General features: G+C 73.5%; 51 protein-coding genes and 1 pseudogene (1 of these 52 cut by a window edge). 31 read left to right on the forward strand and 21 right to left on the reverse strand.

The window, feature by feature from the left end; all coding sequences use genetic code 11:
• Both ABWI04_RS15195 and ABWI04_RS15200 read right to left on the reverse strand, forming a co-directional pair.
• Positions 1 to 201: glycerate kinase (locus ABWI04_RS15195; RefSeq protein ID WP_353832794.1), on the reverse strand; the 201-nt coding region annotated here is incomplete at its 3' end.
• Between the two features lie 177 nt (positions 202 to 378).
• Positions 379 to 1,824 (reverse strand): NCS2 family permease, encoded by a 1,446-nt coding sequence (locus ABWI04_RS15200; RefSeq protein WP_353832795.1) that lies wholly within the window; start codon positions 1,822 to 1,824, stop codon positions 379 to 381.
• Between the two features lie 169 nt (positions 1,825 to 1,993).
• Here ABWI04_RS15200 and ABWI04_RS15205 point away from each other — a divergent pair.
• The 8 genes and pseudogenes from ABWI04_RS15205 to ABWI04_RS15240 all read left to right on the forward strand — a co-directional run.
• Positions 1,994 to 2,326: pseudogene (locus ABWI04_RS15205) on the forward strand (PucR family transcriptional regulator); the annotation flags it as partial.
• 14 nt (positions 2,327 to 2,340) lie between these two features.
• Entirely contained in the window at positions 2,341 to 3,639 is a 1,299-nt protein-coding gene (locus tag ABWI04_RS15210) for a helix-turn-helix domain-containing protein (protein ID WP_353832796.1), read from the forward strand.
• Positions 3,640 to 3,707: 68 nt separating this feature from the next.
• Entirely contained in the window at positions 3,708 to 4,841 is a 1,134-nt protein-coding gene (locus tag ABWI04_RS15215) for a DUF5685 family protein (RefSeq protein WP_353832797.1), read from the forward strand.
• 110 nt (positions 4,842 to 4,951) lie between these two features.
• Positions 4,952 to 5,599 (forward strand): copper resistance CopC family protein, encoded by a 648-nt coding sequence (locus tag ABWI04_RS15220; RefSeq protein ID WP_353832798.1) that lies wholly within the window; start codon positions 4,952 to 4,954, stop codon positions 5,597 to 5,599.
• Positions 5,592 to 7,652, forward strand: coding sequence for a bifunctional copper resistance protein CopD/cytochrome c oxidase assembly protein (locus ABWI04_RS15225; RefSeq protein WP_353832799.1), 2,061 nt, complete (start codon positions 5,592 to 5,594; stop codon positions 7,650 to 7,652). Before ABWI04_RS15220 ends, ABWI04_RS15225 begins: the two co-directional genes overlap by 8 nt.
• Positions 7,653 to 7,710: 58 nt before the next feature.
• Entirely contained in the window at positions 7,711 to 8,943 is a 1,233-nt protein-coding gene (locus tag ABWI04_RS15230; protein WP_353832800.1) for a sensor histidine kinase, read from the forward strand.
• Positions 8,940 to 9,590: a response regulator gene (locus ABWI04_RS15235; RefSeq protein ID WP_345174633.1), complete on the forward strand. Its 651-nt coding sequence runs from the start codon at positions 8,940 to 8,942 to the stop codon at positions 9,588 to 9,590. The genes ABWI04_RS15230 and ABWI04_RS15235 overlap by 4 nt, the downstream gene beginning before the upstream one ends.
• Positions 9,591 to 9,686: 96 nt before the next feature.
• Complete coding sequence (locus ABWI04_RS15240; RefSeq protein WP_353832801.1) at positions 9,687 to 10,784, forward strand: baeRF3 domain-containing protein; 1,098 nt, start codon at positions 9,687 to 9,689, stop codon at positions 10,782 to 10,784.
• On the opposite strand, the gene ABWI04_RS15245 is transcribed toward ABWI04_RS15240, so the two are convergent.
• Complete coding sequence (locus ABWI04_RS15245; RefSeq protein ID WP_353832802.1) at positions 10,778 to 12,505, reverse strand: hypothetical protein; 1,728 nt, start codon at positions 12,503 to 12,505, stop codon at positions 10,778 to 10,780. The genes ABWI04_RS15240 and ABWI04_RS15245 overlap by 7 nt on opposite strands.
• 101 nt (positions 12,506 to 12,606) lie before the next feature.
• Here ABWI04_RS15245 and ABWI04_RS15250 point away from each other — a divergent pair, with 101 nt between their 5' ends.
• Genes ABWI04_RS15250 through ABWI04_RS15260 form a run of 3 tightly spaced genes read left to right on the forward strand, consistent with a single transcriptional unit; the run spans position 12,607 to position 15,283 of the window.
• Complete coding sequence (locus tag ABWI04_RS15250) at positions 12,607 to 13,281, forward strand: response regulator (RefSeq protein ID WP_353832803.1); 675 nt, start codon at positions 12,607 to 12,609, stop codon at positions 13,279 to 13,281.
• The gene (locus ABWI04_RS15255) at positions 13,278 to 14,762 is read left to right on the forward strand and encodes an ATP-binding protein (protein ID WP_345174643.1); all 1,485 of its coding nucleotides are present in this window, start codon (positions 13,278 to 13,280) and stop codon (positions 14,760 to 14,762) included. Before ABWI04_RS15250 ends, ABWI04_RS15255 begins: the two co-directional genes overlap by 4 nt.
• The gene (locus ABWI04_RS15260; protein WP_353832804.1) at positions 14,759 to 15,283 is read left to right on the forward strand and encodes a hypothetical protein; all 525 of its coding nucleotides are present in this window, start codon (positions 14,759 to 14,761) and stop codon (positions 15,281 to 15,283) included. Before ABWI04_RS15255 ends, ABWI04_RS15260 begins: the two co-directional genes overlap by 4 nt.
• Here the strand turns inward: ABWI04_RS15260 and ABWI04_RS15265 are convergent, their stop codons facing one another.
• The 4 genes from ABWI04_RS15265 to map form a co-directional block, all read right to left on the reverse strand.
• Positions 15,284 to 16,000, reverse strand: coding sequence for a metal-dependent hydrolase (locus ABWI04_RS15265; protein WP_345174646.1), 717 nt, complete (start codon positions 15,998 to 16,000; stop codon positions 15,284 to 15,286).
• Positions 16,001 to 16,197: 197 nt separating this feature from the next.
• Complete coding sequence (locus ABWI04_RS15270; RefSeq protein ID WP_345174648.1) at positions 16,198 to 17,250, reverse strand: DNA polymerase ligase N-terminal domain-containing protein; 1,053 nt, start codon at positions 17,248 to 17,250, stop codon at positions 16,198 to 16,200.
• A 19-nt stretch (positions 17,251 to 17,269) separates the two neighbouring features.
• Positions 17,270 to 17,959: a ComEA family DNA-binding protein gene (locus ABWI04_RS15275; RefSeq protein WP_345174651.1), complete on the reverse strand. Its 690-nt coding sequence runs from the start codon at positions 17,957 to 17,959 to the stop codon at positions 17,270 to 17,272.
• 58 nt (positions 17,960 to 18,017) lie between these two features.
• A complete protein-coding gene (map, locus tag ABWI04_RS15280; protein WP_353832805.1) occupies positions 18,018 to 18,869 on the reverse strand; it encodes a type I methionyl aminopeptidase in 852 nt (283 codons plus the stop codon).
• A 68-nt stretch (positions 18,870 to 18,937) separates the two neighbouring features.
• On the opposite strand from map, the gene ABWI04_RS15285 reads away from it, so the two are divergent.
• The gene (locus ABWI04_RS15285) at positions 18,938 to 19,114 is read left to right on the forward strand and encodes a hypothetical protein (RefSeq protein WP_345174656.1); all 177 of its coding nucleotides are present in this window, start codon (positions 18,938 to 18,940) and stop codon (positions 19,112 to 19,114) included.
• On the opposite strand, the gene ABWI04_RS15290 is transcribed toward ABWI04_RS15285, so the two are convergent.
• Positions 19,111 to 19,707, reverse strand: a complete 597-nt coding sequence (locus ABWI04_RS15290) for a hypothetical protein (RefSeq protein WP_345174657.1) — start codon at positions 19,705 to 19,707, stop codon at positions 19,111 to 19,113. The genes ABWI04_RS15285 and ABWI04_RS15290 overlap by 4 nt on opposite strands.
• A 91-nt stretch (positions 19,708 to 19,798) precedes the next feature.
• Between ABWI04_RS15290 and npdG the strand changes: the two genes are divergently transcribed.
• The 4 genes from npdG to ABWI04_RS15310 all read left to right on the forward strand — a co-directional run bounded on the left by npdG (position 19,799) and on the right by ABWI04_RS15310 (position 22,814).
• Positions 19,799 to 20,494, forward strand: coding sequence for an NADPH-dependent F420 reductase (gene npdG, locus ABWI04_RS15295; protein WP_353832806.1), 696 nt, complete (start codon positions 19,799 to 19,801; stop codon positions 20,492 to 20,494).
• 55 nt (positions 20,495 to 20,549) lie between these two features.
• Positions 20,550 to 21,653, forward strand: a complete 1,104-nt coding sequence (locus tag ABWI04_RS15300; RefSeq protein WP_353832807.1) for a potassium channel family protein — start codon at positions 20,550 to 20,552, stop codon at positions 21,651 to 21,653.
• Positions 21,654 to 21,730: 77 nt separating this feature from the next.
• Positions 21,731 to 22,054 carry a hypothetical protein gene (locus tag ABWI04_RS15305; protein ID WP_353832808.1) on the forward strand — a complete coding sequence of 108 codons (324 nt, stop codon included), beginning with the start codon at positions 21,731 to 21,733 and terminating at the stop codon, positions 22,052 to 22,054.
• Positions 22,055 to 22,064: 10 nt separating this feature from the next.
• A complete protein-coding gene (locus ABWI04_RS15310) occupies positions 22,065 to 22,814 on the forward strand; it encodes a hypothetical protein (protein ID WP_353832809.1) in 750 nt (249 codons plus the stop codon).
• An 80-nt stretch (positions 22,815 to 22,894) separates the two neighbouring features.
• Here the strand turns inward: ABWI04_RS15310 and panB are convergent, their stop codons facing one another.
• A complete protein-coding gene (panB, locus tag ABWI04_RS15315; protein WP_353832810.1) occupies positions 22,895 to 23,746 on the reverse strand; it encodes a 3-methyl-2-oxobutanoate hydroxymethyltransferase in 852 nt (283 codons plus the stop codon).
• A gap of 153 nt (positions 23,747 to 23,899) precedes the next feature.
• Between panB and ABWI04_RS15320 the strand changes: the two genes are divergently transcribed.
• The 3 genes from ABWI04_RS15320 to ABWI04_RS15330 all read left to right on the forward strand — a co-directional run bounded on the left by ABWI04_RS15320 (position 23,900) and on the right by ABWI04_RS15330 (position 28,338).
• On the forward strand, positions 23,900 to 25,462 hold the full coding sequence (locus ABWI04_RS15320; RefSeq protein ID WP_353832811.1) for an MFS transporter: 1,563 nt from the start codon (positions 23,900 to 23,902) through the stop codon (positions 25,460 to 25,462).
• 27 nt (positions 25,463 to 25,489) lie between these two features.
• Positions 25,490 to 26,077 (forward strand): TetR/AcrR family transcriptional regulator, encoded by a 588-nt coding sequence (locus ABWI04_RS15325; protein ID WP_345174672.1) that lies wholly within the window; start codon positions 25,490 to 25,492, stop codon positions 26,075 to 26,077.
• A 140-nt stretch (positions 26,078 to 26,217) separates the two neighbouring features.
• Positions 26,218 to 28,338 (forward strand): SpoIIE family protein phosphatase, encoded by a 2,121-nt coding sequence (locus ABWI04_RS15330; RefSeq protein ID WP_353832812.1) that lies wholly within the window; start codon positions 26,218 to 26,220, stop codon positions 28,336 to 28,338.
• Positions 28,339 to 28,515: 177 nt separating this feature from the next.
• Here the strand turns inward: ABWI04_RS15330 and ABWI04_RS15335 are convergent, their stop codons facing one another.
• The gene (locus ABWI04_RS15335; RefSeq protein ID WP_353832813.1) at positions 28,516 to 30,306 is read right to left on the reverse strand and encodes an NAD+ synthase; all 1,791 of its coding nucleotides are present in this window, start codon (positions 30,304 to 30,306) and stop codon (positions 28,516 to 28,518) included.
• Between the two features lie 32 nt (positions 30,307 to 30,338).
• A complete protein-coding gene (locus tag ABWI04_RS15340) occupies positions 30,339 to 31,598 on the reverse strand; it encodes an MDR family MFS transporter (RefSeq protein ID WP_353832814.1) in 1,260 nt (419 codons plus the stop codon).
• A gap of 54 nt (positions 31,599 to 31,652) precedes the next feature.
• Here ABWI04_RS15340 and ABWI04_RS15345 point away from each other — a divergent pair, with 54 nt between their 5' ends.
• Entirely contained in the window at positions 31,653 to 32,678 is a 1,026-nt protein-coding gene (locus ABWI04_RS15345) for an ArsR/SmtB family transcription factor (protein WP_345174678.1), read from the forward strand.
• Here the strand turns inward: ABWI04_RS15345 and ABWI04_RS15350 are convergent.
• The gene (locus ABWI04_RS15350) at positions 32,618 to 33,649 is read right to left on the reverse strand and encodes a terpene synthase family protein (protein ID WP_345174680.1); all 1,032 of its coding nucleotides are present in this window, start codon (positions 33,647 to 33,649) and stop codon (positions 32,618 to 32,620) included. The genes ABWI04_RS15345 and ABWI04_RS15350 overlap by 61 nt on opposite strands.
• 161 nt (positions 33,650 to 33,810) lie before the next feature.
• Between ABWI04_RS15350 and ABWI04_RS15355 the strand changes: the two genes are divergently transcribed.
• From ABWI04_RS15355 to ABWI04_RS15375, 5 genes are all read left to right on the forward strand, one after another.
• Complete coding sequence (locus ABWI04_RS15355) at positions 33,811 to 34,635, forward strand: substrate-binding periplasmic protein (RefSeq protein WP_345174683.1); 825 nt, start codon at positions 33,811 to 33,813, stop codon at positions 34,633 to 34,635.
• Positions 34,593 to 35,462 carry an amino acid ABC transporter permease gene (locus tag ABWI04_RS15360; RefSeq protein ID WP_353832815.1) on the forward strand — a complete coding sequence of 290 codons (870 nt, stop codon included), beginning with the start codon at positions 34,593 to 34,595 and terminating at the stop codon, positions 35,460 to 35,462. Before ABWI04_RS15355 ends, ABWI04_RS15360 begins: the two co-directional genes overlap by 43 nt.
• On the forward strand, positions 35,459 to 36,286 hold the full coding sequence (locus ABWI04_RS15365; protein ID WP_353832816.1) for an amino acid ABC transporter ATP-binding protein: 828 nt from the start codon (positions 35,459 to 35,461) through the stop codon (positions 36,284 to 36,286). Before ABWI04_RS15360 ends, ABWI04_RS15365 begins: the two co-directional genes overlap by 4 nt.
• A 126-nt stretch (positions 36,287 to 36,412) precedes the next feature.
• Complete coding sequence (gene glnA2 / locus ABWI04_RS15370) at positions 36,413 to 37,774, forward strand: gamma-glutamylpolyamine synthetase GlnA2 (protein WP_345174689.1); 1,362 nt, start codon at positions 36,413 to 36,415, stop codon at positions 37,772 to 37,774.
• 27 nt (positions 37,775 to 37,801) lie between these two features.
• A complete protein-coding gene (locus ABWI04_RS15375; protein WP_353832817.1) occupies positions 37,802 to 40,810 on the forward strand; it encodes a bifunctional [glutamine synthetase] adenylyltransferase/[glutamine synthetase]-adenylyl-L-tyrosine phosphorylase in 3,009 nt (1,002 codons plus the stop codon).
• Here ABWI04_RS15375 and ABWI04_RS15380 read toward each other — a convergent pair.
• Positions 40,795 to 41,652, reverse strand: a complete 858-nt coding sequence (locus ABWI04_RS15380; RefSeq protein WP_345174693.1) for a phosphatase PAP2 family protein — start codon at positions 41,650 to 41,652, stop codon at positions 40,795 to 40,797. The genes ABWI04_RS15375 and ABWI04_RS15380 overlap by 16 nt on opposite strands.
• Before the next feature lie 240 nt (positions 41,653 to 41,892).
• On the opposite strand from ABWI04_RS15380, the gene ABWI04_RS15385 reads away from it, so the two are divergent.
• On the forward strand, positions 41,893 to 43,509 hold the full coding sequence (locus ABWI04_RS15385; RefSeq protein WP_353832818.1) for an alpha/beta hydrolase: 1,617 nt from the start codon (positions 41,893 to 41,895) through the stop codon (positions 43,507 to 43,509).
• 106 nt (positions 43,510 to 43,615) lie between these two features.
• Positions 43,616 to 45,352 carry a glycoside hydrolase family 3 protein gene (locus ABWI04_RS15390; RefSeq protein WP_353832819.1) on the forward strand — a complete coding sequence of 579 codons (1,737 nt, stop codon included), beginning with the start codon at positions 43,616 to 43,618 and terminating at the stop codon, positions 45,350 to 45,352.
• A 12-nt stretch (positions 45,353 to 45,364) separates the two neighbouring features.
• Here the strand turns inward: ABWI04_RS15390 and ABWI04_RS15395 are convergent, their stop codons facing one another.
• Together ABWI04_RS15395 and ABWI04_RS15400 are read right to left on the reverse strand one after the other, a co-directional pair.
• Entirely contained in the window at positions 45,365 to 45,757 is a 393-nt protein-coding gene (locus ABWI04_RS15395) for an OsmC family protein (RefSeq protein ID WP_353832820.1), read from the reverse strand.
• A 61-nt stretch (positions 45,758 to 45,818) separates the two neighbouring features.
• On the reverse strand, positions 45,819 to 47,954 hold the full coding sequence (locus tag ABWI04_RS15400; RefSeq protein ID WP_353832821.1) for a DEAD/DEAH box helicase: 2,136 nt from the start codon (positions 47,952 to 47,954) through the stop codon (positions 45,819 to 45,821).
• Positions 47,955 to 48,195: 241 nt separating this feature from the next.
• Between ABWI04_RS15400 and ABWI04_RS15405 the strand changes: the two genes are divergently transcribed.
• The 3 genes from ABWI04_RS15405 (at position 48,196) to ABWI04_RS15415 (ending at position 50,523) form a co-directional block, all read left to right on the forward strand.
• Positions 48,196 to 48,384 (forward strand): hypothetical protein, encoded by a 189-nt coding sequence (locus ABWI04_RS15405; RefSeq protein WP_353832822.1) that lies wholly within the window; start codon positions 48,196 to 48,198, stop codon positions 48,382 to 48,384.
• A 180-nt stretch (positions 48,385 to 48,564) separates the two neighbouring features.
• Positions 48,565 to 49,758 carry a helix-turn-helix domain-containing protein gene (locus ABWI04_RS15410; RefSeq protein ID WP_345174704.1) on the forward strand — a complete coding sequence of 398 codons (1,194 nt, stop codon included), beginning with the start codon at positions 48,565 to 48,567 and terminating at the stop codon, positions 49,756 to 49,758.
• Positions 49,759 to 49,839: 81 nt separating this feature from the next.
• Positions 49,840 to 50,523, forward strand: coding sequence for a hypothetical protein (locus ABWI04_RS15415; protein ID WP_353832823.1), 684 nt, complete (start codon positions 49,840 to 49,842; stop codon positions 50,521 to 50,523).
• A gap of 50 nt (positions 50,524 to 50,573) precedes the next feature.
• Here the strand turns inward: ABWI04_RS15415 and ABWI04_RS15420 are convergent, their stop codons facing one another.
• The 5 genes from ABWI04_RS15420 to ABWI04_RS15440 all read right to left on the reverse strand — a co-directional run bounded on the left by ABWI04_RS15420 (position 50,574) and on the right by ABWI04_RS15440 (position 53,049).
• Positions 50,574 to 51,455, reverse strand: a complete 882-nt coding sequence (locus ABWI04_RS15420) for a hypothetical protein (RefSeq protein ID WP_353832824.1) — start codon at positions 51,453 to 51,455, stop codon at positions 50,574 to 50,576.
• Entirely contained in the window at positions 51,452 to 51,793 is a 342-nt protein-coding gene (locus ABWI04_RS15425) for a PadR family transcriptional regulator (protein ID WP_353832825.1), read from the reverse strand. Before ABWI04_RS15425 ends, ABWI04_RS15420 begins: the two co-directional genes overlap by 4 nt.
• Before the next feature lie 104 nt (positions 51,794 to 51,897).
• Positions 51,898 to 52,278, reverse strand: coding sequence for a VOC family protein (locus ABWI04_RS15430; RefSeq protein ID WP_353832826.1), 381 nt, complete (start codon positions 52,276 to 52,278; stop codon positions 51,898 to 51,900).
• Positions 52,275 to 52,628: an ArsR/SmtB family transcription factor gene (locus tag ABWI04_RS15435; RefSeq protein WP_353832827.1), complete on the reverse strand. Its 354-nt coding sequence runs from the start codon at positions 52,626 to 52,628 to the stop codon at positions 52,275 to 52,277. The genes ABWI04_RS15430 and ABWI04_RS15435 overlap by 4 nt, the downstream gene beginning before the upstream one ends.
• Positions 52,615 to 53,049 carry an SRPBCC domain-containing protein gene (locus ABWI04_RS15440; protein WP_345174717.1) on the reverse strand — a complete coding sequence of 145 codons (435 nt, stop codon included), beginning with the start codon at positions 53,047 to 53,049 and terminating at the stop codon, positions 52,615 to 52,617. Before ABWI04_RS15440 ends, ABWI04_RS15435 begins: the two co-directional genes overlap by 14 nt.
• 196 nt (positions 53,050 to 53,245) lie before the next feature.
• Here ABWI04_RS15440 and ABWI04_RS15445 point away from each other — a divergent pair, with 196 nt between their 5' ends.
• On the forward strand, positions 53,246 to 54,415 hold the full coding sequence (locus tag ABWI04_RS15445) for a hypothetical protein (RefSeq protein WP_353832828.1): 1,170 nt from the start codon (positions 53,246 to 53,248) through the stop codon (positions 54,413 to 54,415).
• Positions 54,416 to 54,604: 189 nt separating this feature from the next.
• On the opposite strand, the gene glnA is transcribed toward ABWI04_RS15445, so the two are convergent.
• Positions 54,605 to 55,786: the 3' portion of a type I glutamate--ammonia ligase gene (gene glnA / locus ABWI04_RS15450; RefSeq protein WP_345174721.1), read on the reverse strand. 243 nt of this gene lie beyond the right edge of the window; the window shows 1,182 of its 1,425 coding nt (coding positions 244-1,425); its start codon lies off the right edge, out of view; the stop codon is at positions 54,605 to 54,607.

The following is a 55,786-nucleotide window of genomic DNA, read 5'->3' on the forward strand; positions in this document are numbered from 1 at the left end:
GGCCGCCACCGCGGCCTCGACGGTGCCGTCGCCGCCGTCGGCCACGGGCAGCTCCACCAGCGCGACGCCGGGACGCGCGCGGCGGAGCCCGGCGGCGAGATGCCGCGCCGCCCGCGCCGCGGTCAGCGCTCCCGGGAACCTGTCAGGCGCCAGCAGGACGTGACCTGGCGGGGACGGGTGGGAGGGAGAGTCCGCGGACACCACAGCCACGCCTTTCACGCCGGGGGGTAAGGCCCTACCTTCTGCTTACGCCATGCCGGCACTATTTGACACCTGCAACCGCCTCCGAGACCTACAAACGGGCGAGTTCCGTCGCGGAGTGGTCACCCTGCGTCCGTGTTTCCCCGGAGTCCCCGGCGCGCGGGCGGTCGCGCGGGATCAGCCGACGCCGAGCCACTCCTCGATGGGATGGATGGCGAAGAAGATCACGAACAGGGCGGCGACGATCCAGAGGGCGGGGGAGATCTCGCGCAGCTTCCCGCGCGTGGCCTTGATGACCACGTAGGCGACGATGCCCATCCCGAGGCCGGTGGTGATCGAGAAGGTGAAGGGCATCAGCACGATGGTGAGGAACGCCGGGATCGTGATCTCCAGGTCGTTCCAGTCGACCTTGGCGACCTGCGTCATCATCAGCGCGCCGACCACGACCAGGGCGGGCGCCGCGGCCTGCGCGGGGACGGTCGCCGCCAGCGGGGTGAGGAACAGCGTCACCGCGAACAGCGCGCCCGTGGCGATGTTGGCCAGGCCGGTCCGGGCGCCTTCGCCGACGCCCGCCGCCGACTCGACGAACACCGTGTTCGCCGACGAGCTGGTGAGCCCGCCGAACGCGGCGGACAGCCCGTCCACCGACAGGATCCGGCCGAGCCGCGGCACCTCGCCCTTCTCGCTCACCAGGCCCGCCTCGTCGCTGATGCCGAGGATCGTCCCCATCGCGTCGAAGAACCCCGACAGCACCAGCGTGAACAGCACGACCAGCGCGGTGATCACTCCCGCCCGGGCGAACCCGCCGAACAGGGAGATCTGCCCGAACAGACCGAAGTCGGGGGCGGCGAACAGCTTCTCGGGCATGTTCGGGGTGACCACGCCCCAGCCGCCCTTCCTGACGGAGGCGTTCTCCTGGATGACCACGGCCCCGACCGTCCCGGCGACGATGCTGATCAGGATCGCGCCCGGCACCCGCCGCACGTACAGGATGATCATCAGCACCAGGGTCCCCGCGAAGACCAGCGCCGGCCACGTCTCCAGCCGGCCGCCGGTGCCGAGGGACAGCGGCGGGCTCGTGGCGCTGGAGGTGACGAACCCGGCGTCGTAGAGGCCGACCAGCGCGATGAACGCGCCGATCCCGACCGCGATCGCGTGCTTGAGCGCCAGCGGGATCGAGTTCATGATCCGCTCGCGCACCCCGGTGAGCGCCAGCAGCACGATGACCACGCCCTCGATCACCACGAGGCCCATCGCCTGCGGCCAGGTCATCACCGGCGCCGCCTGGAAGGCCACGACCGCGTTGATGCCGAGGCCCGCGGCGAGCGCCAGCGGCGCGTTCCCGACCAGGCCCATGATCACGGTGGTGACGGCGGCGGACAGCGCCGTCATCGTGGTCAGCTGCGGGATCGACAGGGTCGCGTCGTTGACGTCCTTCGCCCCGCCGAGGATGAGCGGGTTCAGCAGGATGATGTAGGCCATCGCGAAGAACGTGGTCACGCCGCCGCGCAGCTCGCGCGGGACGGTGGTGCCGCGCGCGGTGAGTTCGAACAGCCGCTCCAGCGGCCCGCGCCCGCTCGCCGGTGGTGAATCGTCGGCCGCTTCGGCCTGGGTCTTGGACATGACGGGCGCTCCGCTTTCAGCAGCATGGTGTTCGGAAACGGCGTGCACAGGGTAGCCGTCCGAGGCCCGGGTGAGGCCAGGGGGCCGCGTGAAGAGAGGGCGGCGGGACGTGATTCGCGGCCTTCGCAGCGTGACGGGGGTGATGTGCCGCCTATAGCCTGCCCTGGTGCGAATGCGAGACTCCGCCGGGGCGACCGCCCTGGACTCCTACGCGTGGCTGCTGGCGTCCGTCCCGGAGCGGACGCGCTCGTCCTTCCGCGCGCGGATGCTCGGCCCCCTGGAGGAGTACGACAGCACCAGGCAGGCCGATCTCGTGCACACGCTGGAGGTCTTCCTGTCCTGCTCGGGCTCCTGGAGCCGCACCGCGACGCGGCTGCACGTCCATGTGAACACGCTTCGGTACCGAATCCGGCGAATCGAGGACCTCACCGGCCGGGACCTCGGCAGACTTGAAGACCGAGTCGACTTCTTCCTCGCCCTGCGCGCGGCGAGCACCTTGTAGGCGGTGGTCAAACGATGGATCGGGAGACACTGGGGCAGCGCATTCGCGCCCTGCGGATCCGGCAGGGCGTGAGCCAGGCGCAGCTCGCCTTCCCCGAGCTGTCCGACAGTTACATCTCGCTGATCGAGAGCGACAAGCGGGTCCCGGCGCCGAGCGTCGTCGACCTGCTGGCGGCGAAGCTGAACTGCTCGGCGACCTATCTCGTCAGCGGCGTCAGCGAAGACGTCGTGGACGAGCTGCGCGTCACCCTCGACTACGCCGAGATCGCGCTCAGCAACGGCGCGGCGGCCGAGGCGCGGACCCGGTTCGCCGAGGTGCTCGCGAGCGCCGACGCGGTCGCCCTCCCCGAGATGCTGCACCAGGCCCGCTGGGGCCACGCGCTCGCGCTGGAGGCCGCGGGCGAGCTGGAGGAGGCGATCGCCGAGCTGACGGCGCTGACCGGGCAGGCGTCCGCCGAGGCCGACCTCGACCACTGGGCCAAGGTGCACGTCGCGCTGAGCCGCTGCCTGCGCGAGCGCGGCGACATCAGCGCGGGCGTGGAGGCCGCCGAGACCGCGCTGCGGCACCTCGTCGCCACCGGCGCCGACTCCACCGACGCCGCCGTGGACCTCGGCGCGGCGCTGCTGTCGGCGTTCATCGAGCGCGGCGACCTCGTCCGGGCCCGCCAGCTCGCCGCCCAGCTCGTCGAGCGCGCCGAGCGGATCGGCAGCCCCCGCGCCCGCATGGTCGCCTACTGGGAGGCCGCCTACGTCGCGGAGATCCGCGGCGAGTACGACGAGGGCGTCGCGCTCGCCGAGCGGGCCCTGATGCTGGCCGGCGACGGCGAGGACCCCCGCAACCTCAACCGGCTCCGCGTCATCTACGCGGGGCTGCTGCTGCGGGCCAAGCCCGACCAGGCCGACCGCGCGCGCGAGCTGCTCGCCCGGGTGCGCGGCGAGATCAGCGCCAGCTCCTCCGGCGAGATCGACGTGGCCTGGTGCCTGACCGAGCTTGCCCGCGCGGAGACCGCGCTCGGCCGTCCCGCCGAGGCGGTGGCGCTTGCCGAGGAGGCCCTGGACCTGCTCGGGGACGCCCCGCGCCGCGCCACCGCCGGGGCGCTGACCGTGCTCGGCGAGGCCTCGGTGCGGCTCGGCCGGCACGACCGCGCGGTCGAGGTGCTGACCCGGGCCGCGACCTGCCTGGAGGAGATGGAGTCCTCCCGGGAGGCCGCGCAGGCGTGGTTCGACCTCGCCGAGGTGCTGGCCGGGACGGGGACCTCCGACGGGCCCCGGATGGCCGCCTACCGCCGCGCCCTGACCTGCGTGGGGGTCTGATCGGACCGATCCGGCCGAACCGTTTCGCGTGCCGCCGCGTCCATGAATAATGCTGCGGTCGGCGTGAGATGGGGGAGTTAGTCGTGTTCGGTGTTGTCAGACCTTGCCGTCATGTTCTGTGCGGGTCGCTGTTCAAGGACTGGATGGCCCACCTTTGCGGGCTGTGCCTGACGCTGCGGGCCGAGCACGGCCAGGCCTCCCGGCTCGTCACCAACTACGACGGGCTGCTCGTGTCGGTGCTGGTGGAGGCGCAGGCTCCGGAGCTGTCGCCGCGCCGTAAGGCCGGACCGTGCGCCCTGCGCGGGATGAAGACGGCCGAGGTCGTCACGGCGCGGGCGCAGGGCGCGCAGCTCGCCGCGGCCGCGTCCCTGCTGCTCGCCGCCGGCAAGACGCGCGACCACGTGGCCGACGGCGACGGGCCCTACGCGCGCCGGCTCGTCGCGGCCGCGGCCGGGCGGATGGCCGACCGGTGGGACGCCGCGGGCGGCCGCACGGGCGCCGCCGTCGGGTTCGACCCCGCGGTGCTGCGCGACGCCGTCGCCCGGCAGCCGCTCCTGGAGGCGGCCCCCGGCCTCGGGCTGCTGGACCTGACCGAGCCGACCGAGACGGCCGTCGCCGCGGTGTTCGCGCACACGGCCGTCCTCGCGGGCCGGGAGGGCAACGCCGAGACGCTCGCCGAGGCGGGCCGCTTCTTCGGGCGCCTCGCCCACCTCATCGACGCCGTCGAGGACCTCGCCGAGGACGAGGAGGCCGGCGCGTACAACCCGCTCCTGGCGACCGGCACCACCCTCGACGAGGCCCGCCGGCACGCCGACGGCGCGCTGCACGGGCTGCGGCTCGCGCTCGCCGAGCTGGAGCTGGAGAGGCCGCGCCTCGTCCGGGCCCTGCTGGACCGCGAGGCGGGCCGCTCGGTCGAGCGCGCCTTCGCTCCGGCGGAGCTGTCCAGGCGGGGGCCGCGGCCGCCGCGCCCCGGCTGGCCGGTCCCGTGCTTCACCGGAACGCTGGTCTGCGCCACCTGCGGGATCTTCCAGCCCGAGTGGAGCGACCACCACGGCGACTCGTGCGACGACCGCTGCTGGTGCACCCGGCACCTCGACGGCTGCGACGGCGGCGGCTGCGACGGGAGCTGCTGCGACTGCTGCAACTGCTGTGACTGCTGCGACTCGTGCGACTGCTGCGACTGCGACTGCGGGTGCAACTGACCGGCGCCGTTCCTCCCGGGCCGCGCCGTCGCGCGACCCGGGACGTGCCATGGCGGAGGGCTCAGTAGGGTAGACGGAGCCCTTCGACTCACTAGAGAACCCGGCCCTCCATGAACATGCTCAAGTCCCGCCGGCCCCTGCGCCGCCTCGGCCTGATCGCCGCCGCCGCGCTCGCCTTCGGCGCCTTCACCGCGCCCCCCGCGATGGCGCACACGAAGCTGGTCGGCAGCACGCCCGAGAAGGGCAGGTCCGCGGACGCGGTCACCGAGGTCACGCTGGTCTTCAGTGACGAGATCAGCCTGGCGAAGGTCGTCGTCAGCGACGGGAACAAGAAGGAGTTCCAGGCGGGCGCCGCCGAGCGCGCCGGGACCAAGGTCACGCAGAAGCTGTCCGGTCCGCTGCCCGCCGGCTCCTACACGGTCGCCTACCGGGTCGTCGGCGAGGACGGGCACCCGATCGAGGGGAACGACCTGACGTTCAGCGTGACCGGGGACGGCGCCGCGGGCGCCCCGCCGGCCGCCTCGTCCGCGCCCACCGCGGGCGGGGTCGGCGCCGAGGAGCAGACGGGCCCGGCCGCCAACTCCGACGAGCGGCCGCTCAAGGCCGACCAGGAGAACGAGGCGGCCGAGGAGGACTCCGGCTCGGGGATGCTCCTGTGGGTGCTGATCATCGGAGGCCTGCTCGTCGGCGTCGGCATCGGCGTGGGCATCGTGTTCCGCGCCAAGCGCAAGCACCAGGCGGCCACCGGCGGTGAGTAAGGGGAGCCTGGCCGTCTGGCGGGCGGGGGCGGCCGCCCTGGCCGCGTGCGCCGTCCTGCTGGTGGCCGGGCTCGTCCTCGGCGGCTCGGTCACCGAGAAGGTCATCCCCGGCCTCGGCGACGCGGGCGCCCTCACCCGGTGGGGGCTTCCGGTCTCCCGGGCGGCGATGGACCTGCTGTCCGCGCTGACCGTCGGCGCGCTGCTGGCCGCGGCCGCGTTCCTGCCCGTCGAGGGCGGGCGGGCCGCGCCCCGGCTGTCGGGGGACGCCCTCGGCTACCTCAACGCCGCCTCCTGGATCGCCGCCGCCTGGGCCGCCGCCGCCGCGGCCACGCTGGTGTTCACCGTCGCGGACGTGCTCGGCCAGCCGGTCGGCGACGTCCTCACCGGCAGCGAGCTGAGCAGTTACGTCGGCTCGCTGCCGCAGGGCACCGCCCTCATGGTCGTGGTGCTGCTGGCCGTCGTGGTGGCGCTTCTGGCCCGCACCACCACCACGCCCGCCGCCGCGTTCGGGCTGCTCGCCCTGGCCGGGATCGCCCTGCTGCCCGCGCCGCTCACCGGGCACTCGGCCTCGGCCGCCAACCACTCCACCGCGACGACCGGCGTCGCCCTGCACGTCGCCGCCGTCGCCCCGTGGGTCGGCGGGCTCGCCGTCGTCGCCGCCCACGCGCTGCTGCGCCGCGACCGGCTCCCGCTCGTCGCGGAGCGGTTCAGCCGCATGGCCCTGTGGTGCTACGTCGTCGTCGGAGCCAGCGGCCTGGTGAACGTGATCGCCCGGCTGCCGGATCCGCGGGAGATGGTCGAGACCGACTACGGACGGCTCGCGCTCGGCAAGATCATCGCGTTCTGCGTGCTCGGCTGGTTCGGCTGGTGGCACCGGACGCGGACGCTGCCCGCGGTGGCGGACGGCAGGCCGGGGGCGTTCGCCCGGTTCGCGTCCGTCGAGGCCGCGGTGATGGGCGCCACCATGGGGCTGGCCGTCGCGCTGGCCCGGACCGCGCCGCCCGCCCCGGCCGAGCCGGAGTCCGCGGTCAAGTCGCTGCTCGGCTACGACATGCCCCCGCACGTGACCCCCGTCCGGCTGCTGACGCTGGGGCAGTTCGACCTGTTCTTCGCCGCCCTCGTCGTCGTCCTCGGCGGCCTCTACCTCGCCGCGGTCGTCCGGCTGCGGCGGCGCGGCGACTCCTGGCCCTGGGGGCGCACCGCGTCCTGGCTGATCGGGCTCCTGACGATCGCGGCCGTCACCCAGACCGGCGTCGCCAGGTACGCGCCGATCCTGTTCAGCGTGCACATGGCGCAGCACATGGTGCTGAACATGCTGACGCCGATCTTCCTGGTCGTCGGCGCGCCGGTGACGCTGGCGCTGCGGGCGCTCAGGCCCGCCCGCGTGCGCGGCGACCGCGGCCCGCGCGAGTGGCTCACCGCCGTGCTGCACAGCCGGTACCTCGCGGTGATCGCCCATCCCGCGGTCGCGACGCTCGTCTTCGTGGTGAGCACGTTCGTCCTGTACTTCACGCCGCTGTTCGAGGCCGCGATGCGCAACCATCTCGGCCACATCGCGATGACGGTCCACTTCCTGGCCAGCGGCTCCCTGTTCTTCTGGGTGCTGCTCGGCGTCGACCCGGCGCCGCGGAAGCTGCCGTATCCGGCCCGCCTGCTGCTGCTGTTCGTCACGATGCCGTTCCACGCGTTCTTCGGCATCGCCCTGATGAACATGAGCCAGGCGCTCGCCCGCGGCTGGTACACCTCCGTCGACCCGCCGTGGGGCACCACGATCCTGCACGACCAGCACACCGGCGGCGCCATCGCGTGGGGCTTCGGCGAGGTGCCGACGTTCATCGTCCTGATCGTGCTGGCCTTCCAGTGGTACGTCCACGACCAGCGGCAGGCGCGGCGCATGGACCGCAAGGCCGACCGGGCCGCGAAGGCCGGGGGGCGCCCCGAGGACGACGAGCTCGCCGCCTACAACGCGCGCCTGGCCAAGCTCGCCGAGCGCGACCGCGCCTCCGGCGGGACCGCCGGGGAGGGCGCCGCCGGAGAGAAGGACAACGCGTGAGCGCGGCCTCCCCCGCGCGGGGGAGTGGCCGGGCCGCCGGTTCTGTCAGGATCAGGGCGTGCTCCGTGTGCTCCGCCCGCTGATCGAGCGGACGACCTGGCGGCGCTGGTCCCACCTCGTCGTGGGCGGCGCGCTGCTGATGCCGTACTGGTTCCTGGCGATCAGCATGACCCCGCTGGTGCCGATGGGCAACAGCCTGGTCAAGGGCGTGCTGATGCTGGTCGTCATGCCGGCGGCCGCGACGTTCGTCACCGGGCTCGTGCCGACGGTGCGGCTGCTGGAGAGCTCCCTGGCCAAGGAGCTGCTCGGGGGGCCCGCCGCCGGGCTCGTGCCCGGTTCCGCGGGCTCCTGGGAGAGCCGCGGCCGCACCGCCGCGTGGTTCACGCTGCACCTCGGCACGGGCGTCGTGGTCAGCGGGCTGAGCCTGGTCCTCCCCCCGGCCGCCGTCGTGATGCTCATCGCGCCGGCGGTGAGCTGGGACACCCGGTTCCTGCAGTCCTGGGGCTGGCAGGACGCCTGGCACCAGTGGCCCGCGCCGCTGATCGGGCTGGGGTCGCTGGTCCTGCTGCTCGCGCTGATCGTGGGGGCGGGCGCGCTGCTGGCCCGGCTGGCGCCGGTGTTCCTCGGGCCGTCCGCCGCCGAGCGGATGGAGGGGATGCGGGCCGAGGCCGTCAGGCTCGCCGAGCGCAACCGGCTGGCGAGGGAGCTGCACGACTCGGTGGGGCACGCGCTCAGCGTGGTGACCCTGCAGGCGGGGGCGGCCGGGCGGGTGCTGGACAGCGACCCGGAGTTCGCCCGCGAGGCGCTCGCCGCGATCGAGGACTCGGCCCGTGCCGCGCTGGAGGACCTCGACCACGTGCTCGGGCTGCTGCGCGACGACCGGTCCCGTCCCGCCCCGCAGGCCACGCTGAAGGACCTCGGACGGCTGCTGGAGCAGACGCGGATCGCCGGGGTGGCGCTGGACGCCGAGGTGGACCCGGAGGTGGAGCACGTCCCGGCGGCGGTGTCGCGGGAGGCGTACCGGATCGTCCAGGAGGGCCTGACGAACGCCCTGCGGCACGCGGGGAAGGTGCCCGTGCGGCTGCGGCTCGGCACCGACGGGGAACGGCTGGAGGTCGAGATGACCAATCCGCTCGGCGCGACCCGCGGCGAGGGCGCGGGGCACGGCGGCGGCCGCGGCCTCGGCGGGGTCCGCGAGCGCGTCACCGTGCTGCGCGGCGACATGAGCGCCGGGGCCGACGGCGATCGGTGGCGGTTCCGCGTCTCGCTGCCGCTAAGGTCCGGATCATGACGATCAAGGTGCTGCTGGTCGACGACGAGCGGCTGATCCGGGCCGGGCTCGCCGCCATCATCGACGCGGAGGACGATCTGGCCGTCGTCGGCGAGGCGTCGGACGGGACCGAGGTGCCGGGCGAGGTGCGGCGGCTGCGCCCCGACGTCGTGCTGATGGACGTGCGGATGCCGCGGCTCGACGGCATCCAGGCGACCCGCCACATCCTCGCCACCGTGCCGGAGCCGCCGCGGATCATCGTCGTCACCACGTTCGAGAACGACGAGTACGTCTACGACGCGCTGAAGGCGGGCGCCAACGGCTTCCTGCTCAAGCGGACGCGGCCGGAGGAGATCCTGCAGGCGATCCGGATGGTCGCGCACGGCGAGAGCCTGCTGTTCCCGGCGGCGATCCGGGAGCTGGCCGGGCGGCACGGGCCGTCCGGCGGCGGGGGCGCGGCCTGGCACGGCCGGCTCACCGAGCGGGAGGGGGACGTGCTGCGGCTGATGGCCAAGGGCCACTCGAACGCGGAGATCGCCGGTGAGCTCTTCGTGAGCCCGCAGACGGTGAAGACGCACGTCGGGAACATCCTCGCCAAGATGCAGGCCCGCGACCGGACCCAGGCAGTGATCTTCGCCTACGAGACGGCCTTCATCACGCCGGGCTGACGTCCCGGCCCGCAAATCGGACAGGCCTTACACCTCATTTACTGACAGGTCGCTACAAAAGAGACAGAAAGGATGAAGAGCGACGATCGGGGGATCATGGACGCTGTCACCCTGTCCGGGCTGCGCAAGCCGAGGCCGTATCCCGCGGTGTCGGTGCTGATGCCGACGCACCGCTCCGCCCGGGACGGCCGGCAGGACCGCATCCGCCTGCGGAACCTGCTGGGCGAGGTGCGCCGCCGCCTCCACGACGACCCCAGGGTGGAGTCCGACGCCGCCGACGACGTCGTCCGGGGCCTGGAGCGCGCCGCGGGCGAGGTCGACCCGCGGCACGGCTCCGACGCGCTGGTCCTGTTCGCCGCCCCGCACGGCGAGCACCACGCGTTCGCCATCGGCCAGCCCGTGGACGAGCGGGTGGTCGTCGACACCGGGTTCGCCACCCGCGACCTCGTGGCCGACTTCACCCGCACGCCGCGCTACTGGCTGCTGTCGCTGTCGGACCACCGGACGCGGCTGTGGAGCGGACTCGGCGCGGAGCTGACCGAGTACGCCCGCGGCGGCTTCCCCGTGGAGCCCGAGCCGATCGACGAGGCGAGCGCCGGACGGCAGGCGCGGCGGGCCGCGCAGGGCGGCGAGGGCGAGCGCCGCCGCCAGACCATGCGGGACGTGGCGGCCGACCTCGAACGCGTCCTCGCGCGGGACCGGCGCCCGCTGATCGTCGCCGGCGTCACCCGGCACCAGGCGGTCTTCGACGAGGTGGCGGGGCCGCACGTCACCGTGGCGGGACGCGTCGACGGCAGCTTCGAGGGCGCCTCGCCGAGCGCGCTCGCCGAGGCCGCCCGGCCCGCGCTCGCCGCCTACGAGGACCTCCGCGAGGTCGGCGTGCTGTCGGAGCTGGAGGCGGCGCGCAGCATCCAGCGGTACGCGGGCGGGCTGTGCGAGGTGACGGAGCTGGTGGAGGAGGGCCGCGGCGAGCACCTGGTCGTCGAGCGCGGCTACTACGCGCCCGCGGTGCGGACCAAGGGCGAGCTGATCCCGGTGGAGGGCATGCCCGGCGTGCTCAAGGGCGCGGACGTGGTCGACGACGTCGTCGACCACGTCATCGAGACGGTGCTGGAGTACGGCGGCGAGGTGACCTTCGTCTCGGACGGCTTCCTCATCGACCACGACCGGATCGCGCTGGTGACGCGTTACTGACCCGGGCCCGCGCAGGACGGGTCGTGCCAGGCCGCCCACGACACCGACCAGAACCGTCCCGCGTGCGGCCGCCAGCCCGCCGGATGGGCGGGCCAGGACGCCTCGGGCGGCGTCCCGTCCGGGAGGGGCACCACGACCGTGCACACGCCCGGCGCGGGCGGCCGTCCGGCGCGGGTGTCGAACGTGCCGATGCGCGTCCACCACACGGGGTACATCAGCGCGGTCCTGACCGCCCAGTGGAGCGACGCGTCCGTGACGACCCCGCCTGAGGCCGGGCCGGGGAGCGGGGACTCGGCGGGGACGCGCCGGGTGTGCGGCCCCATCGCGAACGTCAGCGCCGCGAGGTTCACCCCGGCGATCGCGACGGCCGCCACGGCCGCCGTCTTCGGCCTGGTCAGCACGAGCAGGCCGCCGAGCAGGGCGAGGGCGGCGAAGGTCGCCTCGTGCAGGTGCAGCGCGCCACGGTCGGCGGTCAGGAACGTGACCTCGGGGAAGTCGAAGCCGATGAAGACGTGGGTGCGGAGCCGCTCGCCCGCGTAGGCGGTGACCCACAGCGCGGCTCCCTCCAGCAGGAGGGCGCTCGCCGCCGCCACCCGGATCGCCGGGCCCGCGCTGAGGCGCCCGAGCGCCGCGGCCCCGGCGAGGGCGTAGACCAGCGCCACGCACGCCAGGTAGCGGCCGTAGGCGAAGTTGCCCACGCGGTGCTCGTCCGGCAGCGCGGCCGAGGACGCGTAGGCGATGCCGCAGGTGGCGGCGAGCAGCACGCCCGCCATGATCCTGTCCGCGGCTGGAGTCCGCCGCCGGGCGAGGACCGCGGCGACGGCCACCAGCCCGGCCCCCGCCAGGCCCCAGGTGGAGACGATCAGGTACCAGAGCTGCCCCGCCGCGCCCGACAGCGCCCACTCCTGCCCCGGCACCGTGGTCAGCCGGGACGTCAGGATCCCGGCGAGGTCCCGCGTGCCGCGCGGATACAACTCGGCGCGGACGTGCGCGTTCAGCGCCGCGCCCGCCGCGTACCCGGCGAGCGCGGCCGCGCCCCCGGCCAGCGCGGCGCGGGCCTTCCGGCGCCCGGGCAGAGCCATGACCACCAGGGCGGCGGCGTGGACGGCGAGCAGGATCGTTCCCCGGGTGTGCACGGCCGCCGTGAAGGACGCGACCAGGCTCGCGAGGACGGCGTCCCCGGCCCGGCCGTTCCGGACGAACCGGTCCAGCGCCAGCAGCCAGGCCAGGACGAGCGCCGGCAGGACGGCGTCCGCGAGCGCGAAGGCGCCGAAGAACGTCGTCGCGGGCAGCAGCGCCGCCGCGAACGCCAGCGGCAGGGCGGACCGGCGGGCCAGCCCGAGGCGGCGGGCCGCCGCGTACCCGAGGGGGAACAGGGCCGCTCCCAGCACCGCGTTGATCGCGATCACGATCGTGTAGACCGTGGCGGGGGAGTGGGAGAACCAGAAGGCCGGGGTGAGCAGGAGCGGGTATCCGCCCTGGTAGAAGGTGTTCCCGGACAGGTCCCCGCCCGGCCCGCCGGCCAGCAGGCGGGCGGCGAGCAGGTAGCCGGTCTCGTCCGGGTTCGCGGCCGGGCCCGTCCGCGACCAGGCGAACCACAGCCGGACCGCCGCCTGCGCGAGCACGCCCGCCGCGAGCAGCCAGGGCAGGGCGCGCGGCCGGCGGGGGCCCGGCGGGGCGGGCGGCGCTTGACGGCGGGGCGGGAGCAGCACGAGCGACATGCGCTCCACGGTTCCGCCGGACCGTCATGGTCTCGTGCCGAAGATGTCCGGATCTTGTGACACATCCCGTTCGGTGATCGCGCACGGCCGATAATGACCGGGTGGCGAGCATTCTGTTCATCGAGGATGATCCGTCCGCCCGGACGGCGCTGGAGCTGGCGCTGACCCGCCAGGGGCACGGGGTGACGTCCCGGGCCACCGGCGAGGACGGCCTGGAGGCGCTGCGGGCGCGCCGTCCCGAGATCGCGATCCTGGACGTGATGCTGCCCGGCATCGACGGCATCGAGGTGTGCCGCCGGATCCGCCGGGACGACCCGCTGCCGGTGATCCTGCTGACCGCGCGGGGCGACGACCTCGACGTCGTCCTCGGACTGGAGGCGGGCGCCGACGACTACGTGGTGAAACCCGTCGAGCCGCGGGTCCTGGACGCCCGGATCCGCGCGGTCCTGCGCCGCGCCGACCAGACCCGCCTGGACCGGTCCGTCTACGGCGACCTCGTCGTCGACCGGTCCTCCCTGAAGGTCACCAAGGCCGGCGCCGACCTGCGCCTCACCCCGACCGAGCTGCGGCTCCTGCTGGAGCTGACGCGCCGCCCGGGTCAGGCCCTCACCCGCCAGCACCTGCTGGCCGAGGTGTGGGAGCACACCTACCCCGGCGACTCGCGGCTCGTGGACGCCTGCGTCCAGCGGGTCCGCGCCAAGATCGAGGACGAGCCGGCCGAGCCGCGGCTGATCGAGACGGTCCGGGGCTTCGGCTACCGGTTCACCGCGCCGTGAGGAGCCTCCTCCGGTTCGTCGCGCCCGGGATGCGGCGCCTGCGGTTCACCGGGCTGCGGGTGCGGCTCGCGGCCGCGTTCACCGCGGTCGCGCTGCTGGCGTCCGTGCTCGCCTCCGGCATCTCCTACGTGCTGCTGCGGCGGGTGATGCTGCAGCGCGCCCAGGACGCGGTGATCAACGACGTCCGCACCACCCTCGCCCAGCACGTCCCGCCCGACCTGCCGCCCGACACCGAACCGCTGGTGTCCGCGGCGTTGGTGGACGCGCTGGGCTCGGCGCGGGGGCGCCGGGCGGTCGCGGTGCCGGTGCGGCCCGACAGGGCCGGGCTCCCGGCGCCGGACGCCCTGGACGTCCCGGTGACCGCCGAGTTCGCCCGGCGCGCGGCGCGGGGCGTCGTCTTCCAGCGCGTCGAGTGGCACGGCACGCCCTACCTGCTCGTGGGCGCCCGCGTCGCCGGAGTCCGGACGTCGCCGGAGGAGCCGTGGCGCACGACGCCGCCGATGGTGTTCGTCTCCGCGAGCCTGCGCCGGGAGGCCGCCGACCTGTGGCTGTTCACCCGCACCCTGCTGATCGCGGACGCCGCGGCCCTGGCGGCCGCGCTCGTCCTCGCGCTGCTGGCCACCGGGGGCGTGCTGCGTCCCGTGCGCCGCCTCGGCGCCGCCGCCCGCGCGCTCGGCGAGGGAAGGCTGGACACCCGCGTCCGGGTGCAGGGCCGCGACGAGCTGGCCGACCTCGCCTCCACCTTCAACCGCACCGCGGAGGCGCTGGAGCGGACGGTGACGGAGCTGCGCGCGATGGAGGCCGCGTCCCGCCGGTTCGTCGCCGACGTCTCCCACGAGCTGCGCACCCCGCTCACCTCGATGATCGCCATGACGGACGTGCTGGCCGAGGAGGCCGCCGAGGGCGGCGGGGGCGACGCGGCCACCCGGCTCGTCGCGGACGAGACCCGGCGGCTCGGCGCGCTCGTGGAGCACCTGATCGAGATCAGCCGGTTCGACGCGGGCGCCGCCGCCCTCGTCCTGGACGACGTGAACGTGGCCGACGCGGTCGGCGCGACCCTGAAGGCGCGCGGCTGGCAGGAGGAGGTGGCCGTGGAGGGCCCCGCCGACCTGTTCGTCCGGCTGGACCCGCGCCGGTTCGACGTCATCGTCGCCAACCTCGCCGGGAACGCCCTCAAGCACGGGCGCCCGCCCGTCTCGCTGCGCTTCGGCCGTCCGGAGCGGGAGGACGCGGGCGGAGTGCGGGTCGTGGTCGCCGACCGCGGACCCGGCCTTCCGCCCGACGTGGCCGCGGTGGTCTTCGACCGGTTCGTCAAGGCGGAGGCGGCCCGCTCGCGCAGCGAGGGCAGCGGCCTCGGCCTGTCGATCGCCAGGGAGAACGCCCTGCTCCACGGCGGCACGCTGGAGGCCGCCAACGGGCCGGAGGGCGGCGCGGTGTTCACCCTGTGGCTGCCCGACGCGGAAGGGGACGAGCGCCCATGAGGCGGGCGGACCGGACGCGTGCGCTCCTGGCGGCGGCGGCCTGCGCCGCCCTGACCGGCTGCGGGATCCAGCCGACCGGGATCATCAGCGCGGGGGACCAGCCGCTCGCTCAGGCGTACGCCGCCACGATCACCCTCTACCTCGTGCGGGACGGCAGGCTGGTGCAGGTGACGAGGCCCGGCCTGCCCGGCGAGCCGCACCTGGGCATCCAGCAGCTGAGCGTGCCGCCGACCGGGAACGAGCGGGCCATGGGGCTGCGCACCGACGTCCGCGAGGAACTCGAGGCGTACTCGGTCGAGGACGTCTCCAAGCCGGTGAGCCGTCCCACCCAGCTGGTCGTGCGGCCGGTCCGCCAGGCGGTCGCGGCGAAGACATGGTCGCGGACGGCCAAGGCCCAGATCGCGTGCACCGCGCAGGCCGTCCAGGGCATCCGGCGCGTCAGCCTGTGGAGCACGCTGAACCTGACCAAGAACCGATGGGAGGTCCTGACCTGCGACCAGTTCGCCGACATGATCGAATGATCAGCCGCGCGTCAGCCACTGGGCGGTGATGTCGCCGAGCACGGACCGGACGGTCAGGATGGCGATCCCGAGGATCAGGACCGGCATCACCACCCACCGCTCGACCTTGCCGTCCGTCCGGGGGATGACGGGGACGTCGATACGCCACGGCAGCGGCCAGAACACCGGGCAGCCCCGCGGTGTCAGGCAGTCGCCGGCGACGTGGGCCAGGCAGCCGAGCGTCACCGCGAACCCGACGAAGCTCATGTCGATGTTGTGCATGAGCCAGACCGCGATCAGGGCCAGCGCGCAGTCCGCCAGCGCCGACTGCGGCTCGGCGCCCTCGAAGTCCAGGCCGACGCCGCGCAGCCCGAGCCCCACGATCATGAACAGGCAGGCCCACCAGGCCCAGATGAAGTGGGTGGCGAGGGTGTCCATCGCCCAGCCGATGCCGACCGCGAACAGGATCGAGTGGGTCGCCTGCCGGTGCCCGCCCGACAGCTTCCCGATCCACTTGCACATGTGGTTCGTGATCGGCCCGAAGGTGTTGGCGATCCGGCCGTTGTGGTGGTCGATGTCGGGCAGGATCGCGGCGCCGGCGCACACCACGGCGCCCGCCATGATCTGCTCCGGCGACAGCGTCACCGCGTGCTCGCCGAGCAGCCGCTCCTGCCCGAGGATCGGGACGGCGCCCAGCCACGCCAGCGCGCCGCTCAGGGCATGCGTCTTGCCCATCATGTGCCGTTCCCCCGCCTTCCAGCGCGTATCGCCGCCCGTCTCAGGGCGGGACTCTAAACCGCTCCTGATCGTTTTCAGCGAAGACGCGCCGAACGGGGCGTCACGTCCTTTTGATGCCCGGAGGCGCCCGCCGGTTCCGCCCGGGGCGCGGGCTCTCTCCGCGCTTCCCGAAGCGGATCAGCGAGCCCGCGGGCGGGTCAGCGCCGCTTCCTCGGACGGGACGGGACGAGACGCCACGCGCCGGACTCCTCGCCCGGCTCGTAGGGGGAGTCCAGGCGCTTGGCGACGACGCCGGGCAGCCCCTGGTCGCGCGCCGCCTGCAGGACGGCGCCGCCGTCGCCGGGGAACCAGGGGGCCGTCTGCCACCGTGGGCCCGCCAGGCCGAGGTCGTCGAGCCGCTCCCGCCGCTCCCGGTAGGGGACGTCCAGCAGCGGGTGCCCGTCCAGATGCGGGACGTCGTAGATCATGTAGGTCTCGCGGCCGTCCAGGACGGCCAGTTCCCCGTCCAGGAGCGCGGGCCGGACGCCGAGCTGCGCCCCGAGCCGGGAGCCGAGCCCGCCGGGGCCGTCCACGGGGCGGCCGCGCCCGTCGGTGAACCGGGTCCGGCCGCCCTCGACGTAGGCGGCCAGCCGCTCGCCGCCCCACGCGAACTCGAACCCCCAGGCGTCCGCGTCGCGGGGCAGGCGGGCCCGCTCCTGCGGCCGCATCGGGCGCAGCGACTCCGGCAGGGGCTCGGCGTCCGGGTCCGCGGGCGGGTCCATCCGGTGGATCATCCAGTTCCTGCCGCGCGTCCTGAACAGCACGTAGCGGCCGGACACGCGCGAGCCGTGGATGACGACCTTCACCTCGCGCTCGGACCACTTCTCCGTCTCGTAGGTCCCGCGGTCCCAGATCGTCATCTTCCCCGCGCCGTACTCGCCGGGCGGGATCTCCCCCTCGAAGGCGGCGTACTCCAGCGGATGGTCCTCGGTGTGGACCGCCAGGTGGTTGGTCTCCGGGCTCCACGGCAGGCCCTTGGGCACCGCCCATGACACGAGCACGCCGTCGCGTTCGAGCCGCAGGTCCCAGTGCAGGCTGGTCGCGTGGTGCTCCTGGACGACGAACGTGTCGTCGTTCCCGCGCGGGAGCGCCTCGTCGCCGGGCACGGGCTCCGGCGTCCGTCCGGCATCGCGCCTGCCCCGGTACTCGGCGAGCCGGTCGCCCTCGCGGGCGGGGGGAGCGGCGTCCTTCTCGGGCTTCTTCGGCGTCACGCCCGCTGCATACCCGCGCTCAGCGGATGAAGACGGCGTACTCGGCCAGATCGCCGGTGAGGGAGGGCGGGAGCCCCGCCACCGCGGACAGCTCCTCGGCCGACACGAACCCGCCCGTCTCGGCCCGGACCCGCTCGATCGTCGCCGCCAGCTCCGGAGTGACGCCGGGCAGCAGCGTCAGCGTCTGCGCGGGCGCGTGGTTGACGTCGACGAGCCCGCCGTCGTTGTACTGGTGCGGCAGGTCGGGCCGCCCGATGCGCAGCTCCTTGGCGAGCCCCGGGTCGGACGCGGCCAGCTCCCGCGCCTTCTGCCGCAGCAGCCGCTGCCGCTTGACCCGCTCCACCACGGCCTCGTTGTCGACGCCCGAGAGCCCGTGCGGGTCGAACACCTTCCGCCGGATCAGGAAGGCGTGCCCGCAGCCCACCACCGCCAGGACGGACATCAGCATGCCGGCCGCCCGCACGGTGCCCTCGTCCTCGCCGGTGCCGGACAGCAGGGACAGCATCAACGCGAACACCCCGGCGTACACGACCGTCGACACCAGCAGGTGCACGCTCCGCCGCCACAGCAGCGCGGCGGCGAACGTGAACGGCGTCGCGAAGCCGAGGGTCAGGAACGGCAGCGCCGCCCACGTCACGCTCAGCGCGGCCTGCCCCGGCGGCATGCTGTCGGAGGGAACCCTCGGCTCGTACGGCGCTGGGGCGTTCATCTCTCGAGGGTCTCCCGGGCCGGATGCGGGCGAATCGGACTCTAGATCGAGGGAAGGGTCACGGCAGGGTGAGGATTTCGTGGCCGTCCTCGGTGACCAGCAGCGTGTGCTCGAACTGCGCGGTGCGCCTGCGGTCCCTGGTGACGACCGTCCAGCCGTCGTCCCACATGTCGTACTCGTGCGTGCCGAGGGTCAGCATCGGCTCGACGGTGAACGTCATGCCCGGCTCGATGATCGTCGTGGCGGCCGGGTCGTCGTAGTGCGGGACGACGAGGCCGGAGTGGAACGTCGTGCCGATCCCGTGCCCGGTGAAGTCGCGCACGACCCCGTACCCGAACCGCTTGGCGTAGGACTCGATGACCCGCCCGATCACGTTCAGCGCCCGGCCGGGCTTGACCGCGCGGATGCCGCGCATCGCCGCCTCGCGGGTGCGCTCCACCAGCAGGCGCGACTCCTCGTCCACGTCGCCGCACAGGAACGTCGCGTCGGTGTCTCCGTGCACGCCGCCGACGAAGGCGGTGATGTCGACGTTGATGATGTCGCCGTCGCGCAGGACCGTGTCGTCGGGGATGCCGTGGCAGATCACCTCGTTGATCGAGGTGCACAGCGACTTGGGGAACCCGCGGTAGCCGAGCGTGGAGGGGTAGGCGCCGTGGTCGAGCAGGAACTCGTGCCCGACGGCGTCCAGCTCGTCGGTGGTGATCCCGGGCCGGACGTGCCTGCCGACCTCCTCCAGCGCCTGCGCGGCGATCCTCCCGGCGACCCGCATCCGCTCGATGGTCTCGGGCGACTTGACGTCCGGCTCGCCCGTCCGCGGCCGCTTCTTCCCCACGTACTCAGGGCGCGGAATGTTCGAGGGAACCTTGCGCATGGGGGAGACGCGTCCGGGTCGGAGCAACTGGGTCGTCATAGTGATGGAGTGTAGTCAGCGCGATCCGGGCACACTCTCGTGCCAGCGCATGATCGAAAGGAGCGCCGATGGCCGGTGACGACGGTGACTGGTGGTTCTGCCTGAAGCACATGAAGCCCGAGCACGGGGCCGGCTGCCCCGGCAAGGACCGCATGGGCCCCTACAGGACCGAGGGCGAGGCCGCGGACGCCATGGCCATCGCCCGCGAGCGCAACGAGGCGTGGCGCAGGCAGGACGAGGACTAGTCCGGGACCGGGCCGGAGACGGCGTCGAGGAGCCGGGCGAGGCGGCGCCTGAGCCCGCGCGGGCTCCGCTCCGGCTCCCGGCCCGCGGCCGCGCTGACGAGGTGCTGCGCCCCGTCGAACGACATGAGGGCCTCGCCCGGCGGGACGGTCAGCGCCTCGTGGGCGAGGCCGCGCAGCTCGCGGTCGCCGCCCTCCAGCGCGAGGACGGTCGCCCCGGTGCGGCGCGCGTCGTCCACCCGCTCCAGCAGCGGGACGGGCGCCCCCTCCTCGGCGACGACGAACAGCGTCTCGCCGCGCCGGGCCTCCTCCAGCCGATCCAGGCCGACCCGCAGGTGCGCGGGCGCGTCGGCCGGCGGCTCCCAGCGCACCAGCGTGGGCGCGAGGCCGGGGGCGCCGCCGAGCCGGCTCTCGTCGTCGAGGTGCGCCGCCAGATGCCACGGGTCGCCCGCCGGCGTGCCGACCAGCAGGAGCCCGCCCGGGGTGCGGGACGTGACGCGCAGCGCCCGGCCGAACTCCTCGGTCCGCTCCAGCCAGCCCGTCGCCGACAGGACCTCGCGCAACATCGATATCTGCTCGGCGTCCACGGGCACCATGGTGCCTCACCCCGCGCCCCCGGCAGGCCCTTTCGGCGATGCGGGAGCCCGGCGCCGGGCCGCCGGTGAGCGGCCTGGCAGACTCGGCCGCATGACTGAGCAGCAGCAGAAGACGCCCTACGACCTTCCCGACGCGAGCGGCCTGACCATCGGCATCCTCGGCGGGACGGGAGACCAGGGCAAGGGCCTCGCGCGCCGTTTCGCGCTGGCCGGGCACCGCGTGACGATCGGGTCGCGCAAGGCCGAGCGCGCCCAGGCCGCCGCGGACGAGCTCGGCGCGGACCTGCCCGTCTCCGGTGCGGAGAACCCGGTCGCGGCCGGGGAGTCCGACGTGGTGATCGTGGCGGTGCCGTGGGACGGGCACAGGGCCACGCTGGAGTCGCTGCGCGCCGAGCTGGCCGGCAAGATCGTCGTGGACTGCGTGAACCCGCTCGGCTTCGAGAAGGGCAAGGGCGCCTTCGCGCTGCCGGTCGAGGAGGGCAGCGCCGCCGAGCAGGCCGCGGCCGTCCTGCCCGACAGCCGGGTCGTGGCCGCCTTCCACCACGTGTCGGCCAGGCTGCTGCTCGACCCCGAGGTGGACCAGATGGAGCTGGACGTGCTGGTGCTCGGCAACGACCGGGAGGCCACCGACCTCGTCCAGGCCCTCGCCGGGCGGATCCCCGGCATGCGCGGCGTCTACGGCGGGCGGCTGCACAACGCCCACCAGATCGAGGCGTTCACCGCCAACCTCATCTCCATGAACCGCCGCTACAAGGCCCACGCCGGACTGCGCATCACGGACGTCTGACCGCGCATCGGGCGGGCCGTCCCCGGTACGGTGCCAGCATGAACGGTCGGCCGGCATGAACGGCCAGGACGCCGCGCGGCGGCCGCTCGTCCTGCTGCCGTCGGCCCGGACGGGGCCGCTGCGCGCGGTGGGGAAGCGGGTCGGGCTGGCGCTCGTCCTGCTGCTCATGGTGGTGGCCGTGGTCTACCTCGACCGCGACGGGTACCGCGACACCGGCGACGGGCGGCTGTCGCTGCTGGACGCCTTCTACTACGCCTCCGTGACCATGTCCACGACCGGGTACGGCGACATCACCCCGGTCGGGGACGGCGCGAGGCTCGTCAACATCGTCTTCATCACGCCCGTCCGGGTGCTGTTCCTCATCGTCCTCGTGGGCACGACCCTGGAGGTGCTGGCGGAACGCACCCGCGACGACTGGCGAAGGTCCCGCTGGAGGGCACGCGTGCGCGACCACATCGTGGTGGCCGGCTACGGCACGAAGGGCCGCAGCGCCATCCGGACCCTGCTGAGCACCGGGGTGCCGCCCGAGTCGATCGTCGTCGTGGACCCGGACCCGCGGGTCGTGGCCGAGGCCGCCGAGGCCGGGTTCGCGGGCGTCGTCGGGGACGCGACCCGCAGTTCGGTGCTCAGGCAGGCCTCGGTCCAGCGGGCCCGCGAGATCGTGGTGGCGAGCGCCCGCGACGACACCGCGGTGCTGATCACGCTGACCGCCCGGCAGCTCAACCCGCACGCCGGCATCCAGGCGGCGGTGCGCGAGTCGGAGAACGTCCCGCTGCTGCGCCAGTCCGGCGCCGACCACGTGGTGACCTCGTCGGAGGCGGCGGGGCGGCTGCTCGGGGTCTCCACCACGCAGCCGAGCGTCGGCGAGGTCATCGAGGACCTGCTGGAGCAGGGGAGCGGCCTCGACCTGGTGGAGCGCGAGGTCCACCAGGACGAGGTCGGCGGCCCGCTCGGCGCGGTCCGCGTCCCCGCGCTGGCGGTGGTGCGGGACGGGCGGCTGCTGCCGTTCGACGACGCCGGCTGCGCGGCCCTCGAACCGGGCGACCGCCTGATCGTGGCGCGGTCCTCCTCCCGGCGCCGCGGCCCGTCCGGTGCGGAGGAGGAGGACGGCCGGGACGGGGCCGGGCCGCCGGACGGCCCCCGAGACCGAGACCACTGACCGTGCGGGGAGCGGTTCGGGCCTGCGCCGCGTCCTAGTCCTGGATTACCATCGCAGTGGCGACAGGCGGGGTGGAGATGAGAGAGAACCGGTCGGCAGATCCGTGGAGCGCGTTCCTGGCCCCTTCCGGGCGGAGCGGCGGCGCCCGGCCGCCGGGCGCGGCGCCCGCCGGTGAGCCCGGCCGAGCCGCCGGGTACGCCGAGCCGGGCGCGGAGGACGCGTGCCGCCGCGTGCTGGCGCAGTTGCGGGCGGCCAACGGCCCGCTGTCGCTGGAGCAGATCCACCACGCCACCCGGCTCGGGCTGCTGGAGGTCGCCGACGCCGTGGACGTGCTGCGCGAGCGCGGCCTCGTCGCGGTGGAGCGGGAGATCGACGAGGTCGTCCGGCTGACCGGGGAGTGACCGCGTCCCGATGATCGGATACGTCGTCGCGGTCTCGCTGAGCTGCCTGGTCGGCATCGCCGAGCTGGTCAGCCGGTACCGGGACCGGCCCACCACGCTGGTCCGGGTGCCGAGCACCTGGGCGTACGTGCTGATCAACGGGGGAGCGGGCGCGGGCTCGCTGCTGCTCCTGCACACCTTCGGCTGGCGGTTCGGCGTCCAGTCGCCGCACGTCGCCGAGGCGACGCAGGTGCTCGTGGCGAGCCTCGGCTCGATGATGGTGTTCCGCAGCGCGGTGTTCACCGTCCGGGTCGGCGACGAGGACGTCGCCGTCGGGCCGAGCACGCTGCTGACCTCACTGCTGGCCGCCGCCGACCGGGGCGTCGACCGGATGCAGGCCAAGACCCGCGCGCACGAGGCGGGCGAGATCATGCGGGGCGTCTCGTTCGCCCGGTCGCGGCTCGCGCTGCCGACGTACTGCCTCGGCCTGCTGCAGAACGTCTCCGCCGAGGACCAGGCCGACCTGCGCACGGCCGTGGACGCGCTCGCCGGCAGCGAGATGACCGACGGCCAGATGGCCCTCAACCTCGGGCTGCTGCTGATGAACGTCGCCGGTCCCGACGTGCTGCGCTCCGCCGTGGAGACGCTCCGCGACGAGATCACGGCGGACGGCGCGGCCCCGCGCCGCGTCCCGCCGCCGCGCGACGGCCAGGACCACGAGGGCGGCCGGTCCGGTGCCGGAGCACGGCCCGGGCCTGACCGCTCCGACCCCGACCAGTAGGCGGAAACCACACACGGCCGCGCCGGGGGCGGCGCGGCCGTGCGGGGGTGGGCCTGGTTCGGCGCTGGGGCCCGTGCCCGCTAGTGGTAGGTGTGCTCCGGCGCCGGGTAGGCGCCGCTGACGACCTCGTCGGCGTAGGCGCGGGCCGCCTCGCCGAGCAGGGTGTTCATGTCGGCGAACTTCTTGACGAACTTCGCGGTGTGCGGGGTGAGGCCGGCCATGTCCTGCCAGACGAGGACCTGCGCGTCGGTCTGGTTGCCGCCGCCGATGCCGATCGTCGGGATGGACAGGGACGCGGTGACGCGGGCGGCGAGTTCCTCGGGCACGCATTCGAGGACGACGGAGAACGCGCCCGCCGCCTCCAGCGCCTTGGCGTCGGCCATCAGCTCGTCGCCGTCCTGGCCCCGGCCCTGCACCCGGTAGCCGCCGAACGCGTTCACCGACTGCGGGGTGAGGCCGAGGTGGCCCATCACCGGGATGCCGGCCGCGACCATCGCCTCGGCCTGCGGGATGACGCGGCGCCCGCCCTCCAGTTTGATCGCGTGGGCGCCGGTCTCCTTGAGGAACCGGGTGGCGGCCGTCAGCGCCTCGGTGACGCCCGTCTGGTAGGAGCCGAACGGCAGGTCGGCGACCACCATGGCGCGCTTGGAGCCGCGGACGACGGCCGCGGTGAGCGGAATCAGGTCGTCCACGGTGACGGGGATGGTCGAGTCGTAGCCGTAGACCACCATCGCGGCGGAGTCGCCGACGAGCAGCACGGGGATGCCGGCCTCGTCGAAGATCCGTGCGGTGAGGGCGTCGTAGGCGGTGAGCATCGGCCACTTCTCGTGCCGCTGCTTCGCCGCCGCGATGTCGCGTACGGTCACCCTGCGCCCGCTCGTACCGCCGTAGAGTGCGGTCGGCTGTGCCGGGGATGCGACGGATGAAGACATGCAGAACCTCCGCTGGTCTTGAGGCGCCACTGCGGCGTACCCAGACGAAACCGATGGTGCCACCTGGCCAACGATTCGGGTACCCCTCCCCATTCCAGAATTTTCTCCGCCGGGCCGGGAACAGATTCCGAAACGATACCGTTGCGTATCGACATGGACCCCCAGACGATCCAGCGGCGCCGGTGGTACATCCTCGGCGTCCTGACCATGAGCCTGCTGGTGGTGGTGCTGGACAACACCATCCTCAACGTCGCGCTCAAGACCATCGCCGACCCCGACAAGGGCCTCGGCGCCACGCAGAGCCAGCTCGAATGGGCGATCAACTCCTACACGCTGGTCTTCGCCGGCCTGCTGTTCACCTTCGGCGTGATCGGCGACCGGATCGGCCGCAAGCGCGTGCTCGTCGGCGGCATGGCGGTGTTCGCCCTCGCCTCGCTGGTGTCGGCGTACGCGCAGTCGCCCGAGCAGCTCATCTACGCCCGCGCCCTGATGGGCCTCGGCGGCGCCGCGGTCATGCCGCAGACGCTGTCGATCATCACGAACGTCTTCGAGCCGCACGAGCGCGCCCGCGCCATCGGCATCTGGGCCGGCGCGGTCGGCCTCGGCGTCGCCATCGGCCCGCTCACCGGCGGCCTGCTGCTCGCCCACTTCTGGTGGGGCTCGGTCTTCCTCATCAACGTGCCGGTCATCGCGGTCGGCGTCACGCTGATGGCGTTCCTGGTCCCCGAGTCGCGCAACCCCGCCCCCGGCCGGCTCGACCCGGTCGGCGTGGTGCTGTCGGTCATCGGCCTGGTCGTCCTGTCGTACGGGATCATCCAGGGCGGTGAGAAGGGCGACTGGCTGCAGGCGCCCGTGCTCGGCCCGATCCTCGCCGGCGCCGCCGTCCTCGCCCTGTTCGTGTGGCACGAGGCCCGCATCGCGTCCCCGGCCTTCGACGTCCGGCTGTTCAAGGACGCGCGCATGTCGGCCGCCGTCGCCTCCATCGCGCTGTGCTTCTTCGCCGCCACCGGCGTGTTCTTCTTCGCCAACTTCTACATGCAGTCGGTGCGGGGCCTGACGCCGCTCCAGTCCGGGGCCATGGTGCTGCCGTTCGCCGTCGCGCAGCTCGCCTTCGCCCCGCGCAGCGCCGCGATGGTGCGCCGGTTCGGCGCCAAGGCGGTCTGCACCGTCGGGCTGCTGCTGGTCACCGTCGCGCTGGCGAGCTACCAGTTCGTCGGCGTCCACACCTCCCTGTGGATCCTCGGCGCGATCTTCTTCGTGCAGGGCGTCGGGATGGCCAACGTGATGCCGCCCGCCACCGAGTCGGTCATGTCCGCGCTGCCCCGCGAGAAGGCCGGCGCCGGATCGGCCATCAACAACACCGCCCGCCAGGTCGCGGTCGCGATGGGCGTGGCCGTGCTCGGCTCGGTCGTCGCCTCCGTCTACCGCGGCGACCTGCGCGCCGAGCTCGCCGCGCTGCCCGCCGGCGCGCGGCAGGCCGCCGCCGAGTCGATCGAGGGCGCGCACGCCGTCGCCGCCCGGATGGGCCCCGCCGGGCAGGGCCTCGTCGGCCCCGCCGACGCCGCCTTCGTGCACGCCATGCACGCCGCGTCCGTCGCCGCCGCCGTGGTCTCCCTCATCGGCGCCCTGGTCGTCCTGAAGTGGATGCCGGGACGCGCCGCGGCGGCGTCCGAGCAGGCTCCGGCCGAGCGGCGGCCGGAGAAGGCCGCCGTGTGACGGCCGGTGTGGCAGGGTGAGGGAATCATGACCGGGACCGAGCGGCGGCAGGCGGGGCGGCCGCGCAGCGAGCGCGCCGAGAAGGCCATCGTCGAGGCCACCCTGGACCTGCTGGCCGAGGAGTCGGGGGTGGCGGGCGTCTCCATCGAGGCGGTCGCCGCCCGCGCCGGCGTCGGCAAGACGACGATCTACCGGCGCTGGCCCAGCAAGGAGGCGCTGATCGTGCACGCGCTCGGCGCGGTGAAGGAGCCGCTGCCCGAGCCGTCCGGCGCGTCCGCCCGCGAGGACCTCACCGCGATCGCGCGGCGGTTCGCGGGCGACCGGCACCGCCGGTACTCGCGGTGCTTCTGGAACGTCGTCGGCGGCGCGGAGAAGCACCCCGAGCTGTACGCCCGCTACCGGCAGGAGGTCATCGAGCCGCGGCGGGACGTCATCCGCAGGGTGATCCAGCGCGGGGTCGACTCCGGGGAGCTGCGCCCCGACCTCGACGTGGAGGTCGCGATGTCGCTGCTGCTCGGCTCCCTGACCGCCAAGCGGCCGCAGGAGACGTTCCCCGAGGGGTACGCCGACGCGGTCGTCGACACCCTCCTGCGGGGCATCGAGAGCGCGCGGTAAAGCCGTCCGGAAGCGGACGGCGGGCGGTTTTAGGCGCGGTAAGCGCGATCTTCTCCCCTTACCGCTGGCTCATGCCCCATACTGTCGCTGGGTAGTGCTGAGACGACCGGCTGTCTGGAGCGCGTCAGGTGAGATCCGTCATGGCGCCGCGAGGCGATGCGCCAGCCACCGATTCGGCGTCCCGGACCCTGGTCCTGGGCATCGACGGTGCTCGGCACATCGTGCAGTGCGGCCCGAACGCCAAGGCCGTCCTCGGCCGTGCCCCCGAGGAGCTGATCGGCCGGCCCGCGACCGACCTGGTCGGCGACGAGGCGAAGGCCGAGCTGGAGACCCTCCTGGAGGCCAACGGCGGCGGGCAGGAGCGCAACGGCGTGATGGGCGTGCTGCGCGGCGACGGCGGCGCGCCCGCCGACGCCCTCCTCACCGTGCAGCCGATGCTCGGCGGCGGCCCGGGCGCGGCGCCCGCCGCGCTGCTGTTCATCCGCGTCGAGCTGCCGCCGAGCGAGCGCTACCAGGACCCGGCCCTCATGCGGCGCGCCCTGATGGACGACCCGCTCACCCGGTTCGGCGCCACGCTCGACCTCGACCAGTCCGCCCGCGGTCTCGTCGACGTCGTCGTCCCGCACTTCTGCAACGTCGCGTCGGTGCTGGTGCTGGAGAGCCTGGTCGCCGCCGACGAGGTGCACGCCGAGTCCGGCTCGGCGGTGCTGCGCCGCATCGCGGTCACCTCCGACGACGGCAACCCCGCCTGGACGTCCACGTTCCCCGTCGGCGAGGTGCTCGTCTTCCCGGAGGGCACGCCGTACCGGCAGGTCATGGAGACCGCCCGGCCCGTCCACCTGCCGCACATCGAGGTGGACCGCGCGAGCGAGATCGGCCGCCTGTGGCGGCGCGGCCCGGCGGGCGAGCTGCTGTCGAACGTGTCGATGGTGCTGCTGCCGATGATCGCCCGTGACACGCTGCTCGGCTTCATCGCCTGCACGCGCGTCCCCGGCTTCCGCAAGTTCGACGCCTACGACGTCGAGATCGGCATGGAGTTCGCCGCCCGCGCCGCCATCGTCATCGACAACGCCCGGCGCTACAGCCGCGAGCGGGCGACCGCGCTCGCGCTCCAGCGCAGCCTGCTGCCGATGCGGCTGTCCGCGCCGTCCTCGGTCGAGGTCCGGCACCGCTACCTGCCGGGCAGCAAGCTGGTCGAGGTCGGCGGCGACTGGTACGAGTCGATCGCGCTGCCCGGCGCCCGCGTCGCCCTGATCGTCGGGGACGTCGCCGGGCACGGCGTCCGCGCGGCCGTCACCATGGGGCGGCTGCGCACCGCCCTGCACACGCTCGCGAACCTGGAGCTGCCGCCCGCCGACGCCCTGCACGTCATGCACGAGCTGATGATCGAGCTGGGCGAGCAGGAGCCGCACTTCGCCACCTGCGTCTACGCGGTGTACGACGCGACCAGCGGCACCATCGAGATCGCCTCCGCCGGGCACCTGCCGCCGCTGCTGGCGAGCCCGACCGGCGACAACGAGTACCTGGAGGTCCCGCCCGCGCCGCCGCTCGGCGTCTCGGGCGGCTCGGCCATCGAGAGCCGCGAGTTCCCCGTCGAGGACGGCAGCCTCTTCGTGATCTACACCGACGGCCTGGTCGAGAACCGGGGCCGCGACATCGACGACGGCCTCGCCCGCCTCCAGAAGATCTTCGGCCGCGACTCGGTCGACCGCTCCATGGAGGACCTCGCCAAGACCACCCTCGCGGGCGTCTACGCCGACCAGCACCGCGACGACATCGCCGTCCTGATCGCCCGGCTGCGCCGCCTTCCCCAGGACCGCTACTCCTCCTGGACGCTGCCCGCCGACCCGGCCGCGGTCCGCCGCGCCCGCGGCCTCGTCAGCACCCGTCTGGCGGAATGGGACCTGGAGGACCTCGACTACACCACCGAGCTGCTGGCCTCCGAGCTCATCACCAACGCGCTCCGCTACGCCCACGGCCCGATCGAGCTGCGCCTCCTGCTGGAGCGCACCCTCGTCCTGGAGGTCCTGGACCGCTCCGCCGCCCTTCCGCGCCTGCGCCGCGCCGAGGACGACGACGAGAACGGCCGCGGCCTCCTGGTCGTCAGCCAGCTCGCCCACCGCTGGGGCAGCCGCCGCACCGCCGCGGGCAAGGTCGTCTGGTGCGAGCAGATCGTCCCCGGCGTCGACCCCGACGCCTCGGAGCAGGTCCCCGCCTGGCCCGAAGAGGCCTGGCCCGGCGAACTCCACCACCGCGAATAGCCCAGGGGGAGCGACCCCTTCCCAGGGGGCGACGGGGTGACCTGAGCGAGGGCGCGAGCCGGGCGACCGCAGCGCCACCGGCAAACCCGCACGGACACAGCACGCCCGCACTGTGGCGTGAGGATCGTCCGGCTCGCGACGGGGGTTCCAGGGGGTCGCCCCCCTGGGAAGACACAGCTAGCTCAGCTTCTCGCGCCAGCGGTTGGTGATGGGGAGGCGGCGGTCGCGCCCGAAGTTCTTGGGCGTGATCTTGGGGCCGGGCGGGTACTGGCGGCGCTTGTACTCGGCGATGTCGACGAGGCGGATGGCGCGCTCGACCAGGGCCGGGTCGTGGCCGGCCTCGACGAGGGCGTCGCGGCCCATGTCGCGCTCGACGTAGTCGGTCAGGATGGGGTCCAGGAGGGCGTACTCGGGGAGGCTGTCGCGGTCGCGCTGGTCGGGGCGCAGCTCGGCGGACGGCTCCTTGACGATGATGGCCTCGGGGATGGGCTCCTGCGTGAAGGGGTGCAGGAGCGGCGAGTCCTTGCCCGCCTGGGCGTTGCGCCAGCGGGCGAGGTCCCAGACGGTGAGCTTGAAGACGTCCTTGATGGGGCCGAAGCCTCCCGCGGAGTCGCCGTAGAGGGTGGAGTACCCGGTCGCCAGCTCGCTCTTGTTGCCGCCGGTGAGGACGAGGTGGCCGTCCTCGTTGGACAGGGCCATCCACACGTTGGCGCGGATGCGGGCCTGGAGGTTCTCGGCGGCGAGGCCGTGCAGGTCGAGCTGCTCCTCGAACGCCTCGACCATGCCGGCGATGGGGACGAGGCGCGAGTTGATCCCCTGCCGCTTGACGAGCTCCTCGGCGTCCACGACGGAGCCCTCCGAGGAGTAGCGGCTCGGCAGCAGGACGGCGTGCACGTTCTCCGGGCCGATGGCGTCGGAGGCGATGGTGGCGACGAGCGCCGAGTCGATGCCGCCGGACAGGCCGAGCACGACGGAGCGGAAGCCGTTCTTGCGGACGTAGTCGCGGGTGCCGAGGACGAGCGCCGCGTACACCTCGGCGAGGTCCTCCAGGGGCGGCGCGACCGTGCCCGGCTCGGCGGGGTAGGCGGGCAGCGGGTCGGCGGACAGGACGTGCCGGTCGATGGCGATCGTGGTGCCGTCCTGGGCGTCGACGCGGACGGGGCCCTCGTCGGCGGCGGGGCCGGCGGCCGGGAGGTCGAGGTCGGTGACGAGGAGGTGCTCGACGAACTGGGGGGCGCGCGACAGCGGCGAGCCGTCCGGGCCGACGATGAGCGAGTCGCCGTCGAAGACGAGCTCGTCCTGGCCGCCGACCAGGTTGACGTAGGCGAGCGCGCAGCCGGCCTCGCGGGCGCGGCCGGCGCACAGGTCGAGGCGGACGTCGTCCTTGTCGCGCTCGTAGGGGGAGGCGTTGATCACCAGCAGCAGCCCGGCGCCCGAGGCGCCGGTGGCGCTGACCGGGCCGCCGTCCTGCCAGAGGTCCTCGCAGATGGCGGTGGCGATGTCCACGCCGTGCAGCCGGACGACCGGCAGCCGGTCGCCGCGCGCGAAGATCCGGTACTCGTCGAACACGCCGTAGTTGGGCAGGTGGTGCTTGGCGGAGCGGACGAGCACCTCGCCGCCGTGCAGCCACGCGGCCGCGTTCAGCGGCAGGCCGCCGGCCCGGCCGGAGCGGGCCGCGCCGGCCGGCGGGCAGTCGAGGTAGCCGGTGACGACGGGGAGGTCGCCGAGGCCCTCGTCGGCGAGCCGGCGGGCGAGGCGCAGGAGGGCGTCGCGGGACGCCGCCACGAAGGACGCGCGCAGCGCGAGGTCCTCCACGGGGTAGCCGGTCAGCATCATCTCCGGGAATGCGACGAGGTGCGCGCCCGCCTCGGCGGCGCGGCGCGTCCACGTCACGATCTGGTCGGCGTTGCCGTCGAGGTCGCCGACGGTCGAGTTCACCTGTGCGAGCGCGAGCCTGAGTTGTGCCACGGTCCAAGGGTAGAGCGTCCCGCCCAGTTTCGTCACTTTGACGAGAAGTCGGCGGCGAGCGCGGCGGCGCGCCGCCGCCGGATCGCGGGAGCCAGCGCGAGCTGCGCCGCGGCGGCGCCCAGGGCGAGACCCGCGCAGGTCAGCCACAGCGCGGGCGCCCCTCCGGCGCCGAGCAGCTGGGTGCCGCCGAGGGGCGCCAGCAGGAAGCCGCCCGACCACGCCATCCCGTACAGGCCGCCGTACCGGCCGCGCAGGTCGGCGGGGGCGAGGTCGGCGACCACGGCCTGCAGGACGGACGCGGCGATGATCTCCCCGAGCGTCCACACCAGGATCGTCGCGGTGTAGGCGGCCACGGACGAGGCGAGCGAGGTGAGCCCGTAGCCGGCCCCGACCAGCGCGAAGCCCGCCGCCAGCACCAGGCTGTGGTCGCGCCGCGCCAGCCACGCGTTCACCAGCGGCTGGACGATGATGATCAGCGTGCCGTTCGCCGCGATCGCCAGGCCGTAGGACTGCGGGCCGAGCCCGTCCTCCTTCATGGCGAGCGGCATCGTCGTCATGCCCTGCATGAGCACGAACGTGTAGAAGAGGGTGACCAGCACGTAGCCGACCATGACCCGGTCGCGCAGCACGCGGCCGAACCCGCCCGCCCGCTCGGCGCGGGCCTCGCGGGTCCGCGTCTCCGGGATCGCCCGCCACACGAGCAGGCCGAACGCCGCGCAGGTGAGGGCGTCGATCCAGAACAGCCACAGGAAGCCCTGCTGCGCGAGCGTCCCGCCGAGCACCATGGCGAAGGCCCAGCCGAGGTTGATCGCCCAGAACAGCAGCCCGAACGCGCGCGGGCGCTCGGCCGGGGAGATGATGTCGGCCACCATCGCCTGGGCGGCGGGCCGGTACATGTCCAGGAGCAGGCCGAGCACCAGCGCGGCGGCGAGGATCGCGGCGAGGCCCTGGGCGTAGCCGAGCGCGAGCATGGCCGCGCCGGTGCCGACGGTCGCGAGCGTCAGCGTCGCGCGGCGGCCGATGCGGTCGGCGAGCATGCCGCCCGCGAGCTGCCCGGCGAGCGAGCCCGCGCCGAGCACGGCCATCGTCACGCCGGCCTGGGCCAGCGACAGGCCGCGCATGGTCGTCAGGTAGAGGCCGAGGAACGGCTCGACCATGGTCCCGAGGCGGTTGAGCAGGGTGCCCGCCCACAGCACCCAGAAGGGCCGGGGGAAGCCGCCCACCCGGGGGCGGAGGAAAGCCGCGAACCTGCCGGGAGCGGGACCGATGGGAGGTTCTTCCAGAAGGGTCACGTGACGATGGTGGAGGCGGCCCGCGCTCCGAGATAATCATTTAGCCTGGGCTAAATGATCGAGTTCGTGCTCGCGCCGGACGACGTGGCGCGGGTCCGGTTCGCGTTCTCGCCGCTGTGGGAGATGGTGCGCAGCCTGCGGGTGCTCGCCGACCCGTCCGGCCACGCGCTCCATCTGCCGTGGGTGCGCACCGTCCGGCCCCGCCTGCGCGGTCTCGGCTTCGAGCCGCTGCTGGACGTCGTCCTGCCCGCCGGATACATCCCGGACTTCCTCACCCCGCCGCCGCGCACGCCGCTGCCCGACCTCGGCGCGGAGATCGCGACCGTCCGCGCCACGCCGCCCGAGGTCGTCGCCGCCGAGCTCAGCTGGGCCGCGCCCGGCGCCCCGCCCCGGCCCACCCGCCGCGCCATGGCCGCCGACCCCGAACGCACCCGGGACGACCTCGCCGACCTGCTCGAACGGTACTGGGAGGTGGCCGTGGAGCCGTTCTGGCCGCGCATCCGCGACCTGCTGGAGGGGGAGGTCCTGCGCCGCAGCGGCGCGCTCGCCGCCGAGGGCGCCGAGGGCGTGTTCGGCGACCTGCACGAGGCGGTCTCCTGGCGTGCCGGGACGCTCTCCGTCGACCGCCACTGGCACTTCCGCGGCGAGCTCGCCGGGCGCGGCATCCTGCTCGTCCCGAGCGCGTACGTGTGGCCGAACGTGTCGGTGATGGTGCCGCCCTACCAGCCGATGGTCAGCTACCCGCCGCGCGGCGCGGCGACGCTGTGGGAGACCGGGCCGCCGGACGAGCCGCGCGCCGGCGCCCTGGCCGCGCTGATCGGACGCCGCCGCGCCGAGCTGCTCACGGCCCTCGCCACGCCCGCGTCCACCACCGACCTCGCCAGGCGGACGGGCGTGACCGCTGGGGCCGTCAGCCAGCACCTGGGCGTCCTGCGCGCCTGCGGCCTCGTCACCGGGCACCGCATGGGCCGCCGCGTCCTGTACGTCCGCACCCCGGCCGGGGACGCCCTCGCCGGGGCTCAGCGCAGCGACGCGAGCGCGTCCAGGCGCGGCGGGGCGGGGGAGGCCTCCGGTCCGTAGCGGCCGGACTCGGCGAGCCAGTCCATGTGCGCGCGCGGCGTGTCCAGCAGGACCTTGACGACCTGCGCGGCGGCGGCGCGCTGCGCGACCGTCAGGTCCAGCCGGTCGAGCATCTCCGGCAGCCTGCGCGCCGCCGTCCACGCCTCCTCCAGCCGGTCGGCGATCCGCTCGGCGACCAGGTGGGCCGCCCGCGCCTCGTCCATCCCGTGCGCCCTGGCGAGGACGGCGGGCAGGTCGTGCACGTCGCCGCGCGCGGCCTCCAGGTCGTGCGAGGCCAGGTCGTTGGCCCACGCGACCGCGTCGGCGACGCCGTCGGCGAGGGTCTTCCAGCGGGGCGTGCGCAGCAGCCGCGCCGGCAGCTCGACGCCGAGGACGGCCTCCACCAGGTCGAACAGGAACGGGCCGCAGGCCCGCCGGCGCAGCGCCGGGTACTCCTGCTCGGTCGGGACGTGGCTGATCCGCCGGTTGACGGCCTCCTCGGCGCAGCCGTCGCGGTGCGCCTCCAGGTGCAGCATGAACCGCCGGCGCCAGTCGCGGCTCATGTCCTTGGACGTGGCGTGCCACAGCTCCACCAGCGCCGCCTCCAGCGGCCGGGCGCCGGGCCGGGCGTGGCCGCGCCGCATCGCGCGCAGCAGGTCGTCGTACAGCCCGTGCACGGCGCTGCCGCTGTCGGCGAGCGGCGGGTGGTCGAGCGTGTCGTCCAGCGCGAGGGTCCAGGTCAGCCAGCGGGCGAACAGGTCCACGGCGGCCAGGTCGGCGGACGGCAGGACGCGGGCGGCGAGCCGCTCGCAGCGCGCCCGGCCGAGCGGGGAGGTGTCCGGATCTCCGAGCACCAGCCCGCGGCCGCGTGCCCAGGCCTCCACCTGCGCGCACAGCTGCCACGACTCCGGGTGCATGGCCGACGGGGTGGCCAGCGCGGTCACCCGGTCGGTCATCGAGAGAAGAAGTGAGATGTCCACGACGCGATCCACGCTAACGATCACCTTGCCGGACGACCATGATCGCCACGTCAATTTCCGGGAAACGGATATCCGGGGACGGTCATGGGCGAGTCAGCCGCCCGCCCCCTGCCCCCGGCCGGGGGGACGTGCGATAGTGCGGTGATCGGAAGCGAGCACGATCAGGAGGAAACGTGTCGAGACGGACGACGCTCCGGGCCTTCGGCGCGGGGCTCGCGGCCCTGGCGCTGACGGCGTCGGCGTGCGGCGGTGACAAGGGCGCGACGGTGCAGGGCGTGAAGCTCATCGAGAAGGGCGCGCTCACCTCGTGCACGCACCTGCCCTACCCGCCCTTCCAGTCGGAGGACAAGAAGTCGGGCAAGGTCGTGGGCTTCGACGTCGAGCTCATCGACCTCGTCGCCAAGCGGCTCGGCGTCACCCAGAAGATCGTCGACACCCCGTTCGAGACGATGAAGACGGGTTCGGCGCTGAACGCCGGCAAGTGCGACATCCAGATGGGCGGCATGACGATCAAGCCCGACCGGGTGAAGTTCATGGACGTCTCCAGCCCCTACTTCGACGCCACGCAGTCGCTGATGGCGAAGAAGGGCAGCGGGATCACCGCGCTCGACGACGTCAAGGCCAGGAAGCTCAAGCTCGGCTCGCAGGCGAGCACGACCGGTGAGGACTTCGTCAAGGGCAAGGGCTTCGACCCGCGCTCGTTCGACAACTCCAACGCCGAGCTGAACGGCCTGCGCACCGGCCAGGTCGACGTGATCGTGCAGGACGACCCGGTCGTCAAGGGCTGGCTGAAGGACCCGGCGAACGCCGGCTTCGAGATCGCCGCCAACCTGAACACGGGCGAGCAGTACGGGTTCTGGATGCGCAAGGGCCACAACCCCGAGCTGGTGAAGATCACCAACGACGTGATCGCGAAGGCGCGGGCGGACGGCTCCTACAAGCGGATCTACGAGAAGTGGATCGGTCCGATGCCGCCCAGCGCCGGCGGCGGCTCGTGACCGCCGAACCGGCGGGTGCGGCGGCGCCGGGCGGGCTGACCCGCCGGCGCCGCCGGCAGCTCTCCCTCGGCGGCCAGTACGGGATCTTCGTGGTCGTCGTGGTGCTGCTGCTGGCGCTCGCCGACTGGGGGACCCTGCGGCTCAACTTCGCCAACTGGGAGGTCGCCAAGAGCCTGTTCCCCGACATCATCACGGTCGGGCTGCGCAACACCGCCCTCTACACCGCGGTCGGGTTCGGGATCGGCCTCGGCGGCGGGCTGGTCGTCGCGCTGATGCGGCTGTCGTCGGTGCCCCCGTACCGGTGGTTCGCCACCGCCTACATCGAGATCTTCCGCGGCCTGCCGCTCCTGCTGATCTTCATCTTCGTGGGCGTCGGCGTGCCGCTGGCCTTCCCGGGCACCAACATCCCCGGCGGCGCCGCCGGGCAGGCGGGACTGGCCCTCGGCCTCGCCGCGACCGCCTACATGGCCGAGACGATCCGGGCCGGGATCGAGGCCGTCCCGAAGGGGCAGCTGGAGGCGGCGCGGTCGCTCGGCATGTCGCACACCCGCGCGATGCGCTCGATCGTCATCCCGCAGGCGTTCCGGATCATCATCCCGCCGCTCACCAACGAGCTGGTGCTGCTCTGCAAGGACTCCTCGCTGGTGCTGTTCCTCGGCATCACGCTCGAACAGCGGGAGCTCACGAAGTTCGGCCGCGACCTCGCGGGCGAGCAGGGCAACACCACCCCGATCATCGTGGCGGGGATCTGCTATCTGCTCATCACGATCCCGCTGAGCCTGCTGGCCCGGCGGCTGGAGGCGCGGCAGCGCAGGGGGCGGCGATGACGAGCCTTGCCAAGGACACCGGGGCCCCGGCGGCCATCGAGATCAGCGGCCTCCACAAGTCGTTCGGGGCGAACGAGGTGCTGCGCGGCATCGACTTCCACGTCGGGGCCGGCGAGGTCGTCTGCGTGATCGGCCCGTCCGGGTCCGGCAAGTCGACGCTGCTGCGCTGCGTCAACCTGCTGGAGGAGCCCTCCTCCGGGAGGGTCCGGGTCGCGGGCGCCGACGTCACCGACCCCGAGGTCGACATCGACGCCGTCCGCCGCCGGATCGGCATGGTCTTCCAGGCGTTCAACCTCTTCCCGCACCTGACCGCGCTCGGCAACGTCATGATCGCCCAGCGGAAGGTGCTGCGGCGGGGCAGGGCGGAGGCCGAGCGGATCGCCCGGGAGAACCTGGAGCGGGTCGGGCTGGCCGACAAGGTCGACGCCTACCCGGCGCAGCTGTCGGGCGGACAGCAGCAGCGCGTGGCCATCGCCCGCGCGCTCGCGATGGGCCCGGAGGTGATGCTGTTCGACGAGCCGACGTCCGCGCTGGACCCCGAGCTGGTCGGGGACGTCCTCGGCGTCATGCGCGGCCTCGCGGAGGCGGGGATGACGATGCTCGTCGTCACCCACGAGATGAGCTTCGCCCGGGAGGCGGCCGACCGGGTGGTGTTCATGGACGGCGGCGTGGTCGTGGAGGAGGGCCCGCCCGACCAGGTGATCGGGGCGCCCGCGCACGAGCGGACCCGGACCTTCCTTTCGCGCGTCCTCGACCCGGCCGCCGCGCGGATCGAGGACGGTCCGCCGTCGGATATGTTCCGATCACCGGCCCCGGACGCGTAACGTCGCGGTAACAGCGTCCGGGCATACTGCAGATACAGCCGGACCGGCTCAGCGCGGCCGGCATGCCGGGCCCGCGTCGCCGACGAACGCAGTCTCGCCGACAGGGCAGTACCGAGGGAGAGGGCATTGGACCGTCAGCAGGAGTTCGTGCTCCGCACGCTTGAGGAGCGCGACATCCGCTTCATCCGGCTGTGGTTCACCGACGTGCTCGGGTTCCTGAAGTCGGTGGCCGTCGCCCCCGCCGAACTGGAGGGCGCCTTCGGCGAGGGCATCGGCTTCGACGGCTCGGCGATCGAGGGCTTCGCCCGGGTGTACGAGGCCGACATGATCGCCAAACCGGACCCGTCCACCTTCCAGGTGCTGCCCTGGCGGTCGGAGTCCCCGGGCGTCGGCCGCATGTTCTGCGACATCCTCATGCCGGACGGGGCGCCGAGCTTCGCCGACCCCCGCTACGTCCTCAAGCGCTCCCTGGCGCGGGCCGCCGACCTCGGGTTCACCTTCTACACCCACCCCGAGATCGAGTTCTTCCTCTTCAACGACAAGCCGGAGGACGGCCGCGAGCCCGAGCCGGCCGACGCGGGCGGCTACTTCGACCACACCCCGCACAGCGCCGCGCACGACTTCCGGCGCAACGCCATCACCATGCTGGAGGCGATGGGGATCTCGGTGGAGTACAGCCACCACGAGGGCGCCCCCGGCCAGCAGGAGATCGACCTCCGGTACGCCGACGCGCTCACCACCGCCGACAACATCATGACGTTCCGGCTGGTCATGAAGGAGGTCGCGCTGGAGCAGGGCGTGCACGCCTCCTTCATGCCGAAGCCGTTCACCGAGCACCCCGGCTCGGGCATGCACACCCACATGTCGCTGTTCGAGGGCGACCGCAACGCCTTCTACGAGCCGGGCGCGGAGTACAAACTGTCCAAGGCGGGGCGGGCGTTCATCGCCGGGCTGCTGCGGCACTCCGCGGAGATCACCGCGGTGTGCAACCAGTGGGTCAACTCCTACAAGCGGCTGTGGGGCAACGTCGGCTCCGCGGCGGGCCTGGGCGGAGAGGCCCCGTCCTACATCTGCTGGGGGCACAACAACCGGTCCGCGCTGGTCCGCGTCCCCATGTACAAGCCGCACAAGGGCCACTCGACCCGCATCGAGTTCCGGTCGCTGGACACCGCCGCCAACCCCTACCTGGCGTTCGCGGCGATCCTCGGCGCCGGGCTCAAGGGGATCGAGGAGGGCTACGAGCTGCCGCCGGGCGCCGAGGACGACGTCTGGGCCCTCACCGTGGCCGAGCGGCGCGCCCTCGGCATCGAGCCGCTGCCGCAGAACCTGGACGAGGCCATCCGCGCGATGGAGCGCAGCGAGCTGATGGCCGACGTCCTCGGCGAGCACGTCTTCGACTTCTTCCTGCGCAACAAGCGCCAGGAGTGGGAGGACTACCGCCGCCAGGTGACCGAATTCGAGCGGAAGCGGCTCCTGGCCGTCCTCTGAGGCCCGCTCCGGATTACGGTTGGTCCTGTGACCGAGTCCTGGACTTCCGACCGCCGTCCCTCGCTCGCCGGACGCCTGGCGCGGCTCGGGTTCACCCACGCGGCGCGGGCGGAGCGGCTGCTCGCGGAGGCCGAGCGGGACGGCGCGGGGCCCGGCGACGCCCTGCTCGACGCCCTCGGCGGCACCGCCGACCCCGACCTCGCCCTGGACGGTCTGCTGCGCCTGCTGCCCGCCGCCGGCGGCGAGCTGCGCGCGGTGCTGGCCGCCGAGCCGGGGACGCGGGAGCGGCTGACCGCGGTGCTCGGGGTGAGCGCGGCGCTCGGCGACCACCTGGCGCGGCACCCTGACCACTGGCGCGTGCTGCGCGACGGCGTCGCGGGCCCGCTCGGAAGCCCCCGCACCGACCTGCTGGCCGCCGTGGGCGCCGATCCGGCGGCGCCGGAGCCGGTGGCCCTCGGCGAGGACGCGCTCGTCGCGCTCCGCGTCGCCTACCGTCGCCGCCTCCTGGCGCTGGCGGGACGCGACCTGATCGGCGCGGCGGACGTCGCGGAGGTCGCCGCCGAACTGGCCGACCTCGCCGCCGCCGCGCTGGAGGCCGGCCTCGCCGTCGCCCGCGCCGAGGTCCCCGGGCACGAGGCGTGCCGGCTCGCCGTGATCGGCATGGGCAAGTGCGGGGGCCGCGAGCTCAACTACGTCAGCGACGTCGACGTGGTCTTCGTGGCGGAAGCGCGGGACGGGCAGGACGAGGACGCCGCGCTGCGCACCGCCACCCGGCTGGCGTCGGCGATGATGCGGGCCTGCTCGGCCACGACCGAGGAGGGCGCGCTGTGGGAGGTGGACGCGGCGCTGCGCCCCGAGGGCCGGTCCGGGCCGCTGGTGCGGACGCTCGCCAGCCACCGCGCCTACTACGAGCGGTGGGCCAAGACGTGGGAGTTCCAGGCGCTGCTGAAGGCCCGTCCCGTCGCGGGCGACGCCGACCTCGGCGCCCGCTACCTCGACACGATCACCCCGATCGTGTGGAAGGCGGGCGAGGGCGAGGGCTTCGTCGAGGACGTCCAGGACATGCGGCGCCGCGTCGAGGCCGACCTGAACCAGCGCACCGCCGACTCCGAGCGGCAGCTCAAGCTCGGGCCGGGCGGGCTGCGCGACGTCGAGTTCGCGGTCCAGCTGCTCCAGCTCGTCCACGGCCGCGCCGACGAGACGCTCCGCAGCCCGACGACGCTGGACGCCCTGGCCGACCTGTCCCGGGGCGGCTACGTCGCGCGCGACGACGCGGCGGCGCTGGCGTCGGCGTACCGGTTCCTGCGGCGCGTGGAGCACCTCGTCCAGCTGCACCGGCTGCGCCGCACCCACCTCGTCCCGGACGACGAGGCCGGCCTGCGCCGCCTCGGCCGCGCCCTCGGCCTGCGCACCGACCCGGTGGGGGAGTTCACCGCGCTGTGGCGGCGGCACGCCCGGGAGGTCCGCCGCATCCACGAGAAGCTGTTCTACCGGCCGCTGCTGCGGGCCGTCGCGCGGCTGCCCGGGGAGGAGGCCCGGCTCACCCCGGAGGCGGCCCGGGTCCGGCTGGAGGCGCTCGGGTACGCCGACCCGGCGGGCGCGCTTCGGCACATCGAGGCGCTGACGGCGGGCGTGTCGCGGCGGGCCGCGATCCAGCGGACGCTGCTGCCGGTCATGCTCGGCTGGTTCGCCGACGCGCCCGACCCCGACGCGGGCCTGCTCGGGTTCCGGCAGGTCAGCGACGCCCTCGGGACCACGCCCTGGTACCTGCGGCTGCTGCGCGACGAGGTGACCGTCGCCGAGCGGATGGCGTGGGTGCTCGGCTCCAGCCGCTACGCCACCGACCTGCTGCTGCGCGCCCCCGAGGCGGTGGCCCTGCTGGGCAGCGACACGGGCCTGGCCCCGCGCCCGCAGGAGGCGCTGCGCACGGAGGCGCTCGCCGCCGTCCGCCGCCACAGGGAGGGGGGCGGCGACCGCCCCGCCGAGGAGGCGGCCGGCGTGGTGCGGGCGCTGCGGCGCCGCGAGCTGTTCCGCGTGGCCGTCGCCGACCTGCTCGGCCTCGTGGACGTCCGGGAGGTGGGGGAGGCCCTCACCGGCATCTCCGCCGTCACCGTCGAGGCCGCGCTCCAGGTCGCCGTCAACAAGATCGAGATGGAGTCGCGCGGGCCGCTGCCGACCCGGGTGGCGGTCGTCGCGATGGGCCGGTTCGGCGGGCACGAGCTCGGCTACGGCAGCGACGCCGACGTGATGTTCGTCCACGACCCGCTGCCCGGCGCGGACGAGCGCGCCGCCGGGCGGGCCGCGCACGCCGTCGCCGAGGAGCTGCGCCGCCTCCTCGCCCTGCCCGCCCCCGACCCGCCGCTGGTGATCGACCCGAACCTGCGCCCCGAGGGGCGGCAGGGGCCGCTCGTGCGCACGCTCGCGTCCTATGCCGCCTACTACGCGCGCTGGTCGGAGCCCTGGGAGGCGCAGGCGCTGCTGCGCGCCGACCCGATGATCGGCGATCCGGGGCTGTGCGAGCGGTTCCGCGCGCTGATCGATCCCGTCCGCTGGCCGGAGGACGGCATCGGCGAGGACGCCGTCCGGCAGATCCGGCGGCTGAAGGCGCGGATGGAGTCCGAACGGCTCCCGCGCGGCGTCGAGCGGCGCCTGCACACCAAGCTCGGGCCGGGCGGGCTGGCGGACGTGGAGTGGGTCGCGCAGCTGCTCCAGCTCCGGTACGCCCACGAGGTCCCGGCGCTGCGCACCACCCGGACGCTGGACGCGCTGGACGCCGCGGTCAAGGCCCGCCTCCTGGACGCCGAGGACGCCGAGATCCTGGCCGAGGCGTGGTGCATGGCCACCCGGGTCCGGGGGGCGCTCATGCTGGTGCGGGGCCGCGCGTCCGACCTGCTGCCGACCGAGCACCACCGCGAGCGCAGCTCCGTCGCCCGCGTCCTCGGCTACCCCGGGACGGGCGACCTCCTGGAGGACTACCGCAGGCACGCCCGCCGCGCCCGCACCGTCGTGGACCGGGTGTTCTACGGAGCCGAGTGAACCCCGGAGCCTTCCGTCCGCCGGCCGGACCGCTGGTGGAACCGGTGCATCACGCGGGCCCGGGCGAGGAGGAGGGGCGCGGGGCAGCGCGTGTAGAGGATCCACGAGACCCACAGCGCGCCGCCGATGAGCGCCATGCCCGCCACCGCGTCCAGCACGTAGTGGTTGGCGGTGGACAGGATCACGATCACTGTGGTCGCGGGGTAGAGCACGCCGAGCAGCTTGGCCCAGTTCTGCGACGCCAGCCTGACCAGCACCAGCCCGCACCACAGCGACCATCCGGCGTGCATGGACGGCATGGCCGCGTACTGGTTGGTCAGGCTTCCGGACGCGTCGCTGGCGTACAGGCCGAGCGAGTGCAGCGCGGTCACCGGGTCGACGAAGCCCTCGCTGTGCAGGAACCTCGGCGGCGCCAGCGGGTACAGCCAGAAGCCGATCAGCGCCACACCCGTGGCGACCATGATGGACGTGCGGAGCCACCGGTAGTGCTGCGGCCGGTAGCGGTACAGCCACACGACGATGGCGAGCGTCACGATGAAGTGCATCGTGGCGTAGAAGACGTTCGCGGTCCGCGCCAGCCACGGCACGGTCAGCAGCGTCTGGTTGAGGTGCAGCTCGACGTCCAGCCCCAGGAAGCGTTCGGCGCGCAGGATCTCGTCGGCGTGCGCGAACGCCGGCCCGGTGCCGTCCTGAACCAGGACGATCCGCGTCAGCGTATAGCCGGTGTAGAACAGGACGACCAGCAGCAGTTCGCGCCATACGGGGGGCGCGGTGACCCGGCGCCGGATTCCGGTGGCGCCGGCCTCGCTTCTGCGGGCCGCTGGGGGGGCGGATTGAGCCATGCTACCTATCTTTGCCGTCGGGTTCCTGAATGAGATCACCGCGACGAATGGTCTTCATCTCAGACCTGAGTAGTACGACCCTGATGCGGTATCCGGACTTTCGGGGGAGGGCCTCGGGGACAGCGGGGGTATCCCCGCGCCGCCGGCCCCCCTGGCGGAGCCCGACGGGTTGATCAGGAGTCAGCATAGAGGGCCATGGGTAGGTCCCGATCGCTTCAGGCGATGCGATCGGAGGGACGAATGGCCAGGTACCGGGGGATCACTGGCGTGGTGCCGGCGGGCGCCGCGACTCTGGCCGCCTTAACGCTCCTCTCCCTCTCGGGAGGGACGGGCGTCGCGCGCTCGTCACCCGGTGGAGCCCGTGCGGCGTCCGCCACCGCCACCGCGCCCGCGGCGGGCCACGCCCCGGGCGCGGCGACCCCCGCCCCGGCGGGAGCCGTCCCCCGGCTGTCATGGGGACGCTGCACCGGCCTGCCGTCCCCGCCGCCCAAGAGCAAGCCGCCCCGCGGGCTCCGCTGCGCGGCGCTCCCGGTGCCGCTCGACCACGCCCGGCCGTCCGGCGAGAAGATCGAACTCGCGCTGATCAAGGTGCCGGCGACCGACCCGCGCCGGCGCATCGGCTCGCTGGTGTTCAACTTCGGCGGCCCCGGCGGGGAGGGCGTCGACACGCTCGCGCAGGCCGCGGACCAGTACGCCGACCTGCGCGCCCGCTACGACCTGATCGGCCTCGACCCGCGCGGCGTCGGCCGCAGCAGCCCGGTGACCTGCGTGGACGACCGCCGCATGGACGCTCTCGCCGCCCTGGACGACAGCCCCGACACCGCCGCCGAGGAGCGGGCGTACGCGGCCGGCCGCGCCGACTACGTGCGCCGGTGCGAGGCGCGGTCGGGGCGGCTGCTGCCGCACGTCGGCACCGCCGACGCCGCCCGCGACCTCGACCTGGTCCGCGCCGCCGTCGGCGACGAGCGGCTGCACTACTTCGGCATCTCCTACGGCACCTGGCTCGGCGGCAACTACGCGCACCAGTTCCCCGCCAGGGTGGGGCGGGCCGTCCTCGACGGGGCCGTCGACACCAGGCTCGGCAGCGCGGACCTGGCCCTCCAGCAGGCGGCCGCGTTCCAGCGCGCGCTCGGCGGCTTCGGCGCCGCCTGCGCGCGGCTCGGAAAGAAGGCATGCCCCCTCGGGACCGACGGCCCGTCCGTCGTGGCGTCCGTCGGCCGGTTCCTGGCGGGGCTCGACCGGCGCCCGCTCCGCACGCAGTCCGGGCGCGGGCTCACCCAGAGCCTCGGCACGACCGGCGTCGCCGCCGCGCTCTACTCCCGGGACGCCTGGCCGTACCTGGCCCAGGGCCTGGTCGACGCGGTGAAGCGCCGCGACGGGTCGCTGCTGCTGATGCTCGCCGACGCCCAGAACGGGCGGCGGCGGGACGGCACCTACAGCAACCTCTCCGCCGCCAACACCGCCATCACCTGCGCCGACGGCGCCGACCGGCCCACCGCGAGCGACGTGCGGCGGCTGCTGCCGCGGTTCCGCGAGGCCTCGCCGATCTTCGGGGCGTCGCTGGCGTGGGGCCTTCTGCAGTGCACGGGCTGGCCGGTGCAGGGCGACCCCGCCGCCCGCGAGGTGTCCGCCCCGTCCGCCGAGCCGATCCTCGTCGTCGGCAACACCGGAGACCCCGCCACCCCGTACGCGTGGGCGTCCGCGCTGACGGAGGCGCTCGGCGGCCGGGCCACCCTCCTCACGCTCAGGGGAGAGGGGCACGGCTCCTACGACACCGGCGACCCCTGCGTCCGAAAGGCCGTGCACGCCTACCTCCTGGACGGCGCGGTCCCCGCCGCGGGCGCCACCTGCGGTTAGCGGAAGGCGGGCCCGCTCACCCGCGCCGATCTCGTCAACATCTGCCCCTTGAACCGGCCGCCGGTTCGGACTGGTCTAGACCGCGACGCCTATCGAGGGAGGCCGGATGAACGGCGGCCGGACCATCACGTCCGTCCTCACGATCGCGGCGCTCGGGCTCGCGCTCGCCCCGCCCGCCCGGGCCCGCGCGCAGGCGCCGCCGGGGCGCGGCTGCGACCCCGGCGCGATCCTCGCCCGGATGACCGACGCCGAGAAGATCGGCCAGCTGGTCATGGCGGTCACCGAGGACGGCCCGGACGGCATGCCGTCCGAGCGGACCCGCCGCGCCGTCCAGGACCTGAAGATCGGCTCGGTCATCACCTCCGAGCCGCGCACGCCGGGCATCGCCGCCCGCTACGCCGACCGGCTCCAGCGCTGGGCGCGGGACACCCCGTCCCGCCTGCCGCTGCTCGTCTCCGGCGACTTCGAGTTCGGGACGACCCACAACGTCCGCGAGGGCACCACCCCGCTGCCGAACGCCATGGGGCTCGGCGCCGCCCGCGACCCGGCGCAGGCCCGCGACGCGGCGGCCGTCACGGCCGCCGAGGCCCGCGCGATGGGCTTCCACTGGAACTACGCGCCCGTCGCCGACGTCAACACCAACCCCGCCAACCCGATCATCGGCGTCCGGTCCTTCGGGGAGCGCGCCGACCTGGTCGGCGGGCTCGTCGAGACGCAGGTCCGCGCCTACCGGCGGGCCGGGATGATCGCGACGCCGAAGCACTTCCCGGGCCACGGGGACACCGAGACCGACAGCCACCTCGGCCTGCCGTCGGTGACCTACGACCGCGCGACGCTCGACCGCGTCCACCTGCCCCCGTTCCGCCGGGCCGTCGCGGCCGGCGCCGACGCGATCATGACGGCGCACGTGGTGGTGAAGGCCGTCGACCCCGACCTGCCCGCGACGCTGTCGGAGAAGGTGCTGACCGGCCTGCTGCGGCGGGACATGGGGTTCGGCGGCGTCATCGTCACCGACGCCATGGACATGGACGCGATCGACAGGAACTGGGGCACCCGCGAGGCCACCGTGATGGCGGTCCGGGCGGGCGCCGACGTCGTCATGTCGACCGGCGACTACGCGGCCCAGGCGCAGGCCGTGGACGCCCTGCGCGACGCCCTGCGCGACGGGACGCTGAGCCGGGCGCGGGTCGACGCGTCCGTCCGCCGCGTCCTCGGCCTGAAGTGCCGGTACCGCGTGTTCGACCACCGCTACGCCGACCCCGCGGCCGCCGAGCGGATCTCCGGCAACCCCGCCTTCCTGCGGCGGGCCCTGGCGATGGGCGTCGCAGCCACGACGCTGGTGCGCAACGAGGACGGAGTGCTCCCGTTCGATCCCGCCTCGAACGCGCGGACACTGGTCGCGGGCGTGGTGCAGACCGGGGAGTTCGCGAACGAGGTGGCCGCGGTCGCCCGCGGCCCCGTGACGAGCTGGCAGGCCGCGACCACCGACCCCACCGACGCCGAGATCGCCGAGGCCGTCCGCCGAGCCCGCGCCGCCGACCGGATCCTCGTCGCCACCTACTCCTCGGGGACGCTGCCGGAAGGGCAGGCGCGGCTCGTCCGGGCGCTGCGGGCCACGGGCCGGCCCGTCGCGGCCGTGGCGACCGGCCTGCCGTACGACATCGCCTCGTACCCGTCCGTCCGCGCCTACCTGGCGACCTACGGGACGACCGCGCGGACCCGGCGCGTCGACCTGACGATGCACAGGGCCGCCGCCCGCGTCGTCTTCGGCGCGCAGCCGGGCGGGCGCCTGCCGGTCACGATCAAGGGCCTGTACCCCTACGGGCACGGCCTGCGCTACTGAAGGGCGGACCCGCTACACCACCTGATCGACCTTCATCGGCTCCCGCAGCGCGTTGCCGACGGTGCAGTACTTCTCGTGGACGCGCGCGGCCACGGCCTTCAGGACGTCCTCGGCCTCGCCGTCCCCTTCGGGCAGCTCGACGTCGTAGGTGACTGTGATCGTGCCGAGCGTGCTCGTCGCGACCTTGTCGGCCTGGACGGTCGCGGCGAGCCGCGCCATCCGGTGCCCCCGCTTGGCCGTCAGCGGCTCGACGGTGACCAGCTCGCAGCCGCCGAGCGCCGCCAGCAGCAGCTCGACCGGCGTGAAGGCGCCCTCGGTGTCCCCGTCGCCGATCGCGACCGCCGCGCCACGGCCGTTGACGGCCCGGAAGCCGTCCTCGGTGCGCTCCACCCTGACGTCCGCCATGAAATCCCCTTAGTTCGGCTGGTCTCGCCCGCATGAACGCGGACGGCTCCCGCGTTCTTCCCTACGTCCCGAGCCTCTCCTGCTCCTGCGCCACGATCTGCCGGGCGAGGTCGCGCTCGGAGATGTCGACCGCGTCGGGCGTCTGCTCCGCCAGGTCGCTGCGCCGCGCGTACTCGTCGAAGAGCATGGTCTTGACGTGCAGGATCTCCAGCATCCGCTCGTCCACGCTGCGGGGCGTCAGCAGCCGGTGCACCTGGACGGTCCGCACCTGCCCCATCCGGTGCGCCCGCGCGATCGCCTGCGTCTCCATGGTCGGCTTCACCTGCGGCTCGCAGAGGATCACCACCGACGCCGCCTGGAGGTTCAGCCCGACCCCGCCGGCCTGGATCTGCGCGAGCAGCACGGCGTGCCCCGGCTCGGCGGTGAACGCGTCCACGATCTCCTGCCGCCGCGCCGCCGGCGTCTCGCCCGAGATCGGCCCGCGGCTCCGCGGGCCGAGCGCCTCCCCGACGGCGGCCAGCACGTCCCGGAAGTAGGAGAACACCACGACCTTCAGGTCGTTCTCGGCGGCCTCGTCCACCAGCTCCTTCAAGCGGTCGAGCTTCGCCGACCGCTTCGGCACGGCGTAGGCCGCCCGGCGCATCGCCATGAAGTTCCCCGCCGCCACGGCCTTGCGGTAGGCGGCCGCGTCCGCGCGGCTGAACTCCTCCAGCTCGTCGACGTGCACGACCTCGGGCAGCTCGACGAGCACGTCCCGCTGGTTGCGCCGCAGGTACACCGGCGCGACGGCCGACCGGAACGCCCGCGCCCCCATCGCCGCGTCGTGCGGGCGGACCCGCTCGGCCACGTCGGGCCGCAGGTGGGCGACGAGGCTGCGGAACTCCTCGACCCGGTTCTCCATCGGCGTCCCGGTGAGGAACAGCACGTGCTCGGTCCTGCGGCACCACTGCGCCACGGCGCGGGCGCGGCGCGTCTCGTGGTTCTTGGCGTAGTGGGCCTCGTCCACCACGAACATGCCGATCTCCACGTCCTCCGGGACGTTCAGGGAGTGCAGCGTGGCGAGCGTCGTCACGGCGATGCCGCCGTCGCCGGCCCACTTGCGCAGCGCCCCCGCGCGACCGGACCCGTGCAGCGGGTGGGCGGCGATCGCGCTGCGGGTCTCGATCTCCCGGACCCAGTTGATCAGCACGCTCGCCGGGCACGCCACCAGGAAGTGCGTCGCGCCCCGCGCCCGCAGATGCGCCATCGCGGCGATCGCCTGGACCGTCTTCCCGAGCCCCATCTCGTCGCCCAGGATCACCCGCTTCTGGACGAGCGCGAACCGCGCCCCGAACGCCTGGTACCCGCGCAGCGACACCCGGCGGAACTCGTCGTCGAGCGGCTGCGCCTTGACCCGCGCCGCGAGGTCGCCCGGCAGGAACCCCTCGGCGGCCTCCCGCTCCGGGTCCGACGCCGCGAGCTCGGCCAGGAGGGTCTGGTAGTCGGCCGCCCGCAGCTCGAAGTCGATCCACGCCTCGTCCGGCGACACGTGCGGGCGCAGCAGGTCCACCGACGCCTGGGACATCAGCAGCCGGGCGCCGCGCTCCTCCTCGGCGGCGAGCGCGTCCGCGAGCTCGCCGACCGCCTCCCGCGCCCGCTCGCGCCGCGCCGGCGGAGTGAGGAGCCTGCGCCACCACGACCCGGCGGGCCGCGCGTCCTGCACCAGCGGCCCGATGCGCTCGTCGACCTCCTCGGCGACCGCGCGTGCCCGCGGCAGCTCCGGCCCCGCGTTCACCAGCCGGTGCAGCGCGACGACCGCGGGCGTCATCGCCTCGTCGCGCCGGTCGACGTCGATCCGCACCGTGACCGAGCTCTCCGCCGCCTCCGCGAGGCTCCCGGCCGCCGCGTGGAGCTGCTGCGCCGTCTGGGGCCCGATCCCGGGCAGGAGCTGGAGCTTGTACGGGGTCGAGTCCAGCACGTCGACGACGCTGGTGAACCCGGCCTCCTCCAGGGGCCCGAGCCGGAGCCGCCCGTCGGTGACGTCCTTCAACCGGGCCAGCGGGATCGACGTCAGCTGCTCGCGGGCCGCCTCGGCCCGCAGCGGCGCCAGCGCCGCGTGCACGTCGGCCAGCGCCCGCCGATGGTCGGCGACCAGGTCCCGCGCGGCCTCCAGCAGCGAGTACCCGCCCCTCAGGACGTCCTTGGCCTCATGCGCCATCCCGACTCCCAACCCGCGCGCTCGGCCCACATGATGCCAGCCGCGCCCCGGTGCCCCGGCCGCCCCGGCGCAAGCCGACCTCTCACGACCCCCACCGTAGGCCGCCCCACCGACACCCCGGCCCGGTCACTCGGAAAGCAGGTTGCGGGCCACCCGCTTCACCGGATGGTCTCCGGCGACCCGGCTCAGCCGGGCTGTCATTGCATTTTCGGTCCCATTTCACCGAAGGAGTGCAACATAGATGAGTGACACGACTTCCGGGCAGACGCCCGAGGAGCAGCAGCCTGCCCAGACCCACAACCGGTCGACCGCGGCCGGCGAGCAGGCCTACCAGCGCGAGAAGATCGCGGAACTCGACGCGGCCGTCGCGAACGGTGAGGTGGATCCGAAGGACCTGCCTCAGCCGCCGCCGCCGCTGTCCTGGACCTGATCGGCTGACCAGCTGATCGCCTGAGCCACGAGAGGCGGCCCCCGGGCCGCCTCTCGTACACCTCGCGCCGCCCGTTCCGCCGCAGCGTGGGACGCGCGGCCTTGCCGCCTCTCAAGACACGCGAAGGCCCCGCGCCTAGCCTGGGAAGCCGCGAGGCTTCCGGGAGAAGGGCAGGGCCCAATGTCCGACGAAACTCTCGACACTGTCGGAACGCGCCTGGCCAGGGCACGCAAGAGACGCGGCCTGACGCAGACCGGGCTGGCGCAGCTGTCGGTCTACAGCCGCAGCCACATCGCCCAGGTGGAGACCGGGAAAAAGGTGGCAACACCGGCGTTCGTGTCGGCTGCGGCCGCCGCGCTCGGCGTCGACCCCTCCGAACTCTACGGGCAGCCCTACCGCGTCTACGGTCACGATTACGCCGTCCACTCCGTCATCCCTGAATTTCGCCGCACGCTCGCCTATGTTGACGTCGGTCCCGAGCTTGCCGGGCCGCCCCGTGCACTGGACGTGCTCGCGGCCGAGATCGCGACCTCGGGGAGGCAGATCCACAAGGCACAGCTGACCAAACTCGCGGGACGCCTACCCGCGGTGATCGAAGAACTCACCTACTGGGCGCACGAGACCGGGGACCCCCGGGCGTGGCTGTTACTGAGCCGCGGATTCGGCCACGCTGTCAGCCTCACACGCAGACTCGGTTACACCGGGGATGCGTTGGCGCTACTCGAACGCGGCTCAGAGGCGGCCCGCCGGTCCGGCGACCCGAACTTGCCTCACCTGGTCATGATGGCGCGTGCGCTCCTCATGATGAGCATGGACCAGTACCGGCCCGCTCTGACGCTGCTCGACCGGGCTGCGGCGGGTGTCCGGCAGGATCGGCCGGACGCGGGCGAGGTCGCGGGGGCGATCGAGTTGCGGTCCGCGATAGTGGCCGCACGCGCCGCTCGTGGTGGGAACGGCGCGCAGGCGTGGGAGTACTTCGGGCGCGCGGCCGAGCGTGTCAGGCGCGGCGGGTGCGGCGTGCCCGTTCACGGGCTGGAGTTCACGGCGGCGAACGTGGCGATCCACGGGGCGGCGGTCGCGGTCGAGCTCGGCGACATGGACGAGGCGGCCCGCCGGGACCAGCGCATCGGCGACGAGACGCTCGCGGGGCTGCCGCCGGAACGCCGCGCGCACCATGAGATCGACATGTCCCGCGTCATGACCGAGGTCGGCGACCTCGCCAGAGCCGAGAGGCGCATCGCGTTCGCGGACCGGATCGCCCCCCAGATGATCACGTTCCATCCGACCGCGCGGTCGGTGGTGTCCCATCTGGTCGACGCGCGCCGCACCCTCCCGGAGCCGTTGCGCCGGATCCACGCACGCATGACCACCTGATCCGCCGGGCCCTGTGCCGCAACCTCGCCACGGTTCCAACTTGGAACACTGCGCAAACGAGGCGGCTCCATTGTGTGACGCATGAGTCACTCAGAATCACCAGGCATCGAGGATCACGAGGGCCGCCTTGCCGCGTTACGAGCAGAGTTCCCCGGCTGGACGATCGAGTACAGCGACATGCCGTCCCTCCCTTACCGCGCGGTCCGGGAGGGCGGCGACGAGAAGTCGCTCGTCCTCGTCGCCGGTACCTGCGACGGGCTCTGGGGGCTGTTGTCCAAGGAGGACGAGGCCGACTGCGAGCGCGCCCTTCTGGCGCTGGGCGCGGCGCTTGAGGAACGCGGCGCCAAGGTCGTCCAGCACGGCGGCGGCCTTTTGACGAGGACGCGGACGGGGACCGCCCGGTCGGTCGGCGCCGGCAGGGGGCGGTTCATCTGGGACTCCGGCAACGACCTCGGCTCCTTCTCCGCCGTGGACGAGGTCGCCCTGAAGATCACGCGACTTCTGGGTCTGGAACTCCACCCGCAGCTGGCGACGCTCGCCCGGCGCATGGGCGTGCGCGGCTACAAGGTCGACATCGGCGCCCCCGAGGTCACCGTGACGACCACGGGCGGCGGCACGCCCCGCGCCGTGCGGATCACGTGCGAGCCCCGGCCGAAGGACGACGACCGCGACTGGTTCTGGACGCACTGGGGCGACCCGCTCGCCCAGGCCGACGACATCACCGGCGCGGAGGTCGCGCTCGTCGGACTGCTGGCTCGCGCATGATCCGGCGCTCACGCCCGGTCGACGGCGTGGCTCTGCGTTGCGCGGTTCGGCTATTGGGGATGGCGACGTTCGGGGATGGGCTGGGGTCGCCATGCCGTCGCGACCATGGCCAGCAGGAGCCCGGTGAGAGTCAACCAGTAGGCGGTGCCTTGCGGGTTCGACGGCGGGTGGGTCAGCGGGGAGGCCACGCCGGGCAGGACGTAGATGGCGGCCGCCAGTGCCCAGCGTGGGCTGCGGGCGATCGCGGTGGCCAGCATCCCGGCGAGCAGGAGGATGCCCTCCGTGCCCGCCCTGACCAGTTGCCAGGTCTCGCCGTATTCCCGGCTCCCGGGCATGTAGGTGAGCGCGAACGAGACCGCGGGAATCACCAGCCACCACAACGGCCGCGCGCGCAGACGCAGACGCCGCGGGCGGGCCCACCGACCGGCCGCGAGTGCTACGGCCCCGATCGCCAGGACGCCGTAGGGGGCCAGTGACACCCAGTTGTGGTTCGCCGGTCCGAGGATCTGTGACGGCGAGAAGGTGGCCTGAGTCCCCAGCAGCATGGCCCGGCCGGTCGAGAGCGCCACGGCCAGGGCGAGTGGTAGAGCCACCAGTGCCCAGCCGCGCAGCAACGCCCCTACCAGCGCTGCCGAGGCGACCAGCCACCAGGGGGACGAGTGGTCGGCGATGCCGTAGGCCAGATTCGCCAGCGCCAGCATCAGCAGGCCGAGTTGCAGCCCGTCGGCCCACCAGGGCGCGGCGGTGGTCGTGCGGGCACGCGCGACGAAGCCCGCAGCGAGGAGCCCGGCCGTCTCTCGCAGCGAGGGAGCGCGGCGTGAGGTGCCGGTCAGCAATGTGCCGATGATCTCAGCGCCGTACTCCCTGCGATGACCTCGCGGGAACGCTCGCAGGAACAGCCGATACCACCCTTCGGTGAATGCCGTGCTCATGCTCCGACGTCCCCCGGCATCAGGGAGGTGCGACCCGTGACGACGCGGGCGGCCTGCTCCAACCGCAGAGCCTCGCGGGTGACTGCCAGGCGCCCGTCTTCAGTCAGCCGGTAGTAGCGGCGCGGACGGCCCTGGACGGTTTCCTCGCGGTCGACGACGATCAGCCCGTCGCTCGCCAGCCGGTCCAGAGCCCCGTAGAGGGTGCCCACGGCCAGCCGGATCCGCCCGCCCGACTGCTCCTGCGCCCTCTTGATGATCCCGTATCCGTGCACGGGCCCGTCCAGCAGGGCGGCGAGCACGAAGTACGTGGGCTCGCTCATCGTGGTTCGTTTGACCATACGGGAGACGATATATCGGCTAACGAAGTATTGTCCACGAGTCGAGCCCAGGAAGAGGCGTTCATCGACTCATCGACGAACGTTGCCGGTCGGCGCGCACGAGATCACTGGTCCTCGTCGGCGAGGCGGACGATGTGCGGGATGCCGACCGGGTTGCTGATCCAGTGGGCGTCCATGCCGGCGGGGAACGGCTCAAGCTCGTCCTGGACGGCGACACCGTGCGCGGCCAGGTGCCTGGCGGCGCCGTCGACGTCATCGGTGAACAGCTCCAGCCACAGGTCGGCCCGCGCGTAGTTGTCGACGCGATCGAACCACAGCTTCACCGGGCCGAGCTGCACCGAGGCGCACTGGTCCACGACGCCTCCGCTGCTCTCGTCGGTGACCTCCATGCCCAGCACGTCGCGGTAGAAGGCGACGGTGCGGTCGAACTGTGCCTTGGGCAGCTTCATGGCGATGTTGTGGCCGCCGCGGAATGTCGGACTCATGCTTCGTTCCCCTCGTTGTGTTCGAGATGGTCGCGTAGTGCGCTCAGGCGGCCGTCCCAGTCGCGTGCCAGCGCGGCGAGGAAGGACTGGGCCACGGCCACCGGTCCGGTCTGCAGCCGGTAGCGGATCCGTCGCCGCTCCCCGGGCTCCGCCCGGACCAGTCCCGCATCGGCCAGCAGGTCGAGGTGCTTGGCGATCGCCTGGCGCGAGATGGGGAGCCGGGCGGCCAGGTCGGTCGCGGTCGCCGGGCCGCGCGCGGCGAGCTCGGCGAGGATGCCGCGCCGGGTCGGGTCGGCGAGCGCGCTGAAAACCGCCTGGGCGACGAGTTCGGGCTGGTCAGGGTGCGGCATCGAGGTATCCGGTCAGCTCGGCCAGCTCCATCCGCCACCCGTTGGTGTTGCTCTCGTAGGCGCCGGCCAGGTGGTCCGGCAGCTGGGCGAAGCCGCTCTCCACGACCGTCACCCGGGTGCCCGTGCCGGTCGGCTCCAACGTGAACTCCACGTAGGTGCGCCGCGGATCGTCCGCCGGCAGCCCTTCGATCGCCCACGTGAAGGCGAACCGGCGGGGCGGCTCGACGACCTGGATCCAGAGGGTGTGTTCGCCCTGGTCGTCCCACCGCACCCGGATCTCGCCACCGGGCCGCAGGTCGTCGACCTCCGCGTGGGAGCCGAACCAGCCGCCGAGCCCTTCGGCGGTGGTCAACGCCGCCCACACCCGCGCGGGCGGGTGGGCGAGTTCGAGCGTCCGCTCGATGCGATCCGGGACGGCCACGGCACCCCCTATAGCAACTGACTGGTTGCCATCGAAAGTATCACAACCAACTGGTTGCGATACGTTCGGACGCCCCAGGCGGGCTGATTGCGAAGCCACGGCGTAGCCGGACGGTTCCTAGAGCAACACCAGCCGGGTCCTCGGACCCCACAACTCAAAGGGACGTCTGACGTCCCCCAACTGTCGGGAGAAATCCATGACGATCATGCAGCAGTCCTCGCGAGTCGCCAGCGCAACCGGCAAGACGGTCATCTTCACTGCCTGGCTCAACGGGGTCCGCCCCGAGGCGATGCCGGCCGTGGCCCTTGCCGAGGCGCGTGACTGCTTCGGCTCTGACGCCGTGCTCAACGTCGTCAGCAGCAGGATCAACCCCCCTGGCCGCACCTCCCTGATCTCCGTCGCGGCGGTCCTGAGCGCCACGTCACCGCAGGCCGACGAGCACGTCGACTGTGCGACGAAGGTCCGTCTCACCGGAAACGCCATGGGGAACATGGAGCGTGGGGCGTTGGTACGGGCGCACGAGCTGTTCGGCCCTGACGCCGAGCTCCGTGTGGTGGCCAGCCGCGTGGAGCAGGCGCCCGAAGGCCCGGACGCGACGCACAACCCCTACCTCGGGGAGTTCGACATCGCGTCGTTCCCGCAGTCCGCTGCGGGGACGCGCAGGTGCGTGCTCACCCTCGTGGACGTGATCACGGGGAACAGCATCGGGGAGATGGAGCGCAGGGCGCGGCACGAAGGCCGTCAGTTCTTCGGTCCTGACGCCGAGCTCCGCGTCACGTTCAGGGACGTGTGCACGACGCCCGAACGCCTGGGCACCAAGGACCGCTTCTTCTCCATGTACGTGGAGGTCGAGGCGGTCCTCAGCGGACCCCCGCAGTTCGACGAGCAGCCGTGCACGACGTTCCGCGCGGGGGAGGTCTCCGGCAACAGCATGCGGCAGATGGAGCGGAGGGTGCTCCACAGGGCGCGCCAGTTCTTCGGTCCTGACGCCAAGTACCGCGTGGTGTTCAGGGACGGTGTCGACGGCGTGGAGAGCACGCCGTACTACATCGAGACCACGGACCGCTTCTACGCCCGTTCGGTGGACGTCGAGGTGATCCTGGGCAGTGCCGCGCAGGCCGACGAGCCCGCCGGCGACCACGTGCTGACCCTCCACGACACGATCTGGGGGAACAGCCAGAAGCAACTGGAGCGCGAGGCGCTTCGTGAGGCGCGTCGGCGCCTCACCTGGCGACTCGGCCGTGGCGCCACGCTCCAGGTCAGGTTCAGGGACGGGTTCTTCGGGGCCACGTCCGACAGGCAGGCCTCCACGGGCCGGTACTTCGCCGGGATCGTGGACGTCTACGCATCCAGGGGTGCCGCGTAAGCGGTGTCCCACGCTGAGGTGGCCCTTTCCGGATCTTCGGGAAGGGCCACTTCTTCGTGCGCGCGGGCCGCCGCCTGAGTGCCGCCCGCCGGAAAGGCCGTCGGCCGCGCCCTCCGCGATGGGAAGGACACGGCCGACGACCCGCAGACGGCCCGGCAGAGGAAAAAACCACTCTGGCCTGCGGTGCTCTTAAATGTCGTAGTAGAGCTCGAACTCGTGGGGGTGGGGGCGCAGGCGGATGGGGTCGATCTCGAACTCGTTCTTCATCGTGACGTAGGTCTCGATGAGGTCCGGGGTGAAGACGCCGCCTTCCAGCAGGTAGTCGTGGTCGGTCTCCAGGGCGGCGAGGACCTCGGGAAGGCTGCCGGGGACCTGCGGGATGGCGCGGGCCTCCTCGGGCGGCAGCTCGTAGAGGTCCTTGTCGACCGGCTCCGGGGGCTCGATCTTGTTCTTGATGCCGTCCAGGCCGGCCATCAGCATGGCGGAGAAGGCCAGGTAGGGGTTGCAGGCCGGGTCCGGCACGCGGAACTCGATGCGCTTGGCCTTCGGGTTCGAGCCGGTGATCGGGACGCGGATGCAGGCCGAGCGGTTGCGCTGGGAGTAGACCAGGTTGACCGGGGCCTCGTAGCCGGGGACGAGGCGGTGGTAGCTGTTCACCGTGGGGTTGCTGAACGCCAGCAGGGACGGCGCGTGCCTGAGGAGGCCGCCGATGTAGTAGCGGGCGTTGTCGGACAGGCCCGCGTAGCCGACCTCGTCGTAGAAGAGGGGCGAGCCGTCCTTCCAGAGGGACTGGTGGCAGTGCATGCCCGACCCATTGTCACCGAAGATCGGCTTCGGCATGAACGTGACGGTCTTGCCCGCGGCGCGCGCGACGTTCTTCACGATGTACTTGTAGAGCATGAGGTTGTCGGCCGTCTTCAGCAGCGTGTCGAAGCGGAAGTCGATCTCGGCCTGGCCGGCGGTGCCGACCTCGTGGTGCTGCATCTCGACGTGGATGCCCGACTCCAGGAGCTGGGCCACCATCTCCGAGCGCAGGTCGGTGTAGTGGTCCATCGGCGGGACGGGGAAGTAGCCGCCCTTGTACGGGGGCTTGGCGCCGAGGTTGCCGCCGGCCTCCTCGCGGCCGGTGTTCCAGGCGCCCTCGATCGAGTCGAGGTAGTAGTAGCCGGCGTTCTGCTTCGTCTCGAAGCGGACGTCGTCGAAGATGTAGAACTCGGCCTCGGGACCGAAGTAGCAGGTGTCGGCGATGCCGGTGCCGCGCAGGTAGTCCTGGGCCTTGCGCGCGATGTTGCGCGGGTCGCGGCTGTAGGGCTCGCCCGTCAGCGGGTCGTGCACGAAGAAGTTCAGGATCAGCGTCTTGTGCTGACGGAA

The sequence above is a fragment of the Actinomadura sp. NPDC000929 genome (assembly GCF_040492065.1).
GTDB lineage: Bacteria > Actinomycetota > Actinomycetes > Streptosporangiales > Streptosporangiaceae > Spirillospora > Spirillospora verrucosospora.

Excerpts from the sequence above, each read along its gene's own strand:
- ABWI04_RS15200 (WP_353832795.1), bottom strand. The coding sequence starts at position 1,824 with ATGTCCAAGACCCAGGCCGAAGCGGCCGACGATTCACCACCGGCGAGC.
- ABWI04_RS15210 (WP_353832796.1), top strand. The coding sequence starts at position 2,341 with ATGGATCGGGAGACACTGGGGCAGCGCATTCGCGCCCTGCGGATCCGG.
- ABWI04_RS15215 (WP_353832797.1), top strand. The coding sequence starts at position 3,708 with ATGGGGGAGTTAGTCGTGTTCGGTGTTGTCAGACCTTGCCGTCATGTT.
- ABWI04_RS15220 (WP_353832798.1), top strand. The coding sequence starts at position 4,952 with ATGAACATGCTCAAGTCCCGCCGGCCCCTGCGCCGCCTCGGCCTGATC.
- ABWI04_RS15235 (WP_345174633.1), top strand. The coding sequence starts at position 8,940 with ATGACGATCAAGGTGCTGCTGGTCGACGACGAGCGGCTGATCCGGGCC.
- ABWI04_RS15240 (WP_353832801.1), top strand. The coding sequence starts at position 9,687 with ATGGACGCTGTCACCCTGTCCGGGCTGCGCAAGCCGAGGCCGTATCCC.
- ABWI04_RS15245 (WP_353832802.1), bottom strand. The coding sequence starts at position 12,505 with ATGTCGCTCGTGCTGCTCCCGCCCCGCCGTCAAGCGCCGCCCGCCCCG.
- ABWI04_RS15260 (WP_353832804.1), top strand. The coding sequence starts at position 14,759 with ATGAGGCGGGCGGACCGGACGCGTGCGCTCCTGGCGGCGGCGGCCTGC.
- ABWI04_RS15265 (WP_345174646.1), bottom strand. The coding sequence starts at position 16,000 with ATGATGGGCAAGACGCATGCCCTGAGCGGCGCGCTGGCGTGGCTGGGC.
- ABWI04_RS15275 (WP_345174651.1), bottom strand. The coding sequence starts at position 17,959 with ATGAACGCCCCAGCGCCGTACGAGCCGAGGGTTCCCTCCGACAGCATG.
- map (WP_353832805.1), bottom strand. The coding sequence starts at position 18,869 with ATGACGACCCAGTTGCTCCGACCCGGACGCGTCTCCCCCATGCGCAAG.
- ABWI04_RS15285 (WP_345174656.1), top strand. The coding sequence starts at position 18,938 with ATGGCCGGTGACGACGGTGACTGGTGGTTCTGCCTGAAGCACATGAAG.
- ABWI04_RS15290 (WP_345174657.1), bottom strand. The coding sequence starts at position 19,707 with ATGGTGCCCGTGGACGCCGAGCAGATATCGATGTTGCGCGAGGTCCTG.
- npdG (WP_353832806.1), top strand. The coding sequence starts at position 19,799 with ATGACTGAGCAGCAGCAGAAGACGCCCTACGACCTTCCCGACGCGAGC.
- ABWI04_RS15300 (WP_353832807.1), top strand. The coding sequence starts at position 20,550 with ATGAACGGCCAGGACGCCGCGCGGCGGCCGCTCGTCCTGCTGCCGTCG.
- ABWI04_RS15305 (WP_353832808.1), top strand. The coding sequence starts at position 21,731 with ATGAGAGAGAACCGGTCGGCAGATCCGTGGAGCGCGTTCCTGGCCCCT.
- ABWI04_RS15310 (WP_353832809.1), top strand. The coding sequence starts at position 22,065 with ATGATCGGATACGTCGTCGCGGTCTCGCTGAGCTGCCTGGTCGGCATC.
- panB (WP_353832810.1), bottom strand. The coding sequence starts at position 23,746 with ATGTCTTCATCCGTCGCATCCCCGGCACAGCCGACCGCACTCTACGGC.
- ABWI04_RS15320 (WP_353832811.1), top strand. The coding sequence starts at position 23,900 with ATGGACCCCCAGACGATCCAGCGGCGCCGGTGGTACATCCTCGGCGTC.
- ABWI04_RS15325 (WP_345174672.1), top strand. The coding sequence starts at position 25,490 with ATGACCGGGACCGAGCGGCGGCAGGCGGGGCGGCCGCGCAGCGAGCGC.
- ABWI04_RS15330 (WP_353832812.1), top strand. The coding sequence starts at position 26,218 with ATGGCGCCGCGAGGCGATGCGCCAGCCACCGATTCGGCGTCCCGGACC.
- ABWI04_RS15345 (WP_345174678.1), top strand. The coding sequence starts at position 31,653 with ATGATCGAGTTCGTGCTCGCGCCGGACGACGTGGCGCGGGTCCGGTTC.
- ABWI04_RS15365 (WP_353832816.1), top strand. The coding sequence starts at position 35,459 with ATGACGAGCCTTGCCAAGGACACCGGGGCCCCGGCGGCCATCGAGATC.
- ABWI04_RS15380 (WP_345174693.1), bottom strand. The coding sequence starts at position 41,652 with ATGGCTCAATCCGCCCCCCCAGCGGCCCGCAGAAGCGAGGCCGGCGCC.
- ABWI04_RS15385 (WP_353832818.1), top strand. The coding sequence starts at position 41,893 with ATGGCCAGGTACCGGGGGATCACTGGCGTGGTGCCGGCGGGCGCCGCG.
- ABWI04_RS15390 (WP_353832819.1), top strand. The coding sequence starts at position 43,616 with ATGAACGGCGGCCGGACCATCACGTCCGTCCTCACGATCGCGGCGCTC.
- ABWI04_RS15395 (WP_353832820.1), bottom strand. The coding sequence starts at position 45,757 with ATGGCGGACGTCAGGGTGGAGCGCACCGAGGACGGCTTCCGGGCCGTC.
- ABWI04_RS15400 (WP_353832821.1), bottom strand. The coding sequence starts at position 47,954 with ATGGCGCATGAGGCCAAGGACGTCCTGAGGGGCGGGTACTCGCTGCTG.
- ABWI04_RS15405 (WP_353832822.1), top strand. The coding sequence starts at position 48,196 with ATGAGTGACACGACTTCCGGGCAGACGCCCGAGGAGCAGCAGCCTGCC.
- ABWI04_RS15410 (WP_345174704.1), top strand. The coding sequence starts at position 48,565 with ATGTCCGACGAAACTCTCGACACTGTCGGAACGCGCCTGGCCAGGGCA.
- ABWI04_RS15415 (WP_353832823.1), top strand. The coding sequence starts at position 49,840 with ATGAGTCACTCAGAATCACCAGGCATCGAGGATCACGAGGGCCGCCTT.
- ABWI04_RS15420 (WP_353832824.1), bottom strand. The coding sequence starts at position 51,455 with ATGAGCACGGCATTCACCGAAGGGTGGTATCGGCTGTTCCTGCGAGCG.
- ABWI04_RS15425 (WP_353832825.1), bottom strand. The coding sequence starts at position 51,793 with ATGGTCAAACGAACCACGATGAGCGAGCCCACGTACTTCGTGCTCGCC.
- ABWI04_RS15430 (WP_353832826.1), bottom strand. The coding sequence starts at position 52,278 with ATGAGTCCGACATTCCGCGGCGGCCACAACATCGCCATGAAGCTGCCC.
- ABWI04_RS15435 (WP_353832827.1), bottom strand. The coding sequence starts at position 52,628 with ATGCCGCACCCTGACCAGCCCGAACTCGTCGCCCAGGCGGTTTTCAGC.
- ABWI04_RS15445 (WP_353832828.1), top strand. The coding sequence starts at position 53,246 with ATGACGATCATGCAGCAGTCCTCGCGAGTCGCCAGCGCAACCGGCAAG.